This window comes from Streptomyces sp. NBC_00287, assembly GCF_036173105.1.
Lineage (GTDB): Bacteria > Actinomycetota > Actinomycetes > Streptomycetales > Streptomycetaceae > Streptomyces.
Genome location: NZ_CP108053.1, coordinates 6,490,896 through 6,548,566 on the forward strand (window position 1 = coordinate 6,490,896; position 57,671 = coordinate 6,548,566).

Sequence of the window (57,671 nt, forward strand, 5' to 3'; positions counted from 1 at the left end):
CCGGCGGTGTTGGAGGTGACGCCGTGCGTCATCTCGTGGCCCGCCACGTCCAGGGAGGTCAGCGGCTTGGTGTTGCCCTCGCCGTCGCCGTACGTCATGCAGAAGCAGCTGTCGGACCAGAAGGCGTTGACGTAGGCGTTGCCGTAGTGGACCCGGGAGTAGGCGGCGACGCCGTTGTTCTTGATGCCGTTGCGGCCGAGGACGTTCTTGTAGAAGTCCCAGGTGACCTGGGCGCCGTAGTGGGCGTCCACGGCAGCGGTCTGCGAGGTCGAGGAGCTCGATGCCGCTCCGGTGCCCCACGTGTCGTCCGCGTCGGTGAACAGCGTGCCCGCCGAGGAGGAGGTGGCACGGGCCTTGTTGTACGTCTTGTGGGCGCCGCGCGTGGCGTCGTTCAGCTGGTACGTCGAGCCCGACAGCGAGGTGCCGATGGTCACCGTGCCGCTGTACTGGCTGTTGCCGGAGCCGGTCTGGACGGCCTCCCACTCGTACAGCTTCTTGCCGGTCTGCGCGTCGGTGATGACGTGCAGCTCCTGCGGGGTGCCGTCGTGCTGGAAGCCTCCGACGACCGTCTCGTAGGCCAGGGTGGGGGTGCCGCTCGCGGCCCAGACGACCTTGCGCGGGGCCTTGTCGGCGGCGGACTTGGTGGAGCCCTCCGCCTTGGCGGCCTTCAGGGCCTGCTTCTCGGCGCTCGCCTTGGTGACGTCCGCGGTGAGGTCGGCGACCTTGACGGCGGCCTTGGTCGCCTTGGTGACGCCCTCGGTCTTGCCGGACGCGGTCTCGTGGACGATGAGATCGCCGCCGAGGACGGGGAGGCCTGCGTAGGTGCGCTCGTAGCGCGTGTGGGTCGCGCCGTCGGCGTCCTTGATGACGTCCTTGACGACCAGCTTCTCCTTGGCGCCGAGGCCTATCTCGTCGGCCGTGGTGGGCGCTTCGGCTGCCGCCTGCTTGATGAGGGCGGTGCGGGCGGCGGCGGTCAACTGCACGGGCGTGGCGTCGGCCGGTTCGGCCTTCGCGGAAGCGCCGGTGCTCAGACCGGTGGTGAGGAGGGCTCCGGCCGCGATCGCGGTGGCGATGGCCAGGGTGGTGCGCTTGTGACGCGCGTAGAGGGGGGTCACACAAGCTCCTTATGTGGGGGAGGGCTGGGAAGTTGTGCGGCGGGTGAGGAGAGAGTGACACCAGAGGCGCGTACATGTCAGGACCCCTAAACGATGTTGACCGAAAGTCGACTGTCCGGTGAACGTTTCAGAAATGTAAAGCGGGCGCCGTCCCGGGGAGTTGAACCACCGGGACGGCGCCCTGTTCACAGGGGAGCGGGACGTCCTACGGGAACGTCAGCTTCCAGCTGTTGATGTAGCCGGTGTCGATGGCCGCGTTGTCCTGGACCCTCAACCGCCAGACACCGTTGGCGACCTCGGAGGAGGCGTTCACGGTGTACGTGGTGTTGAGGTTGTCCGAACTGCCGCCGGTGCCGTACGCCTTCATCGTGTACGCCGTGCCGTCGGGGGCGACCAGCTGGACCTGGAGGTCACCGACGTAGGTGTGGACGATGTCGACCGCCACCGCGAGGTTCGACGGAGCGTTGCCGGTCCGCCCGGAGACGGTGATCGACGAGGTGACCGCGGCACCGTTGTCCGGGATCGACACATCGGCGGTGTTCTCGAAGGAGGTGCCGCCGCCCCCGCCACCGGGACGCGCGCCGACCGCGACGCCCGCCCAGGCGTGCTGCACGGCCAGGTACTCGGGGCTGGTGGTGCCGTAGAGCTCACCGGCCGCCGCGAGGGTGCCGGTGCGGGCGCCCGCGTAGTTGGTGTTGGAGGTGAACTTCGTGGTCAGCGCGCGGAACCAGATCTTCTCCGCCTTGTCCCGGCCGATGCCGGTGACCGCGAGGCCGTCCGCGGTGGGCGAGTTGTAGCTGACACCGTTGATGGTCTTGGCGCCGCTGCCCTCGCTCAGCAGGTAGAAGAAGTGGTTGGCGGGGCCCGACGAGTAGTGCACGTCCTGGTTACCGATCCCGGAGAACCAGTTGTCGTACGACGAGCCGTCCTTGTCCGGCTCGTCCATGTAACGCAGCGGCGTGCCGTCGCCGTTGATGTTGATCTCCTCGCCGATGAGGTAGTCACCGACGTCGGAGGAGTTGTTGGCGTAGAACTCGACGGTCGAGCCGAAGATGTCGGAGGTCGCCTCGTTCAGACCGCCGGACTCGCCGCTGTAGACCAGGCCCGCGGTGTTGGAGGTGAGACCGTGGGTCATCTCGTGCGCGGCCACGTCGATCGAGGTCAGCGGGTTGGCGTTGCCCGAGCCGTCGCCGTACGTCATGCAGAAGCAGCTGTCGGACCAGAACGCGTTGACGTAGTTGTTCCCGTAGTGGACCCGGGAGTACGCGCCGACGCCGTCGCCGCGGATACCGCTGCGCCCGTGCACGTTCTTGTAGTAGTCCCAGGTCAGCGCGGCGCCGTAGTGCGCGTCGGCGGCGGCCGACTCCAGGTTGGACGGGGTGCCGTTGCCCCACACGTCGTCCGGTCCGGAGAAGAGCGTGCCGGTGCCGGAGGTGCCGCGGTTGAGGTTGTACGTCTTGTGGTTGCCGCGCGCGCCGTCGGTGAGGTTGTAGGTCGAGCCGGACTGCGTGGTCCCGAGCGTCACCGTGCCGCTGTAGACCGTGTTGCCGGTGCCGGTCTCGATCGCCTCCCACTCGTACAGCTTCTCGCCCGTGGTGGCGTCGGTGACGACATGCAGCTCCTGCGGGGTGCCGTCGTGCTGGAGGCCGCCGACGACCGTCTCGAACGCCACCTTCGGGGTGCCGCTCGCCGCCCAGATCACCTTGCGGGGCGCCCGGTTGACGTCCGCCTTCTTGGCGTCCTCGGCCTCCGCCGCGGCCAGGGCCTGCCGCTCGGCCTTCGCGGCGGATACGGCGGCCCTGGTGGTGGCCGGCTCGATCGCCTTCTTGGTGGCCTTCACGACGGCCGCGGTGGCGTCCGCCTTGGTGCTCTTGACGACGAGGTCGCCGCCGAGGACGGGCAGTCCGTCGTAGGTGCGCTCGTAGCGGGTGTGGATCGTGCCGTTGCCGTCCTTGAGGACGTCACGGACGACCAGCTTCTCCTTGGCGCCGAGGCCGAGTTCCTCGGCGGTGTCCGCCTTGGTGGCGTTGGCCGTGCGGATCAGCGCGGCGCGCTGGGCGGGGGTGAGCTTGACCGACTCGGCGCCCGGTATGACCTTTCCCGCGGCCGACGGTGCCTTCTCCGGGGCTGCGGTGGCGGCGCCCGACTGGACGGCCGCGGCGATCAGGGCGGACACACCGACGAGGGCGACTGCGGCGGCCCGACGGGTGCTGGATCTGTGGGAGGTGCGTCTGTCTGAGGAACTGCTTCTCAAAACTGACTCCTTCTGCGCGGCCGCGGATCGCGCGGCCAGGGGAGACCGTCCGGCGGGTGGGCCGGCCGGGCAGAGCTAGCGGTACGCAGAACGACGTGCGGGAGCGACGGCCGGGCACAGCGGTGAGAAGGTATGGGGTTGCTGTGAAGCGGCCGTGGGAAGAGTGGCAGGAGATCGCCCCTCCTGTCAGGGGCGCGTCAGAAAGTTGGCCGGAAATCGTTCGTTGTCCGGGAATTCATGTTCGTTATACGAACGCTTAGGGATCTTGTGCTTCGGGCCTACGCCAGACTGTCCCGCCACGCCCGGTGCAGATCCGCGAACCGCCCGGTCCCCGCGATGAGTTCGGCGGGCGAGCCGTCCTCGACGATCCGCCCGTGCTCCATGACCAGCACCCGGTCCGCGATCTCCACGGTGGACAGCCGGTGCGCGATCACCACCGCCGTACGGCCGTGCAGCACGGTCGCCATCGCGCGCTGCACCGCCCGTTCGCCGGGGATGTCCAGCGAGCTGGTCGCCTCGTCGAGGATCAGCACCGCCGGATCCGCGAGCAACGCCCGGGCGAACGCGACGAGTTGGCGCTGCCCTGCCGAGATACGGCCGCCCCGCTTGCGTACGTCCGTGTCGTAGCCGTCGGGCAGGGCGCTGATGAACTCGTGCGCGCCGATCGCTTTCGCGGCCCGCTCGATCTCCTCCCGGGTCGCGTCGGGGCGCCCGAGGGCGATGTTCTCGGCGACCGTGCCGGAGAACAGGAAAGCCTCCTGCGTCACCATCACCACCCCGCGCCGCAGTTCGGGCACGGACAGCTCGCGCAGATCGACCCCGTCCAGCAGCACCCGGCCGTCGGAGGGGTCGTAGAAGCGGGCCAGCAGCTTCGCGAGCGTCGACTTGCCGGCGCCGGTCGAGCCGACCACCGCGACGGTCTGTCCGGCCGGAAGGGTGAGGTCGAAGGTGGGCAGCACCTCGCCGCCGGTGCGATAGGCGAACCGCACCCCGTCGAAGACGACCTCGCGGCCCGGGTGCTCGGACTCAAGTGCCGGGAGCTGCTTGGGCGTTGACGGTTCGGGCACGGACGGCGTCTGCGCCAGCAGCCCCGCGATCTTGTCCAGGGACGCGTACGCCGACTGGTAGGAGTTCAGGAACATGCCGAGCCGGTCGATCGGGTCGTACAGCCGCCGCAGATACAGCACCGCCGCCGCCAGCACCCCGAGCGCCAGCGTGCCGCCCGCGACCCGGTAGGCGCCCCACAGCACGATGCCCGCGACGGCCGTGTTGGCGACCAGCCGCGAGCCGATGACGTATCGGGCCATCTCCAGCAGCGCGTCCCCGTTGGTCCGCTCGTGCCGCTTGTTCAGTACGGCGAAGTCGGCGTCGTTCACGGCCTCGCGGCGGAACGCGCGCACCGGCCGGATGCCGTTCATCGTCTCCACGAATTTCACGATCACCGCGGCGATGGCGGTGGACCGCACCCGGTACACCCGCCCGGCCCGCCGCTGATAGCTGCGCATCAGCAGATACAGCGGCACGAAGGAGGCCACCGCGAGCGCCCCGAGCCCGAGGTCGAGCCAGAGCAGCATCGCGGAGATGTAGACGAACGACAGGATGACGGTGACGAGTTCCTGGAGCCCCTCGCTGAGCAGCTCCCGCAGCGACTCGACGTCCGTGGTGGACCGGGAGATCAGCCGGCCGCTCGTATATCGCTCGTGGAAGTCGAGGCTCAGCGCCTGCGCGTGCCGGAAGATCCGGCCGCGCAGATCCAGCAGCACATCCTGGTTGACGCGGGCCGAGGCGATGATGAACGCGTACTGGAGGGCGCCGGAGGCCGCCGCGCAGAGCAGATAGCCGACGGCCACCGCGATCAGCGGGCCGTGGTCGTCCGCGCGGAACGCCGGTACGGCCTCGTCGATGGCGTACGCCACCAGCAGCGGGCCCGCCTGCACGGCCGCCTGCTGGACGAGCAGCAGCAAGGTGGTGAGCGCGACCCGCGCCTTCATCGGCGCGAGCAGCGAACGCAGCAGGGTGCCGGTGGCGCCCGGGGAAGTGGGCAGGACGTCCCGGTCGAAGGGGTCGCCGGTGTCCTCGGGCCTGTCCTTCGGCGGGGCGGTGATGGTGGGCGCGGTCATCCGTGGGCCTCCGCTCCGGACATCAGATGGGCGTACTCGGCGTTCGTGCGCAGCAGTTCGTGATGTGTGCCGACCGCGACGATCCGCCCACCGGACAGCAGCGCGACCCGGTCGGCGAGCAGAACGGTGGACGGCCGGTGCGCCACGATCAGCGCGGTGGTCTCCGCGAGCACCTCCCGCAGGGCGGCCTCCACGGCGGCCTCGGTATGCACATCGAGCGCGGAGAGCGGATCGTCGAGCACTAGAAACCGCGGCCGCCCTACGACGGCCCTGGCGAGCGCCAGCCGCTGCCGCTGTCCTCCGGAGAGGCTCAGCCCCTGCTCGCCGACCTGGGTGTCGGTGCCCTGCGGCAGCGTGTGCGCGAAATCGGCCTGAGCGACGGAGAGGGCGCGCTCCAGCTCGGGGGCTCCGGCGCTGTCGTCGGCGCCCATGAGGACATTCTCCCCGACGGACGCGGAGAACAGCGTGGGCTCCTCGAAGGCGACGGCCACCTTGGTCCGCAGCTCCTCCCGGGACATGCCCATGATGTCCTCCCCGTCGAGCGTGATCCGCCCGGAGGACACCTCGTGAAGGCGGGGGACGAGCGCGGTGAGGGTGGTCTTCCCGCTTCCGGTGGCCCCGACGAGGGCCATGGATTCGCCGGGGAGGATGTGGAGGTCGATGCGATCGAGGACGGGTGGGGAGTCGGGAGGGGCGTCGGGGTAGCGGAAGGAGACGCTGTCGAAGAGAAGCCCTTGTTGAACCGCCCGGGTACCTGCGGGGCGGTCGGACTCGCGTACCTGTGACTCCGGCGCCTCGTCCATCACCTCGAAGTACCGCTCAGTCGCCGTCGCCGCCTCCTGACTCATCGCCAGCAAGAACCCGATCGACTCCACAGGCCACCGAAGAGCAAGCGCCGTAGAGAGAAACGCGACCAAGGTGCCCGCCGACAGCTGACCGTCCGCGACCTGCACACACCCCACCACCAACGCCGCCCCGACAGCCGCCTCGGGCAACGTCACGATCACCGCCCAGATGACGGCCAGCAGCCGAGCCTTCCGCAGCTCCGTCCCCCGCAGCGTCCACGACAGCTCCCGGAACGCCCGCGCCTGACTCCGATGGCGCCCGAACCCCTTGATGATCCGGATCCCGAGCACGCTCTCCTCGACGACGGTCGTCAGATCCCCGACCTGATCCTGCGCGCGCCGCGCCACCTCGGCGTACCGCTTCTCGAAGACCACGCACATCAGCATCACCGGCATGGCGGGCCCGAGGATCACCAGACCCAGCGTCCAGTCCTGAAGCAGCATGATGCTCACGCCGACGAGAATCGTGACGCCGTTGACCAGCAGGAAGGTCAGTGGAAACGCGAGAAACATCCGCAGCAGCATCAGATCGGTGGTCGCCCGGGACAGCAACTGCCCCGAGGCCCACCGGTCATGGAAGGCGACCGGCAGTCGCTGCAGATGCCGGTACAGCCCCGCCCGCATCTCCGCCTCGACATGCGACAACGGCCGGGCCACCAGCCACCGCCGCAACCCGAAGAGCAACGCCTCCGCGAGCCCGAGCAACAGCAGAAACAGCGCCCCGAGCCACACCCCGGCGGGATCCCGCTCCGAGACCGGCCCGTCCACCATCCACTTGAGCACGAGCGGAATCACCAGCCCCATGCACGAGGCGAGAATCGCCACGAACGCGGCGGTGAACAGCCGTGCCCGCACGGGCCGGACATACGGCCACAGGCGAAGAAGGGTTCTGACGGCGGAGCGTTCCTGGGCGGGTGCAGGTGTCGTCGACATCAGCAGCGAGCCTACGGTTCGCCACTGACAACGCCCACCGAGTTTCGGCCCGGGCCGACCGACTCCTCACCCCACCACCTTCAGCAGCAACACCGCCCGCGCAGGCACCGTGATCGCCGTCCCCGCACGGTGCACCAGCCCCGGAGACTCGCCCTGTTCCTCCCGCGAGGTGTCGACGACCACCTCGTACTCCTCCGCCCACGGCGGCGCCGGCAGCACAAAGCTGACCGGGCGGTCGCCGGCGTGCAGGACGGCCAGGAAGCTGTCGTCGACGATCGGGGCGCCGCGCTCGTCCCGGCCCGGGATGTCCCGCCCGGAGAGATACATGCCGAGCGTGGCGGCGGGCGCGTACCAGTCCCGTTCCGTCATCTCCGTGCCCCGCGCGGTGAACCAGGCCAGATCCCGCAGCCCGTCCGCCGAGTGCGCCCGTCCGGAGAAGAAGGCCCGGCGGCGCAGCACCGGATGCCGGTGACGCAGCTCGATCAGCCGCGAGGTCAGCTCGAACAGCGCCTTCCAGCCCGGCTCCTCCAGCAGTCCCCAGTCCAGCCAGCTGATCTCGTTGTCCTGGCAGTACGCGTTGTTGCTGCCGCGCTGGGTGCGCCCCAGCTCATCGCCCGCGACCAGCATCGGCACGCCCGTGGACAGCAGCAGGGTGGTCAGCAGGTTCCGCAACTGCCGCCGCCTGAGCGCCCGTACGCGCTCGTCGTCCGTCTCGCCCTCCGCGCCGCAGTTCCACGCCCGGTTGTCGTCCGTGCCGTCCCGGTTGCCCTCGCCGTTGGCCTCGTTGTGCTTGCGCTCGTAGGACACCAGGTCGCGAAGCGTGAAACCGTCGTGCGCGGTGATGAAGTTGACGGAGGCGTACGGCCGCCTGCCGCCCCACGCGTACAGGTCGCTGGAGCCCGACAGCCGGTAGCCGAGATCCCGTACGTCGGGCAGCGCGCCCCGCCAGAAGTCGCGGACGGCGTTGCGGTAGCGGTCGTTCCACTCCGTCCACAGCGGGGGAAAGGCGCCGACCTGGTAGCCGCCGGAGCCCACGTCCCACGGCTCGGCGATCAGCTTCACCCGGCTCAGCAGCGGGTCCTGGGCGATGACGGCGAGGAACGGCGAGAGCATGTCGACGTCGTGCATGGAGCGGGCCAGCGCGGCGGCGAGGTCGAAGCGGAAGCCGTCGACGCCCATTTCGGTGACCCAGTAGCGCAGGGAGTCCGTGATCAGCCGCAGGACATGGGGCTGGACCACATGGAGGGTGTTGCCGCAGCCCGTGTAGTCGGCGTACCGGCGCGCGTCCGACTGCAACCGGTAGTACCCGCGGTTGTCGATGCCCTTCAGGGACAGCGTCGGCCCCAGCTCGCCCGCCTCCGCCGTGTGGTTGTAGACCACGTCGAGGATGACCTCGATCCCGGCCTCGTGCAGCGCGCGCACCATCCGCTTGAACTCGCCGACCTGCTGACCGGTCGTCCCCGAGGCCGCGTACGCCGCGTGCGGGGCGAAGTAGCCGATGGAGTTGTAGCCCCAGTAGTTCTTCAGGCCGCGCCGCAGCAGATGGTCCTCGTGCGCGAACTGATGGACCGGCAGCAGCTCCACGGCCGTCACGCCCAGCTTGGTCAGGTGCTCGATCGCCGCCGGGTGCGCGAGACCCGCGTACGTCCCGCGCAGCTCCTCGGGGATGCCCGGGTGCAGCTTGGTGAACCCCCGTACATGCACCTCGTAGATGACCGAGTCCGCCCACGGCGTCTTCGGCCGGCGGTCGTCCGTCCAGTCGTCGTCATCGTGGACCACGACACCCTTGGGGACGTACGGCGCCGAGTCCCGGTCGTCCCGGACGGTGTCCGCGACCTGCTGCTGCGGCCAGTCCCGGACATGGCCGTACACCTCGGGGGGCAGCCCGAAGTCGCCGTCCACCGCGCGGGCGTACGGGTCGAGCAGCAGCTTGGCCGGGTTCCAGCGGGCGCCGGTCCAGGGATCCCAGCGGCCGTGCACCCGGAAGCCGTAACGCTGGCCCGGCATCACCCCGGGCACGAAGCCGTGCCAGATCTCGTGCGTCAGCTCGGTCAGCTTGGCCCGGGTCTCCTTGCCCGACTCGTCGAACAGACACAGCTCGACCGCCTCGGCGCCGCCCGCCCACAGCGCGAAGTTGGTACCGGCCACCCCGTCCGGGCCCACCCGGAAGCGGGCGCCCAGCGGCGTCGGCGCACCCGGCCACACGGGCACGCCCGGCGTCCGGCGCGGGGATCCGTTCAAAACGGCGCCTTCGGCGGCCCGCTCCTGAGCCACCGCCTCACGCTCGGCTGCGCTGCTGGTCACCTTCGGCCTCCCACGGCTCTTGGACAGACGTGCCAACGGGCGCGCGGAGTCCCGGGCCGCGGCTCCCCGTCGCGTCGTCCTCCCCACTGTTCTGCCCAGCCCTTGGCTCGCACTCACGTTTCCCCGGAGCGTGCCCGGTCGTTGGGATCCTTGTGAGGCACGTACAAGGGCGCGCGCGGCGCGCGGGGGCCGCACTGGCCGCCGTACTGACATGGGCAGGACTGCTGGCCGGAGCCGCCGGCTGCACTTCGGACGCCACCGGCGGGGTCGGCCTCGGCGGGCTCGGCAAACCCCGGGCACCCGAGGAGGTGATCAGAGTCACCCCGGACGACGGCAGCCGGGGGGTGCGTCCCGAGGAGACGCTGCGAGTCGGGGTGCCCAGCGGGCGGCTGGAGTCGGTGAAGGTCGTCAAGTCGCAGGACGCACAGGAGACCCCGGTCCCCGGGCACATCTCCGCCGACGGACTGCGCTGGGAACCCGACGACCGACAACTCGCGCTGGCCGCCCGGTACACCGTCGACGCGGTGGCCCTGGACGGCCACGGCCGCCGCTCCGCCCGGCACACCACCTTCACCACCTACGTCCCCGAGGAGCGGTTCATCGGGTACGTCTCCCCGGAGAACCGCTCCACCGTCGGCACCGGAATGATCGTCTCCCTGGAGTTCAACCGGGAGATCGAGAACCGCGCCGCCGTGGAACGCGCCGTCCATGTCACCGCCCGCCCGGCCGTCGAGATCCGCCCGCACTGGTTCGGCAAGGGCCGCCTCGACTTCCGCCCCGAGCGGTACTGGAAGCCCGGCACCCAGGTCACCGTCTCCCTCAAACTCCGTGATGTGGAGGGCGCGTCCGGGGTCTACGGCCTGCAATACAAGACGTTCTCCTTCACCGTCGGCCGCCACCAGGTCTCCACGGTCGACGCGGCCAAGCACACCATGGACGTACGGCGCGACGGCGAACTGCTCGCCACCGTGCCGATCACGGCCGGCGCCCCCAAGACCACCACCTACAACGGCAGGATGGTCGTCACCGAGATGCTCGAAGTGACCCGGATGAACGGCGCGACGGTCGGCTTCACCGACAACGACGGCAAGGGCGAGTACGACATCCCGGACGTCCCGCACGCCATGCGGCTGACCGACTCCGGCACCTTCCTGCACGGCAACTACTGGGCGCCGGACGCCTTCGGGAAGGTCAATGTCAGCCACGGCTGTGTGGGGCTCAGGGACGTCAAGGGCGGCGGTTCGGACACTCCGGCGGGCTGGTTCTTCGACCGGAGCCTGATCGGGGATGTCGTCGAGGTCGTCCACAGCAATGACAAGAAGGTCGCTCCTGACAACGGCCTCGGCGGGTGGAATATGGGCTGGAAGGAGTGGAAGGCCGGAAGTGCGGTGAAGTAACAGGACAGGGGAGCCACTTGATACGCCTTTCCGTCGAAGTCGGTACAGAACTCGGTACGGAACGGTGACAATCGCGGGGCGCCGACGCGGATGACCTTGTGGTTAATATGCGCCGAGCGCGTGCTTGACGCGTGGGGGCGGGGCCTGACCAGGCCCGGCGAGGGGAGAGAAGGACTTGAACGTGCGACCGATATCGGGGGCGTCGGTTGACGCGCGCAGGCGGCTTACGGCAGTGCTCGCCGGGGGTCTGTTGCTGGCCGTCACCGCTTGCGGTGGCGGCTCGGACTCGGGCTCGGGGGACGGCAAGGGCAAGGGCGGCGACTCCGGCAAGGCCGAGAGCAAGCCGTCGCAGGCCGTGGTCTCCATAGCCCCGAAGGACGGCGCCAAGTCCGTCGACACCAGCGGCGCCCTCGAGGTCAGTGCGAGCAAGGGCAAGCTGTCCGAGGTCGTCGTCAAGGACGCCAAGGGCGAGGCGATACCCGGGAAGATCACCGACGGGGGCGCGAGCTGGACGCCGTCCACTCACCTCGCCGCGTCCACCAAGTACACCGTGCACGCGGTCGCCAAGGACTCCGAGGGCCGTGAGGCCGCCGAGGACTCCAGCTTCACCACCCTGACGCCGCAGAACACCTTCCTCGGCAGCTTCACCCCCGAGGACGGCTCGAAGGTCGGCGTCGGAATGTCCTTCTCCCTGCGCTTCGACCGGGGCATCACCAACCCGGACGACGTCAAGAAGGCCGTGAAGATCAAGACCGAGCCGGCCGTCGACGTCCAGGGCCACTGGTTCGGCAACGACCGCCTCGACTTCCGCCCCGAGAAGTACTGGAAGGAAGGCACCAAGGTCACCGTCGACCTCAACCTCGACGGCGTCGAGGGCCGCGACGGCGTCTACGGCAAGCAGGACAAGACCGTCTCCTTCACCATCGGCCGCGACCAGGTCTCGGTCGTCGACGTGAAGACCAAGCAGATGAAGGTCACGCAGGACGGCAAGGTCGTCAAGACCATCCCCGTCACCACCGGCAAGCCCGGGTACGACACCTGGAACGGCCGGATGGTCATCACCGAGAAGTTCGTCGAGACCCGGATGAACGGCGACACGGTCGGCTACGACGGCGAGTACGACATCGACGACGTCCCGCACGCCATGCGACTGAGCCAGTCCGGCACCTTCATCCACGGCAACTACTGGGGCGGCGACGCCTTCGGCAACTACAACGCCAGCCACGGCTGCGTGGGCCTGCGCGATGTGAAGGGCGCCTACGACGGCGGAACCCCGGCCGCCTGGTTCTTCAACCACTCCATGATCGGCGACGTGGTCGTCGTGAAGAACTCCAACGACCAGACCATCGCCCCCGACAACGGCCTCAACGGCTGGAACATGTCGTGGGAGGAGTGGACGAAGTAGCGGGACCCGCCCTTCTGCGCGGGCGTTAGTCACCGTTAACCTGCGGAGCATGACCGTGAATCTCGAAGTCGCCGAGGGCGTGGGCACGCTCCGCCTGGACCGCCCCCCGATGAACGCGCTGGACGTCGCCACCCAGGACCGCCTCAAGGAACTCGCCGAGGAGGCGACCCGGCGCGACGATGTGCGCGCCGTGGTCATCTACGGCGGCGAGAAGGTGTTCGCGGCCGGCGCGGACATCAAGGAGATGCAGGCCATGGACCACACGGCCATGGTCCTGCGCGCCCGCGCCCTGCAGGACTCCTTCACCGCCGTGGCCCGCATCCCCAAGCCGGTGGTCGCCGCGGTCACCGGCTACGCCCTCGGCGGCGGCTGCGAACTGGCCCTGTGCGCGGACTTCCGGATCGCCGCGGAGAACGCCAAGCTGGGCCAGCCCGAGATCCTGCTCGGCCTGATCCCGGGCGCGGGCGGCACCCAGCGGCTGTCCCGGCTGATCGGCCCGTCCAAGGCGAAGGACCTCATCTTCACCGGCCGTATGGTCAAGGCGGACGAGGCGCTGACGCTGGGTCTGGTGGACCGTGTGGTCCCCGCCGAGGAGGTGTACACCGCCGCGCACGCCTGGGCCGCGAAGCTCGCGCAGGGCCCGGCGATGGCGCTGCGCGCGGCGAAGGAGGCCGTCGACACCGGTCTTGAGACGGACATCGAGACCGGCCTCGCGGTGGAACGAAACTGGTTCGCGGGCCTGTTCGCCACGGCGGACCGTGAGACCGGTATGCGCAGCTTCGTGGAAGAGGGCCCGGGCAAGGCCAAGTTCCTCTGATCCACTCCGCCGAATCCCGCGGAACCCCTTGCAATTGACGCGATGTCTGATCCGGGTCCCTCGATGGGACGGTTTATGGGAGCCTTAAGGCAGCCTTAAGCCTGTCTTGTCGAGGAGGCCCGTCGATTGCCATCAACAGAGCCTCCGTCGCAGGTCGGAAGGGTTGCGGCAGACCCTGAACTGCCTGCGTCATATGCCAATCGGCGCTCGCGGAATGGTGGATTCCGGGGGGCGTATTCCGCAGGAACGGCCCCGGAGGGTGCTCTGGGCGGCCATGATGGGGGCATGGCGGGGCTGGAGGGTATCGAACAGCCGCGGGGACACGGCCGTGCGACCGCGGCGCGCTGGTCGCCGGCGGTCGAGGACGAACACGCCTTGAAGGCGCTGGAGTTGTTCGGCAATCCCACGGAGGCGGAAGTTCCGCTCCCTTCCCGCCCCGAATCCGCGGCCACGGCCCGCCGCTTGGCCCAGGTGGTCGTACTGCGCCAGTGGGGCCTGACGGCGAAGATGACGGAAGACGCGGTCTTACTCGTCTCGGAACTGGTCGGGAACGCGGTACGCCACACCGGAGCCCGGGTCTTCGGCCTCCGTATGCGCCGCCGCCGCGGCTGGATCCGTATCGAGGTCCGTGACCCGTCGAGGGGCCTGCCGTGTCTGATGCCGGTGCAGGAGATGGACATCAGCGGCCGGGGCCTGTTCCTGGTGGACAAACTGGCGGACCGCTGGGGCGTGGATCTGCTGCCGAGGGGCAAGACCACCTGGTTCGAGATGCGGGTGGCGGACCGCTGACCTGAGGTGGCGGGGGCGAAAATCCCCGGAATTCACCCACAACACCCCTTAAATAGGGCAGGTGACCCAGACCGACCGCCGGACGGTGCTCCAAGCAGCCGCCGGACTAGTCACCGCAGCGGCCTTCACCGCCGCCTGCACCACCACCGGCGCCGCCGCCCACCCCACCGCGCCCAAGCCCCCCACCGCCCGAACCCCCCGCCGTATTCCGGGCCACCCCACCCATCTCACCCACGGCCCGGGCACCGCTCCCCGCGTGGCCCTCACCTTCCACGGCAACGGCGACCCCGCCACCGCCGAAGCCGTCCTCGAAGAGTCCGAACGGCACGGCGCCCACATCACCGTCCTGGCCGTGGGCACCTGGCTGGACGCCAACCCTGGACTCGCCCGCCGCATCCTCGACGCCGGCCACGACCTCGGCAACCACACCCAGCACCACCTCGACATCAACGCGATGCAAGAGGCGCGGGCGCGAGCCGAGATCACCGACTGCGCCGAGCGCCTCAGACGCCTCACCGGCTCCATCGGCACCTGGTTCCGCCCCTCCCGAGCGGCCCGGGCCTCCCCCCTGGTCGCCCGTCTGGCCCGCGACGCCGGCTACCCGCAGGTCCTCTCCTACGACGTCGACTCCCTCGACTTCACCGGGCCCGGCCCCGCCGCCATCAGCCAGACCCTCACCACCGAGATCCGCCCCGGCTCGATCGTGAGCCTGCACTTCGGCTACGAGGACACGGTCGCCGCCCTCCCCGCCGTACTCGAAGACCTCGCCCGCCGCGGACTGACCGCCGTCACCACCACGGAGCTGTTCAGTTGATGCACCACACCCTTGTGAAGGCCACCCTGATCGCGGGCGCCGCCCTCGCCACGCTCGCCGCCTGTGGCACCGAGACCCGGGAGAAGACCGCCGAGGCCCGCACCACCAAGGCCGCGGCCGTCCCCGCCCCGCCGAAGAAGCAGCCGGTCCAGGGACTGCCGGGGATGCCCCCGGTGCTGGACCCGAAGGACGTGTACGCCGCCGACCGCCCGAACAAGCTCTCCCCGGTGGTCAAGGACTTCCCGAGCCGGGTCTACGTCCCCAACACCGAGTCCGACACGGTCTCGGTCATCGACCCGAAGACGTACGAGATCATCGACACGATCCCGGTGGGCCGTCAGCCCCAGCACGTCGTCCCCTCCTGGGACATGAAGACCCTCTGGGTCAACAACAACCGCGGCCACACACTCACCCCCATCGACCCGAAGACCGGCAAGGCGGGCAAGGAGGTCGAGGTCCACGACCCGTACAACCTCTACTTCACGCCCAACGGCAAGCACGCCGTCGTGATGGCCTCCCTCGACCGGGAGCTCGTCTTCCGCGACCCGCACACCATGAAGCGGATCAAGACGGAGCCGGTGACCTGCTACGGCGTCAATCACGCCGACTTCTCGATGGACGGCAAGTACTTCATCGTCTCCTGCGAGTTCAGCGGTGAACTGCTGAAGGTCGACACCGAGAAGATGAAGGTGATCGGGCAGCAGAAGCTCCCCTTCGACGGCGCGATGCCGCAGGACGTCAAGATCTCCCCGGACGGCAAGAAGTTCTACATCGCCGACATGATGGCCGACGGTATGTGGGTCCTGGACGGCGAGAAGTTCGACGAGCCGAAGCTGCTGCCCACCGGCAAGGGCTGCCACGGGTTGTACGTCAGCCGGGACTCCCGCGAGATGTATGTCTCCAACCGCGGCGAGGGCTCGGTGTCCGTCTTCGACTTCACCCAGAACAAGCTCACCAAGAAGTGGCAGCTGCCCGACGGCGGCAGCCCCGACATGGGCGGAGTCTCGGCGGACGGCAAGGTCCTGTGGCTGTCGGGGCGTTACGACGGCGAGGTGTACGCCATCGACACCCGCAACGGCACCCAGCTCGCCCGTATCCCCGTCGGCAGCGGTCCGCACGGCCTCGCGGTGTACCCGCAGCCGGGGCGGTACTCGCTGGGGCACACGGGCATCTTCCGCTGACACGCCGCCTTACGGGTGAACGTCCACAACGCGCCGCCGCAGAACCGGAATTGTGCTCTCCATGATCACATCCCGTCTTCGGCGGCGCACCGCTGCCGTCGTCCTGTCCCTGGCCGCCGTCTTCGCGACGACGGCGGCCACCGCACCGGCGAAGGCCCCCGCTCCCGCCGACTGTCCCGTCCAGTTCGACGACCCGGTCAAGGCCGCCGCCGACCGCCGCGTCGACGTCGGCCGCATCACCCCCGAGCCGGTCTGGCGCAAGAGCTGCGGCACCCTCTACCGCGCCGACGGCCGCGGCCCCTCGGTCGTCTTCGAGGAGGGCTTCAAGCCCAAGGATGTGCTGAACGGCCAGTACGACGTGGAGCAGTACGTCCTCGTCAACCAGCCCTCGCCGTACGTGTCCACGACGTACGACCACGATCTGTACAAGAAGTGGTGGAAGTCCGGCTGGAACTACTACATCGACGCCCCGGGCGGCATCGACGTCAACAAGACCATCGGTGACACCCACAAATGGGCCGACCAGGTCGAGGTGGCCTTCCCCGGCGGCATCGACCGGAAGTACATCATCGGCGTCTGCCCGGTGAACAAGTCGACCAAGGTCGAGATCATGAGCGGCTGCGAGAGCAACCCGCACTACGAGGCCTGGCACTGATCCCTACCGGGGGATGAACAGCGCCTCCGAGCCCACGGGCCGATAGCCGGCCGCCTGGAACGCCCGCAGACTGCGGGCGTTCCCCGCCGAGACCTGAGCCCAGACGGGCTCCCCGACGAGCTGCCGAGCGGCGACGACCAACGCCCGCCCCAGCCCTCGATGCCGTACCCCCTCCGCCACCTCCACGGCGACCTCCAGCCGCCCGCCGATCCCGCGCCCGAGGACCAGCACCGCGCCCTCCGCCGCCCACACGCGGACGTCGTCCCGCCGCCTTCGCGAGGACACCACCCGCGGATGCCGGGGGTCCTCGATCTCTGTCAGCTCCATGTCCGGCCGCCCGGGCAGGGGCGAGCCCACCAGCATCACGTCGATCGTGTCGGTGGTGCGTCCGGTCCGCTCCATGAAGGCGGCCAGGAACCGGGCGTTCATGGTCGCGGCGAGCGCGTCGCAGTCCACCGCGCGGAGTGTGTCGTACACCCAGTCCGGATCCTCGTCCGTGAAGACGACGGAGTGCGCGGTGAAGGCGAGGACGCCCGCGTCCCGGGGCGAGTGCTGGGGCACGACGGTCGTGCTGCCGTCGGCGGGCGGGAACACCCCGCGCGCCGCGGAGTCGAGAATGTCCGCCAGGCTCTCCATCGCGCTCCTTGAGTCTCCACCCACTGGAAGGCCCAGACTCCCAAACATGATCGACGACGGCACCGGACTTTTCACCATCGGCGAACTGGCCAGGGCGACCGGGCTGACGGTGCGCACCATCCGCTACTGGTCCGACGAGGGCGTGCTGACGCCGGTGACCCGCTCCTCGGGCGGCTACCGGCTCTACGACGCCGAGTCCGCCGCCCGCCTGGAGCTGATCCGGACCTTGCGGGAGCTGGGCCTCGGCCTGGGCGACGTACGGAAGGTGCTGGCCGGGGAGACGACCGTGGCGGAGGTCGCGGCGGCCCATGTGCGGGCGCTGGACGCGCAGATCCGGTCGCTCAAGGTGACCCGTGCGGTGCTGTCGTCCGTGGCGCGACGCGGTTCCACCGCGGAGGAGATGACGCTGATGAACAAGTTGGCACGGCTGTCGGCCGCCGAGCGGAGGCGGATCATGGAGGAGTTCGTGGAGGAGGTGTTCCACGGGCTCGACGGGGTGGACCCGGACATCAGCCACCGGATGCGGCACGTCACCGTGGACCTGCCGGACGACCCGAGTCCGCAGCAGGTGGACGCGTGGGTGGAGCTGGCGGAGCTGGTCCAGGACCCTGAATTCCGGGCGCGGATGCGGCAGATGGTGGAGTTCAACGCGCGCGACCGGGGGTCGGACACCCCGCCCGGCGCCTCGATGTGGTTCTTCAAGCGGTTGGTGGAGCTGGCCGGAGGGGCCCGCGACAGGGGTATCGCCCCCGATGCGCCGGAGGCGGAACCGGTCCTGGACGAGCTGCTCGGCCCGGACACGGACCGGGCTGCCGTACTCGACCGGCTGGAGGCCGGATTCCACGCGCAGGCCAATCGCTACCGTCAGTTGATCGCCCTCGTGAACGGCCGTGAGCCGGACATCGAGCACGCCGAGGAGTTCGCGTGGGTGGTCGCTGCGCTGCGATCGCGGGCGGACGGCTAATCTGACCTTCGCAATCACGGCAGTAAGCATGACGAAGGGGCGGATCGGTGGCGGACATCGACGAGGCACGCAAGCAGTTCGAGCGGATCGACACGGACGGTGACGGCTTCATCACCGCGGCCGAGTTCAAGAGCGCCCTCGCCCAGGGCGGCGACTGGAACGTCACCGAGGCCGTCGCGGAGGCGGTCATCAAGGACCGCGACCTCAACGGCGACAAGGTGCTGTCGTTCGACGAGTTCTGGTCGTACCTGAGCAAGTGACCCGTGTGGAAGGGGCGCCCGGCCACGGCGAAAATGCCTGGCGGGGCGCCCCTTCGGCGGTGAGGATCAGGCCATGGGATGCGACATTCACGGCAGGGTGGAGTGCCGCTCGGGCCACGGCGCCCGGGACTACGACGAGGACGACTGGGACTGCGCCATCGACCTCGAGCTGCTCTACCACGGCCGTAACTACGCCTCCTTCGGCTGTCTGTTCGGTGTGCGCAACGGCTGGGATTGCCCCCCGCTTGCCGCCGGCCGGGGCCTGCCCGAGGACGCGTCCACCCCGACCCGACGGGCCTTCGACGACCCGGACTGGCACAGCCCGTCCTGGATCGGCTGGGACGAACTGCAGCGCGCCGACTGGGATGTGAAGGCCTCCGGCGAGGATCCGCCCACGCGCCGCGAAGTGGTTCTGGAGGACGAGCGGTGGGCACCGGTGTGGGAGGTGATGCGCACCCTCGCCGGGCTCTACGGCGACGACCATGTGCGCCTCGTGGTGTGGTTCGACAACTGACTCATGCGGCCCGGCGCCGGTACTGACCCGGGGCCACTCCGTACTCCCGCTTGAAGGCCTTGGCGAAGGCGAACTCCGAGGTGTAGCCGGTGCGTTGGGCGATCTGGCGCAGCGGCGCGTCCTCCTCGCGCAGCAGCCGGCCCGCCGTCGTCATGCGCCACCAGGTCAGATACGTCAGCGGCGGCGCCCCGACCAGTGTGGTGAACCGGCGGGCGAAGGCCGCCCGGGACAGGCCGCCGTGGGCGCCGAGCTCCTCCACCGTCCAGGGGCGGGCCGGATCGTCGTGGAGGGCGTGCAGCGCCGTCGCGACGGCGGGGTCGGCGAGCGCGGCCGCCCACCCCGTGGGGTGCCCGTCGGTCCGTGCCTCCCCCTGCCACCAGGCCCGCAGGATGTACAGCAGCAGGGTGTCCAGCAGCGAGGTCACGATGGTGTCCGAGCCCGGCTGCGGCTCCGCCAGCTCCGCGCCCAGCAGCTCCACCGACGCCCGCAGCGAACGGTGCGTGCCGACACGGGCGGGCAGATGCACCACCTCCGGCAGCTCGGTCAGCAGCGGGTGGGCGCGGGAGCGGTCCAGGTGATAGGCGCCGCACAGCATGACCGTGGTCGGCGGGCCCGACCCCACCGGATCGGGCGGAAGTTCGGGCCAGGTGCCGTCGTCCTTGAGCCGTACCTCCTCCATCGGTACGTCCAGACCGCTGGCCACGCCGTGTCCGCAGCCGCTCGCCAGGAACACCACGTCCCCCGGCCCGAGTTCGACCGGTTCGCTCTCGGCGGGGATCAACCACGCCGACCCTCTGAGCAGCACATGGAACCCGGCGCCTGCCGAGGCCTCGAAGCGCATGCCCCAGGGCCCGTACATGTCGTTGCGCGAGGAGTGCGGTCGTCCGGTGCGCATGGCGGCGACCGCGTCGCTGAGGACATCCATGTCCGTACGATAGCCAGCCGGTCAAGAGGCGAGACGAACGGACATGAATGGAGGATCGACAGACATGGATCGTCTCCAGGCTCGCCCGTACCGTCGATTGCATGACATCGACCGCACGCACCGTGCTCTTTCATGACCTCGGCGGACCCGACGTGATGACGATCGAGGACGCGACCGTCCCCGAGCCCGGCCCCGGTGAAGTCGCCCTCCGTGTCGAGGCGCTGGGCCTCAACCGCGCCGACGCCCTCTTCCGCGCCGGGACTTACTACTACCAGCCCACGCTCCCCGCCTCCCGCCTCGGCTACGAGGCCTCCGCCGTCGTCGAGGCGGTCGGCGAGGGCGTCACCGAACTCGCCGTCGGCGACCCGGTGATGACCGGGCCCGGCATCGAGATGAGCGCCCAGGGCGTGTACGCGGAGCGCCTCGTCCTGCCCGAGTCGTCCGTCGTCCCTCGCCCCGCCTCCGTCGACGCGGTCACCGGGGCCGCGGCCTGGATGACGTACAGCACCGCCTACGGGGCCCTGCTGGAGACCGCCGGACTCAAGCCCGGCGACCATGTCCTCGTCACCGGCGCCTCCAGCGGCGTCGGCACCGCGGCCGTCCAGGTCGCCCGGCGGATCGGCGCGATTCCGATCGCCACCACGCGCACCGAGGCCAAGCGGAAGCAGCTGCTCGATGTGGGGGCGGCCGAGGTGATCGTCACCGGGGAGGCCGAAGGGGACGCGGTCGCCACGGAGGTCAAGCGGCTCACCGGCGGACAGGGCGTCGAGGTGATCTTCGACGGGATCGGCGGCCCGGGCTTCGGGGCGCTGACCAATGGGCTCGCGGCCGGCGGATCCGTCGTGCTCTACGGCTGGCTGGACGGGCGCCCCGCCGAGATCCCCTTCAACTGGCCCTTCACGATCCACACGTACGCCAACATGGCCCTCACCGACACCGGTGGCGGCCGCCGCCGCGCCATCGCCTTCGTCAACGCCGGTCTCGCCGACGGCGGCTTCCGGCCGGTCGTCGCGGAGGTCTTCGAGGGCCTCGACAGCATCCGGGACGCGCACCGGCTGATGGAGTCCAATCGGCACACGGGCAAGATCGTCGTACGGATCTGAGGGCGGCCGGAATACCCGCAACCACTCCGAGGTTGACGCACAACATCAGAAGAATGCATGTGCATATACCTCGGAAGGGCTGACATGAAGATCGGCATCATCGGCGCGGGTCACATCGGCGGCAACCTCACCCGGCGACTGACCGCCCTCGGCCACGAAGTCTCCGTCGCCAACTCACGCGGACCGCAGACGCTCACGGAGCTGGCGGCGGAGACCGGGGCGACCCCCGTGCCGGTGAAGGAGGCCGCGCGGGGCGCCGAGATCGTGGTGATCACCATTCCCCTCAAGGCCGTACCGGATCTGCCGACAGGGGTCCTGGACGGGGCGGCGGAGGGTGTCGCGGTCATCGACACCGGCAACTACTACCCGAAGCAGCGGGACGGCAGGATCGCCGGGATCGAGGACGAGGGCCTGACGGAGAGCCGCTGGACGGAACGGCAGATCGGGCACCCCGTCATCAAGGCCTTCAACGGCACCTACGCCCAGGACCTCCTCGACCGCCACCGCCCGGCCGGCGCCCCCGACCGCATCGCCCTCCCGGTGGCCGGCGACGACGAGCCGGCGAAGTCCAAGGTCCGTGCCCTGATCGAGGAACTCGGCTACGACACGGTCGACACGGGCGGCCTCGACGACTCCTGGCGCCAGCAGCCCGACACGCCCGTCTACGGTCTGCGGGCCGGGGTGGAGGGCGTGACGAAGGCGCTGGCGGAGGCGACCCCGGAGCGCAAGCCGGAGTGGCGGGCCTGAGCCCGCCCGATCCTCGCCCTCATGCGTTCTTGGCCCACTCTCGCAGCGCGGCCTTGCTCTCGAAGTCGGCGACGTTCTTGTCCAGCGGATCGTCCGTGTACTGGTGGAAACGCCACTTCGCCTTGATGCGGGGCTTGCCCGCGGTGACATAGTCGGCGATCCACAGGCCGTCGCCCGCGTAGGAGGTCGTATCGATGGTCAGCCAAAAGTGCCGGTTGGCGTAGAGCACGACGGGATTGTTCGGCCGTAGCTCCTTCACCTTGCGGATGAACAGGTCCTTTTCCGCGTTGGTCGCGTGGGTGCCGTTGCTTGTCGTCTCCCAGTCGACGGCGAGGATGTCGCCCGCTTTTTCCGGGGCGTGCTTCACGAAGTACTGGGCCTGGGCTGTGAGGTTGCCCGGCCAGAGGAAGTGGTAGAAGCCGACCACCAGGCCCGCCTCGCGGGCTCGCTTCGTCTGGGCGGAGAGTTTGGGGTTGACGTACGAGCGGCCCTCGGTTGCCTTGATGAAGACGAAGGAGAGGCCGTCGGTGTCGTAGGCGGAGGACTGGTAGGCGCTCACGTCTATGCCGCGCAGCATGTGGGGGTGCTCCCTGAGATGTCAGTGGGGGACGGGGGGTTGGAGTCGGTGTATACCCAACAGGGCATCGTCGATGTCATCGATCTCGGCGGGGCGTGGCCCAGGTGGCCGGCGGGGGCCCTGAAGGTGTGGCAGGAGGCCCATGCGCGGGCCGCGGCGGTGGCCGACCCGTCGTGCTGGGCGCCTGCTGAAGGGGATCCGGTGCTCCGGGAGCAGCTCGCCCGAGTGACGGGGGCGAGGGCTGACCAGTTGGTCGTCACTTCCGGGGTGCGGGCGGCGGCACCTGCGCTGGTGCGCGGGTGTTCTCACGTCGTCGTCGAGCGGCCCACGTTTCTCGGAGTGCCCGACACCCTCGCCGCGCACGGGGTCCCCGTACGGTTCCTGCCCTGGGACCGCGTGCGCGAGGTGCCCGGCGGAGCCGCCCTCTGGGTGACCACGCCCTGCCGCAATCCCGATGGCCGGCAGCCCGACGCCGCTTTTCTGGCAGACCTGCGCGCGGCCGTGCGGCGGGGCGTCCGCGTGATCTGCAATACCGCCTACACCTGGTACGCAGGACGCGTCGAACTGCCGCCGGGAGTGATTCGGGTGGGGACCCTGCACAAGATCGCAGGACCGGGGGCCGGTGTCGGCTGGGTGGTGCGGGAGGATCCCGGCAGCGTCGGACCGCACAGCGCCATGCCTGCCCCGCCGGCCTACTGGCAGCGGGTGTGGGGGTACTTCCTGGAGGCCGGGGGACTGGCTCTGCTGCGCGCTCCGCACGAGGAGATCGAGGCCGTCCGAGCGGCGTTTCTCGGGCGAGTCGGCACGGCGGATGCCGGGTGGGGACCGCATGTTCTGCTCCGTGTGCCGGCAGCGGAGGAGGACGCGGTGTCCGCGCTGGCGGAGGTCGGCGTGATCGTCGGACCTGGTAGTGCCTTCGGGGCCGAGGCGCCATCGGTCCGGGCCTGTCTGATCGGCTCGACGGTCGAATCCGCACGGCTGGCCGGTGAGCGGATCCGCGCCGTGTTCCCGGACCTCCCCGACACGCCGCCCGGCCCACCCGCCCCCGACCCAGGGGGTGTTGACATGTGACAGGCGACGCATTAAGCACGTGCTGTGTCGTCGACGACAGAACCGGACACCGGTTTCAGCCGATTAAATCCGCCCGTCGGGGTCCTGTTCCGTATCGCCCCCGCCATGGTGACCGCCCCGACAGGAGAACCCACCTGGCATCCCCCGGCCGACCTTGTGCAGGCCGTGGCCGAGCGCCTCAACCCGGCCACGGCAGCACCGGGCCTGGCACTGATCCATGGAGCGGTTCCCGCCTTCCGGGCCGCCGGGCTGTCCTGGACCACAGCCGTGGAGTGGACCAGGCGACTGCGCCGGGAACTCTGCGAGCAGGTCTTCGAGTTGCTGTGCGAGCATCACCCCGGCCAACTCAACCCCCTGAAGCTCGACTTGAGCCCCATCGAGTTCCTGCTCGACGGCTACGGCGTCAACGTGAACTTCATGGGCTACGGCCTCGATTTCCGCGCGAATCAGCAGGCGCATTTCGACATCGTCGAGCCGCTCGGCTCCAATCTGTACGGCCCCAATGTCAATGTCCGCGGCGGCTGGCCCGTGTTCTGCGACGGACGCGCCTACTGCCGGGACCACGGCCTCGACATCAGGGACATCCTCGACAAGGTGCCCGCCAGTCGGAACCTCACCTTCCAACTGCCGCACTACCGGACCCTGATGGAGGACTACGCGGTCGCCTATCAGTTGGACATGGCCGAGGACACGCCCTTCACCGTGTTCGTCAACCGGGTCGAGGAGGTCGGCCTGTTGCACGGGGCCACCGAGGTCGAACCCATCGATGCCGACGCCGATGTCGAGCGGCCCATCTGGCACTACGCCTGGGACAACGTCACTTCGGAAGCGGCCGACGGCTGGTACGAGGCACTGGGCCAGCGCAATCTCCGTTCGCCGGGGGAGCCCCACCGGCTCAAGCCGCTCATCCCCGACACCGTGACCCTGCGCCGGGGGCCGCTGATCATTCCCGTACAGGAAGGGCCTTGAGTGGCTGACTCCCCGTTCCGTGAGGTGGCGCATGAGTGGCTGAGCCTCGGACTGCCGCCGCAGCCGGGTGTGGTCACCGAGGTGGCGCTGTCGGCGGACGGCTCGCTGGTGGCCGCCTCTGTGCTCACTCCCGATCCGGCCGCGGACCAGGACCGGATCTCCACCTGGATCCGCCCGACGGACGAAGCCGGCACCTGGACCGGGCTGCACACCGGCTGTACCGCACTGAGCTTCTCCCCCGGCCCGGACAGGCCCCGGCTACTGGGCCTCGCCGCTGCCGACCAGGGCAAGCTCTGTGTGGTGATCGACCCAGAGACGGATACGGTCCTCCGCGCCACGGCGCCCATGCTCTCCGGTGGCAAGCCGGTATGGCGGCCGGACGGAGAAGAGTTCGCCTGGTCGTGTGCGGCGCTCCCCGAGGCGCCGCCCACGCTGCACCGGAGCCGGCGGCTCGGGTTCGACCGCGACGGTCGCGGCTGGCTCGCGGACGATGTGCGCCGGGTGCATGTCTTCGCCCTCGGTGACGACAAGCCCGTGATCGTCGAATCCGCCACGGACTGCCGTGAGCTGTCCTGGAGCGCGGAGGGCCTGCTCTACGTCGCCGACCGGCACGACGACCGCTACCGTGACCTGGGCGCACAGCTGTTCCGGTTCGACCCCGACACCGGCCACGAGGTCGCCCTCACGGAGCCCGACCTGGTGCCCGCCGCCTCGACGCGGCTGCCGGACGGCACGGTGGCGTTCGTGGCGCTCACCGAGGCTGCGGGATGCGGCAGCGTGGGCGCCGTCCACACCACCGAGGGCCGGCTGACCGACCCCGCCAGCGTCGATGTCGCCCATCCGCTCACCTCCCGGGTGCACGGGCTGTCCGTGGTGGGGGAGCTGCTGCTCACCGCCCAACTCGCCCGCGGCGCCGTGCCGTTGCTGCTGCTCGACCCCGCACGACCGGGCAGGCAGCGGCGGCTGCTCGACGGTCCGTGCGAGGTGGACGCGTACGACGCCGGCCACGGCGGGATCGTGGCGCTCGTGCGCCAGGGGGCATCGACGGAGGACGTGTTCTTCCTGCCGAGGGCCGCGCTGCCCGAGCCCGTCGAGCCGGCGCTCCCGGTGCGGGAGCCGGTCTCCCTGGGGGAGCGGGGCGGCGTCCGGCCGCTCACCGTCAATGGGGTCGACGCCTGGCTGGTGCCCCCTGCGGACGGTTCGGCATCGCCCGCTCCGCTGGTGGTCTGGCTGCACGGGGGCCCCGGCGCCCAGGCCGGCTGGGTGATCCCACCCGATGTACAGCGCCTGGCCGCCCGCGGCTACGCCGGTCTCTATCTGAACCCGCGCGGTTCCGCGGGGCGTGGCGCGGAGTTCACCGCGTCACTGCTCGGCGCCCCCGGTGTGCTCGATCTGGAGGACGTACGCGCCGTGCTCGACGCGGTGGTGGCGATGCCCGGGATCGACGGTGACCGGGTCGGGGTGCACGGAGTGTCGTACGGCGGCTATCTGGCCGCCCTGCTGTGGAGCGCGACCCCGCTGATCAAGGCTGCCGTGGTGGAGCGTGCCATCATCGGCTGGGACTTCCACCGCACCGGCAGCGACCTGGGCATCCAGGTCACCGACGGGTACTGGAAGGGCGGCCCGGGTCCGGGCGAGCGGCCCGATCCGCTGACCGTACCGCTGGACAACGACTCTCCCGTGCTGGTCCTGGCCGCGGAGCGCGACCTGCGGTGTCCGCCCGCCGAGTCACGGCTGCTGTTCGCCCGGCTGGTGGAGGCGGGGGTGCCCGCGGAGTTCGCGGTGCTGGCCCGGTGCGGGCACGGCGTGGGCGCCGCACCACCGACCGTCAGGCAGGCCCGCGCGGCGGCGCTCCTGGACTGGTGGCAGTCCCACCTGCCGGTTAGGTCATCAACTCCCTGATCAGCCCGAGCAGCCGCAGCGCGGTCTCCCGCTTCGGGCCGCTGAGGCTGCTGAACTCCTGGGTCAGCGCCAGGAGTTCGCGTAACTCGGAGTTCTCGGCGACGGCCGTCCCGAGGGTGCGGTCCCGCTCGACGAGCTGCATCGCGATCGTCGCCTGGCCGGCGAACGGCGCGATGAACTCCAGCGAGCGGATACCGCGCCGCCCGTCCAGATCGGCGTCGAGCACCTCCAGCACCCCGACCGGCATGTCGTCCTTGATCAGGGGAAAGGCGACGATCGAGTGCGGTACGTAGCCGGTGGATTCGGCGACGTCCTTGGCGAAGGAGGGCTCCGTGGACACGTCGTCCACCACGACCGACTGCCGGGACAGCAGCGTCCAGCCCGCGATCCCCCGGTCCGAGGGATACCGGCGGCCGACCAGCGTGGGATGCCCCTGACCCGCGACCGCTTCGAACACGAACTCCCGGCTGGCGGTGTCGAGTCGCTGAATCGAGCACGCCTGCGCGTCACAGACCGACCGGGTCGTCTCGGCGATCGACTGGAGGAGCAACTGGTGCGCCTGCCCGGCGCCGGTCCGGTCGAGCAGCCGGGCGAGGTCTGGTCCCTCCATCAGGTTCCCTCCGTGACATGGCCCGCGATCAGGTGAAGGAGCGTCTTTACTTGGTACGGAGTCAGGCCGCGATGTGCGCCCAGGATGCGTGCGCACATGCCGCTGACGTGCGGGGTGGCGAAGCTGTTTCCGCTGCACACCATGTGGCCGCCGTTCAGCCAGCCGACGGGAACCTGGTCCCCGCGGGCGAAGAACTCGACCGGTGGCGCCGGGTTGTGCACCAGGAGTTCGGGATCGGGACTGCGGTGACTGCCGACCGAGATCACGGAGGCGAACCGCCACGGGAAGCTCTCGATCGGGATGTTGTGCGCGGACGCGACGATGACATTGCGGCGGAAGTAGGCGACGTCGGCCAAGTGGTAGAGCTCGCGGGCCACTTCCGGTTTGGTGGTGGACAGACTCATGTTGATGACGTCGAAGTTCTGCGCGAGTGCCCAGCGCAATCCGGCGAGCAGTGCCTCTCCGCTGCCGAAGTAGCCGAGGCCGAGCACCCGGACACTGAAGATCTCGCAGGCGGGGGCGAGGGAGCGGATGATGCTCGCGCAGGCGGTGCCGTGGCCGCACACATCGCCCTCGGTGTCCTCCACCACGGTCAGTTCTCCGTCCGGGCCCTCCTGCACCGCGTAGGCCCCTTGGACCGGGCCGACCCGCGGATGCCCCTGTTCGACCCCGCTGTCGAGGATGCAGACCCGCGCACCGGCCCCCCGGCCGTCGCCCCAGGCCCATTCCCTGGTGACGGGGTGCGGCCAGGTGACCGGCTCGCGCGCGGCTGCCGCGGGGCCGTCGCCGAGCCGCCAGGACAGGGTGAGTTCGGCGGTCATCGGCCGTCCTCCCGGATGATCGGGCTCCCGGTGCGGCTGCCGCTTGTCTGCCGGAGCATCTGCTCGGCCTCGGCCATGCCCGCCAGGTGCTCCTTGGCGCGGTACCGGGCATGAGCTCGCTCCGCCGCCCGATATGCCTCCTCTTGCCTGCCCAGCGCGTGCAGCACATGGGCCTGGTCCAGCAGCGCGACGGCCTGGATCTCGGGCGAGTCGGTCGCCGCCGCGAGTTGCAGCGCCGTCCGCACGCAGTCCTCGGCCTCCTTGGTGCGTCCGGCGGCGAGTTCGGCCCGCGCCCGGGCGCCGAAGAAGCCCGCCGGGAAGTCGCCCTCGTCGTCCCTCCACTCCGGCCGTGAACGCAGTACGTCGACCGCCTCGTCGGGCCGGCCGAGCCGCAGCAGCACCCGGATCAGGTCACCGGCCGCCGCCGCGTGCTGGGCGCCGCCGAAGGGGCTCAGGGCCTCGCACACCTCGCGCAGCCGCTGCTCCGCGGCGGGGAGCTCACCGGCGAAGGAGTGCACCATCGCCATGAACACGGAGATCGAGATCCGGGCGAACTCATGGGAGAACTCGCCCACCATGTGCTCCGCTTCGGCGAGCAGCTCACTGGCCCGCGCCGACTGCGACCGGCCGGCCAGCAGTACCGCAAGCGGGCACATGGCCGCCACCCGCACCAGACGGCAGGAGGCGGGCACCCCGGACAGCAACTTCTCGCACTCCTCGACAGCCTGTGTGGCGGGCGTGGGTCCGCGCCACAGCGAGAAGGCGAGCCCGCCTATGCTCTGGGCGTCGTGCAACTCGTCCGCCACGGCGGCGCCGTCCGGGCGGCCGCGCTCGAAGGCCTCGACAGCCTGCCGATAGCGGCCGTCCGCGAGATGGACCTGCCCGATCAGCGAGGACGCCTTGCCGAGCCCCCGTGCGTCCGCGGCCTGGGTGAACACGGTCACCGCCTCGGACGCCGCCCGCAGCAGATCCTCGGGCGTCGCCTGCGCGGCGGGCAACTGCACCAGACCCAGCCGGGCATGAGCCAGCGCGGCCCGGTCGCCGCGTTCCTCGGCCAGCGCGGCGGCCTGCTGGAGCGCGGTGCGGGCCTCCCCGAGCCGGGTGGTGGCGACGAGCACGGTGCCCAGTTGGGTGAGCATGGCGCTGCGGGCCGGATCGTCCTCGGGTGCCGCGTCCAGGGCGCGGCCCAACAGATCCGCGGCGGTGTGCAGATCGCCGTGGCTGAGCTGCCGCGACGCCGCGGTGCGCAGGGCGGCCGCCGTACGGGATCGCAGTCCTTCGGCGTCCTCGGTCCTGCCCAGCTCCCGGTAGTAGGCCAGGGCGCGTTCCAGGTGATCGCCGGACTCGTAGGCCGCGTCCCCGTCGAACTCGGTGAGCAGTTCGGCGACCCGCTCGTGCATCTGCGCCCGGATCCGCTTCGGGATGGACTCGTAGGCGACCTCGCGGATCTGCAGATTGCGGAAGCGGTAGGTGTGCAGGCCGACGGCGTCGAGGAGTTGGCGGTGAGCGAGCCGGTCCAGTTCGGGTTGGAGCGCGGTGGCATCCAGCAGACCCTCCAGAAGGCCCTCCAGCAAGCCTGTCGAGCACTCCATGCCGTGTACGGCCGCCCACTGCAGGATGGCGCCGTCCACTGCGTCGAGCCGCTGGAGGCGCGCGTCTATCAGCGCGCGGATGGTCAGCGGCAGCGCGTCGATGCCGGATCCGTCACGGACCGCGCTCACCAACTGCTCGATGTACAGGGGGTTGCCGCCGGAGCGGGCGGCGATGCCGCGTACGGTCTCCTCCGCGTCCTGATCGTGGAGCGTCACCTCGAACTGGTCCCGGGCCAGCTGCCGGGCGGCCTCCAGGTGCAGCGGAGCCAGCACGGTGGAGGCCGCCGACAGCTTGCCGCCGGACCAGTCCGGGCGGCTGTCCAGCAGGTCGAGCCGGGCCAGACAGAGCAGCAGGACCGGGATGTCACGCCCCGAGTCGGCCAGCCGGCCGAGGACATCGAGCAGCAGCGGCTGTGCCCACTGCACATCGTCGAGGACCACGACCAGGGGGCCCTGGACCGCCACGGCCGCGAGGAGCCGGCGGGCCACCCACAGCACATCGTCCGGGGTGTGCTCGACCGCTCCCGCCCAGAGCGCCTCGGCCGCGGCCCGCAGCTCCTCATCGACCTGGTCGAAGCGGGCGAGTTCGGCCAGTACGCCGAAGAGCGGGCCGAGGGAAGCGCCGCGGCCGAACGGAGGGCACCGTCCGGAGCACACCTGGGCCCGGCTCCCGGCCCAGCCCAGGAACTCCTGTGCCAGGCGCGACTTGCCGATGCCGGGGACGCCGTAGACGGTGACGATCGCGGTCATGCCGCTGTCGCGTACGTGGGCGAAGCTGTTGCGCAGGAAGCGCAGGTCCGGTTCCCGTGCCACCAGCGGTGCGGTCATCCGGCGCTCGATCCCGCCGGCCTCGGGGTCGACGTCGCGCACGAGCCAGGCCGGGACCGGCGCGCTCTTCCCCTTCAGCCGTAGCTGAGCCAGGGACTCCAGGCGCACGGCCCCGCTCACCAGGGCGCGGGTCGCGGCGCCGACGACGATCTGCCCCGGTCCGGCCGCCTGCTGGAAGCGGGCGGCGACATTCACCATCTCCCCGGTCACTCGCACGTTCGAGCCGTAACCGGAGGCCATCACCTCTCCGGTGTTCACGCCGAGCCGCACCGCGAGCCGTTCGCCCAGCCGCCCGCTCAGTTCGCGGTCGAGCTGCTCGGCCTCCCGACGCATGGCGACCGCCGCGCGTACCGCCTGGAGGGCGTCGTCCTCGTGCAGTTCGGGCACCCCGAACACCCCGACGACCGCGTCCCCGATGAACTTCTCCACCGTCCCGCCGTGCTGCTCCAGGGCGCGCCGCATCCGCTCGTAGTAGCGCCCGACCAGGGCACGCAGCGGCTCGGGGTCCATTCGTTCGCTGAGGGCCGTCGAGCCGACCAGATCACAGAACACCACGGAGACGACCCGCCTGGTCTCGTACGGGTCGTCCTCGGCGACCGGCTCTCCGCAGTACGGGCAGTACCGGGCCTCGGCCAGGCCGGGCCGCCCGCACGCTGCGCAGTCCGCGACGGTTACCAGACCACACCTCCGGCCCACTCGGAGTGCGCCATCACGTCGGGAGTCGCCTCGTCCAGCCGCTGCCGCAGCGCGATGAGCAGCTCGATCTCCTCGTCCGTGAGCGAGGCCAGTACCTCTCGCTGCGGATCCACCATGTGGTCCACCGGGATGCCCGCCCTGCGCAGCCGGTCGAGCGGGTCCTGGCCCTGGTGTTCACTCATGCGTGCCTGTCCTCTCCTGCGACATGTCGAGCGTTGCGAGACGGTCCACGGAGGTGACGAGCAGCTGCACCGCGTGCAGGGCCGCGATCCCGACGAGCGAGCGGCACCGGTCGTCGAGCGGCAACGAGTCGAGCAGCTCGGCGAGTTCCTTGCGATGGTGGCGGTCGAGTTCGGTGTGCGCGGCCAGGGTGCGGAAGCAGGCGGGGGGAAGCCCGGTGGCGTGCCGGATGCGTTCGAGCACGGCCGGCGGGGGAGGGTAGCCCTCCAGCACCGCCATATGGCCGACGAGCGCCACGGGGTGGCTGTGCCGCACCCAGTAGTACTGGGCCCCCACCAGGGCGGCGATCTCCGGGCGAGGGACCCGTCGCAGCAGCGCGGAGGGATCGCCTCCGGCCGCGGTGAAGTCGTCGAGGAGGGCGGCGTCATGGCCGCGCTCCTCCTCGATCTGCGCCAGGTAGTAGGAGACGAGCCGGGCGGCCACCCCGTCCGTCGCGGGCCGCGCCCGGCACTCGGCGACGGCGAACTCCAGCAGGGGTACGGTGGCCCGCGTCGCCATGTGACAGACGGCGAGGTACTCCCTGAAGCGGTCCGCGTCGGGCCGGTCCCAGGCCCGTCGCGAGGCGCTCTCCAGTGCGGGCACGGCGTGGTCCAGTTTCAGCTGCAGAAGGCTGCTCTCAGACGTCATGAGCACCCTCTCTCAGGCCGCGGAGCGCCTTCGTGAAGGCGGGGGAGCCGGTGCCGTGCTCGAGCACCCGCCAGCACTGCGCGCAGATGCCGTCCGGTCCTGCCCCGGGCCGCAGGGCGGCGGGCCCGGTGGCGCCGACGGCCCACAGCAGCGGATCGTCGTCGAGGCTGTCCAGGGCGGAGTGCAACTCCTCGGCCGTGGCCGCCTTGCGGCGCAGCCGGTCCGGCCCGCCCCCCATGATCACCGTCTCGTTGCAGCAGGCGGTCACCGTCCCGTCGTACCGGACCACCGGCGTGCCCACCAAGGCGCACCGCTCACCGGAGGAGGCGCGCGCCGGCTGATACCAGTCGGCCCCTCGGCCGTGCGCCAGTCCGGGCTGTCGCACGATCTCCGCCCAGTCGGCCCAGCCCCGCCCGAAGGCACGGTGCAGCAGCTCAGCGGCCTGGTCGGCGTCCTCTTCGATGCTCTGGACGACCAGCCAGGCCCCGCAGGCGCGGATCAGCCGGGCGGCGGCGAGCCAGACCTGGTCCGGGACCCGTGCGCGGTGGTGGCGGTCGGTGCTGAGTACGACGGTCTCGGTGCGCCGCAGCACGGGCTCTGCCCACTGCGCCGCCCCGAAGAAACCGCTGGTGTGGAGCACGAGTTGTTTGCCCGCGGCGCTGAGTTCCCGCACCGCATGGCTGAGTCCTCGCCGTTCCGCGAACGGGTCGCCGCCGGAGATGGCTACCACCAGGATCCTGCGGTGCGCGGCGAGCCCCGCGACCAGGGACGTGAAGCGGGGCCAGTCGCTGATGCCCGGTCCGGAGCGCAGCGAACCGACCGAACAGTGGGCGCATTCGACAGGGCAGCGATCGGTCAGGAACAGCAGCGCCGAACTGCCCCGGTCGGCCCTGATCCGGGCGATGTCGCTACTGGTCAGGGCCATGGGCGGGTTCGCCTCCCACAACCAGCTCGGCATACTCGGGGACGCCGTACCGGCGGGCGAAGGCCGCGGCGCCGCCCTGACGCACCGACGCGGCGACGACCGACTGGGCGATGGTGCCGAACGGCGCGTCCAGTTCGGCGGCGGCCTTCGAGTTCTCCGCGGGCAGGCGCCGGCAGGTGGCGCAGTGACCGGACTCGGGGTCCACCGCCCAGCGGGCCGCCAGATAGCCGGGGCCGAAGGTGCGCAGCGCACGCAGCATGGGGCGGGCGAGGGTGCGTCGGCGTATCTCGGGCCAGTCGTCGGTGTCGATGTGGCCCAGTCGCAGATGCGGTGCGGGCGCTCCGGCCACGACCTGCTCGTTGCAACAGGCGGTCACGGCCCCCGAGGCGGTGACCACCGGCCACGCCGCCAGGGCGCACGGTGTCACGGAGCTGTCGGTCGGTGGCGCCGCACGGTGTCGGCGGTCCGCCGCCCGGCCCGCGGCGATGAGGGGCGTGACGAGCACGGGCACCCGGTCGCCGTAGCGGTCCCGCAGCAGGGCTGTCAGCTCTTCGGCCTGCCCGTCCACGGTCTGCACGCTCACCGCGGTTCCTTCGGACAGCAGCTCGTCGAGCAGGGCGAGGACCGCGGTCCTGGGCACCTCGGGCTCATGGAAGGGGTCCATGCTCACGGCGAAGTGGTCAACCGCCTTGATGGCGGTGCGAATCGCGGCCGGTATCCGCGGCCGGGTGGCGAAGTACGCGCCGGACAGGACGTAGCTGCGGGCACCCGCGGCCTTGGCGAGACCGGCGATTTCGGCCACCAGCCGCGGCCTGAGCAGGGGTTCGCCACCGGACATGAGCACGATGCTCGGGGGCCGGCGGGCGAGCGTCCCGGCGAAACGCAGCAGCCGGTCGGCCGGCGGTTCCGGCGATGCCATCGAGGAATTGGTGAAACAGTGTGCGCACTTCAGCGGACAGCGGCGAGTCACCTCGAGGCACACACCTGCCGCCGGTATTGCCCGGAGTCTGAGCACCTCGGCCAGATGCATGCGACTGCGCCTCCCCCGTTCTATTCCGAACAGGGAGTTTTGCGCATCCCGACGAGCTGGTAAACCTGTTCATCGCCCCTGGCGCACCTGACACAAAGGCGAGGTGCCTGTCCTGATTACCAGGCTCCCTTGAGTCGCCAAGATCTGGTCGAATACTAACCATCACGTTGCTTCGAGCATGCCGTCGGCGGGCAGTGCGGGAGGTTGAGATCTTGCTATCCGTCCCAGCGGAGGACCGGCTGAAGAGATTGCCACCGGAGGAGCTCGACACCTGTCGCGAACTGCTCGGCGGATTACCGGTGGAGGATGCGCTGACGATATTCGTCAGTGGATCACGTGCGGAAGGCTGGTCGACCGCCGGTTCCAATTACAACTTCTATGCCATAGGCGATATTCCGCCGGGTATCAAGCCCATCGGCGGATTCAGCGTTCCCGGCGGGACGCAACGGGTCGCGAGTCATCATCTGCTGCACGGAGACGACCGCGTCATCGTCCGCTACTGGTCCGAGCACGATGTGCACTGGGCTCTGGAGCAGGTGCGTTTCCACGAGCTGCGGCCCACCCTGGAAATCTGGCCCATGGCCGTCGAATTCCTGCACCGGCTCAGCATCGGCAGCCCGTTGTACGGAGAAGCGGAATTCGAGCAGCTGCGGTCCGCGGTCGATCTCGACCTGCTCGCGCGGTACATCACCCAGACCAAGGCCATGTACGCGGAGTCCTACTTCACGGACGCCGTGACCCGGCTGGCGGCCGGGCGGGTGTACGACGCCCTGCTTCAGGCCCGGCTCGGCATGGAGGCCCAGCTCGACGCCTATCTCGCCGCCCGTGGCGACACCAACACCCAGGAGAAGTGGCGCCATCGGCGGCTGGAGCACATCGACGGCAGCCCGCAGCTGCTCGGAGACTTCGAGCAAGCCCTGCGCGGGCCCGGCAGCAGCGGCCCGCAGGAGCTCGCCGCCCACGTCCAGGACCTTGCCGCGTTCTCGGAGACCTTGAACTGCTGCGTCCAACTCGCCTGCCCCTACAGCCGGCTGAGCCCACCGGACCCGGACACCGCCTCGGCCCAGGACCGGGTGCGGCGCAGCCTCGACGTACGGCTTGCCCGCATGTACGACGGCAGGGTGCTGGTGGTCCGCATGGACGGGGAGAGCGCCGAACTCCAGCCGTTCGCGGCCCTTGTCTACGGATGCGCGAGCGGACGCTGGTCGGTGCCCCAGATCGCCGACCACGCGGCGCGCACTCTCGGCATCGGCCCGGACACGGCGCTCGACGACACCAGGACGGTCGTGACCGCCCTGGCAGCCCGCGGACTTCTCCGCCCGGCCGAAGCAGCGGCCCGGTGAACGCCGACCCCTCGATCGTCATCCGGCAACTGCGCCGGGAGTTCCGGATACGCGGCGGCCGCGGTCGCCCCGCGACACAGGTCACCGCGCTGCACGGGCTCGACCTGGAGATCCCGCACGGCTCGGTGTACGGCCTGCTCGGGCCGAACGGAGCGGGGAAGACGACCCTGACGCGGATCCTGGCCACCCTGCTCGTGCCGACCTCGGGTTCGGCGCACATCCTCGGACTGGACGTACAGCGGGACCTGCGAGCCGTCCGCAAGACGGTCGCCGTGGTCTTCGGCGGCGATTCCGGGCTGTACGACCGGCTCTCCGCCCGCGACAACCTCCGCTACTTCGCCGAGCTGTACGGCATCCCGCCCAGGATCGCGCGGCCCCGTGCGGCCGAACTGCTGGAGCAGTTCCGGCTCTCCGACGTGGCCGACCGGCCCGTCGAGGGGTTCTCCCGGGGTATGCGACAACGGCTGCATCTCGCCCGCGGCCTGCTGCACGATCCGCGGGTGGTCCTGCTGGACGAGCCGACGAACGGCATCGATCCCGTGGGGGCGCGAGAGCTGCGGCAGGTCATCAGTGGGCTGCGGGACGCCGGCAAGACCATTCTGCTGACCACGCACTACATGTTCGAGGCCGAGGAACTGTGCGACCGGATCACCGTCATGAACAAGGGGCGGATCGTCGCCACCGGCACGGCGAAGGAGCTGCGCGCCGCGGCCACCCTGGGCCGGGTGGCCGAGTTCGAGGTGCGCGGTGTCGGCGATGAACTCGTCGAGAAGGTCAAGCAGTTGCCTTCCGTGCGCGCCGTGGACATCCAGGACCGGGAGCAGTTGCAGATCATGCGCGTCCACTTCCGCGCCGGTCACGACCCCGGCGGCGAAGTGGCCGCTCTGCTCGGCGACGCGGTGGTCGGGGCCATGCCGCTGCGGGAGCCGACGCTCGAGGACGCCTATGTGGAGCTGGTCAGCCGGCCCGTCGGGGAACTGACATGAGCCCGGCCGCCGAGGCCGCGCGAGCGACGGGCGCCGCCGCGCTCTTCACCGCCAAACTTCTGATGCGCAGCAGGTTCTCGCTCATCGCGGCGGTGGTTCAGCCCATCATCTACGCGTCCGTCGCCGGACTCGTCCTGGGCTCCGGGGACGACAGCCGACTCACCCTGGCGACCATGCTCGGGGCGGCGGTCATGGGCTCGTGGACGTCGGTGCTGTTCCTCGCCGGGGGGACGCTCAACTGGGAGCGGCGACAGGGCACGCTGCCGTTCCTCGTCGCGGCCCCGGCACCGCTCGCCGCGGTGGCGGCAGGCTCCTGCGTGGCGGCTGCCGCGCTGTCGCTCTACTCGATGGCCGGGTCCCTCGCTCTCGGCGCGTGGGCCTTCGACGTGCCCGTGGAAGTGGACAGTGTGGCGCTGTTCCTCCTCGCCACCCTGGTGATGATCGTGAGCATGAGCCTGCTGGGACTGCTGCTCTGCGCCGCGTTCGTGCTCTACCGCCAGGCCGGAATGTTCACGAACATGCTCGAGTATCCGGTGTGGATCGTCTGCGGGCTGCTCGTCCCCGCCTCGACGCTCGCGCCCGGATTCAACGCGATCGGGACACTGCTGACGCCCCGCTGGGCGCTGGACGCGCTGAACGGCGCGGCGACGGGAGGATCGACGTGGCCGGAGCTCGCCGCCTGCTGCGGACTGGGGATCGCCTACGGGATCGGCGGTGTCCTACTGCTCCGGGTCGCGGAACACCGCGCCCGGGTGACCGCGACGCTTCATCTGCGGTAGGGGAGTGGTGATGGCTCCCCTACGGCTGCTGGTGATCGGCGGATACCTGTCGTACCGCGCGCTGTTCGAATGGCTGCGGCCCAGTCTGTTCTTCTCCGTGATGCTGGTGACGCCGGTGCTGCAGATGCTGTTCTTCGCGCAGCTGGGCCGCTATGCGCAGGTGGCCGACCCGTCGTACTTCGTCATCGGGAACGCCGTCGTCGGGTGCACGGTCGCCTGTGTCTACGGGCCGATCCTCGCGATGGCGGAGGAGCGGGCGACGGGCACGCTGCCCGCGCTGCTGGCGTCCCCCGCCAACCGGATCATCGTCTTCGTGGGGCGGCTGATCCCCTTCGCCCTCAACGGCCTGCTCGTCTCCGCGTACACGCTGCTCGTCGGGGCACTGGTACTGGACGCGGACATCGCCGCGGGAGAGGTCGCGCCGCTGGCCCTGACCTTGATGGTGGCGGCTGCCGCCTGTTCCGGCCTGGGACTGTGTCTCGGGGCCGTCGGGCTGCTCGTCCGGGATGTGCCCTTCCTCGCCAATCTGGTGGCCCTGCTGATGCTGCTCGTCAGCGGGGCGAACGTCGCCCTTGACGAGTTGCCGACCGGCTTGCGCATCCTGGGCGAGGCGCTGCCGCTGAGCCGGGGCATCGAGGCGGCGCGCCGGATCGCCGACGGGGAGACGCTGTCCGCGGTGAGCGGACTGCTGCTCGGCGAGATCGTCGTGGGCCTGGTGTACTTCGTGGCGTCGGTCGGGGTCTTCGCCTGGGCCGAGACGACCGCACGCACCAGGGCCACGCTCGAACTGGCCTGAGCCGTCCGGGCCGGGCCTACGTCAGGACCGACACCGGCTGCAGATGGAAGAGGCAGTCGAGATCGGTCAGGACCACCACACGCAGGTTGTACGTCCCCGGAACAGCGTCCTCGTGGACGTACAACCGCAGCGTGCCGGCGCCGATCGTCATGCCGGGCCGGCAGCGTCCCCGGGCACCGAGGAGTGCGGCGCCCACCGTCGTCACACCCGGCATCCCGACGGGAGCGTCCGGGAGCCGAACGGTCACCTCGAACGGGCGGCCGCGCTCCACCTGCGCCGGCGCGGACACCGCCAACCGGTCCGCACCGGCCGGCAGGTCCGCGACCACGGTGCAGCTGGGGCACAGCCACAGCCGGCGCTCCACGCCGGGCACGTACACGTCCTGAACCGTCGCCAGGAACAGTGGAGACAGGCACGTGGGGCAGGGTTCCTCGGTGGGTTCCAGTCCGGTGTGCACGACCCGCTCCTCGTCGACGCCCATCATCGGGCCGCCGAGCGCCTCGCTCCACTCCCGCACCAGGCGCTGCACCGCCGCTCCCTGCGTCATCTGCAGCGTGTCGGCCAGCGCGGCGATCGCTTCCCTCGGGGCCGTCACAGCGCGGGGGTGCTGCACGGGCAGCCGTACGGCGCGTACGGCGGAGGCCATGGCCTGGCTCAGCCGGGTGACCGCCCCGTCGGGCAAGGGCACTTGAAGCGTGGTCAGCGCACCGAGCCGCCCCTGCAGCAACCGCAGCTCACGCGTGCCGATGCGAGGTTCCACGGTCCGGACCAGCCGTACCTCCGGATCGGCGGTGACCGGGCCGCGGTCCGACGCCAGCACCACTTCCCGGCCCTGCGGTACGGGAACGACGAAGGCCCGCCGACCGGCCCGGTGCGGGCCCGTGGGCTCGGCGCGCACGACGTCGTCCGCGTCGGTGAGCGGCGCACGGCTGACATGGCTCGACGAGGACGGCAGCCGGACCGGGGAACCGGTCACCGCGGTCCCGGGCTCCTGTCCGGCGATCGTCAGGTCCGGATCGCCGAACAGGACGAAGACGGGCGAGGCCGTGAAGCAGTCGGACTGAAGGCGGTTGAGTGCCCATGTGGCCACTCCCGCCGAGTGCCCGCTCCACAACAGTGCCGACATCAGCAGCGCCTCCGCGGGCTCCGCCCGGCGCTGGAGCTCGGTGGCCACGACGGCTCCGGCCATCCCCTCCAGGCACCGTGCCAGCACGGCGCTCTCCGGCCGGTAGCGGTAACCGGGAGCGGTGAGCAGCGTGTGGCAACTGTTCAGCAGCAGCACCGAGGCCATGGTCTCCGCCGCCGGCACCAGCACGTTCTGTTCGGCCGCCAGTCCGGTCTCCGGCTCATGGATCCTTGCCCGGTAACAGGTCTCCTCGGCACAGCACCGCATCACCCCGGCCCCGCGGGTCGCCGCGAGCAGTCCGGGGGCGGTCGCGGTATCCCGGCTGCACAGCCAGCCGCTGTGCAGATAGATGTCCGCCTGGTCTCCGTGGCCACTGAGGGCGAGGAAGTCGTAGGGCACCGAGCGCAACCGGTGCAGGACGGCCGGGGTGATCTGCTCGTTCTGCAGACTCGTCAGCGGACCGGCCCGCCCGGCGGGTCCGGTGGTCTCGACGAGGGTGGACAGTGACAGATGCCGTGACCAGTGGTTGCCCCGGTAGAGCTGCTGCTTGGCCACCACCCAGCTGAGCGCGGACAGATCGCGCCCGGTCAGCACACCCCACGGCGCCGTCAGCTCCCGCTGCAGGGTGCGGATGCCTGCCGGGCCGAAGTGGTCCGCGAGCCCCACCACCGTAATGCTCGACACCTCTTCACCCAGCACCGACGCCTTGAAGGAGTCGAGCCCGTCCCAGTGCACCAACCGGGCCCCGCTGTGCGCCGCGTGGTGGCGGCCGGCCAACGCACCCGCCTCTCCGAGCGCCAGCACCACCCGTCCCTCGAAGAGCCGGGGGGAGAGCTGAGCGCCGTCGGGCCGGGCCGACGTCAGCCGGCGTATGCGGTGCGTGTGGTCGCCCAGCACCGCCACCAGCGAGCTGTCGTCGGCCAGCGCGGTGTATTCCTCGATCGTCGCTACGGCGACCAGTTTCGGCATGATCCTCCGCCGGCAGACGCGAGCGGGGGGTACGGGCACCTGTCCCGTACCCCCCGCCGCGGGGCCATCACGAGTGCAGAGCACTCACCTTTACTTCGGGATCGGTGACCAGCGCGCTGCGCTTGCGGTCGGTGCGACCCACCGAGCCGACGATCGGCGAGACGGTCTCACCCGAGTGCGCCATGACGGCGAGTTCCTCCTCGGGCACGTCCCCGAAGATGAACGGAGTCCTGGCGATCGGCTCGACCGCCGTGAACTTGCTGGTCAGCTCCTTGGTGCGGGCGAGCGACCGGCGGTCGTTGATCACGGAGATGATCTGCAGGGTGGCCAGGCTCGGCGCCCGCAGATCCCGCTGCATCTGCAGCTTGAACGTGCTCTCCGCCAACTCCTCGGCGGCGTCGAAGTCGCCGAGCTCGGCCCGGGCCCGGGCCAGCAGCGCCTGGCTGCTGAGGACGAAGATCTCGTCCCCCATGGCGGAGCGCACCTGAACGGCGCGCTGAGCCAGTTCGGCCGCAGCCGGCCAGTCCTCGTCCGCGGTCTTGAACAGTGCCTTGTAGTGCAGACCGAAGCCGATGAGGAACTGGTCGCCCAGCGCCTCCGCCCGCGCCGTCGCCTCGTCGAGCAGGGCGTGTGCCTGCTCCTCGGCGGAGCGCATGTCGGCCGTGGCCGCGTCGCCGCTGGACTCCGCCTCGTCGACATAAATGTCGGCCAGGCGCATCTGGTTGAGGATGTGGCCGCGGTCGTGTCCGTTCTCGGCGAACAGGTCCGCGGCCTTCTCGTAGGCGGTCAGGGAGAGCGGGAAGTCCCACTGGAAGTGGTACAGGTCGCCCAGGTAGTGGAAGCCGAACGCCCGGACCAGTGAGTCCTCGTCTTTCGTCGAGGGCAGCACGGCCTGGAGCGCGGTGGCCTGGTCGGCGTTCATCATGGCCCGGAACCCGCGCGTCAGTTCCGCGGCACGGTGTTCGGGCAGTTGGCCTTCAGGGTCGAGGTACTGGATGCTCATGGGTCACCCTTCCAACGGCTCCAGTCGGTTGTGGTACTGGCTGAACCGCACCAGGCTGCCGCCGCTGTTCAGCGGGTCACTGGACGGTGTCCAGCGGAACGGGCCGGTTCCCACCAGTCCGTTCCAGCCGGCGAACTCCTCGTCACCGGCTCCGCGCTCCGCGTCGGAGATCGCGTACAGCCCCTGCGTCCCGCGATAGGAGGGCTGTGTGAAGTCCGGCCCCAGGTGGCGCCAGACGTGCATGGGCACGATCGGCATGTCGCCGAACCATTCGTGCAGGTAACGGCTGCTGTGCGTGAAGTACAGGCTGATGTGCTTGGAGTCCGGCAGCTCGATGTGCTCGAGCCAGCGGGCCATGTCCACCCAGGCGGGAATCTCCTGCTCGTTGACCAGCGCCGAGGCGAACGAGGCGGTGGAGGCGTGCCGTTCCGCCAGCTTCCGGCCGCGGGCGCCGAGCATCGACAGATAGGTGAACGCCACGTCCTCGGCGGTGAAGTCCTGGCCGTCGTGCCAGAGCACCCCCGGCTTGACGGTGAAGTGCAGGGCGTAGCGGACGGTGCCGGAGCCGAAGAACTCGCTGTGGAAGGAGTCGGCGAGGTTGACCGCGTCCTCGGCGACACCCTTCATCAGCAGGAAGGGGTTCAGCCCGAGCATCGACTCGTACATCCGGCTCCACACCAGCGCGTCCCAGTAGTTGCCGACGCCGAGCGGGTTGATGTGGCGCAGCCGGTTGGTGACACCGAGGTTGATCTCGTTCACCTCGGGGTCGGTCCGGCGGATCCGCTGGAAGGTCCAGTGGCTCATCGTGCCGCCGGGGTACGTCGACTCGATGGGCTGGCTGGCTCCGGGATAGGTGAAGCTCTCGTGCGGGTCACCGTTCCAGATGCCGACGACGTCGGAGCGGCGGGCGAAGCTCACGGTGCCGGCGAACATCGGCACCACCGGGGCCTCGTCGGCGATCATCCACTGCAGCTTCCACAGCAGCAGCAGGGCGTCGGCGTTCTGCGGTACGTCCCCGCCCTTGGCCCAGAACTCGGCGTTGTTCCACCAGGGTTCGAGGTGCTCCTCGGTGATCACCGCACCGCGCAGGTCGCGGGGGTGGAGGGTGGTGAGGAACTGCTGGGCGGCCCGGTCGAACTCGGGGTTGTTGAAGCCCGGGTAGTTGCGGGTGCGGCTGTTGGTCGACACGAAGTCCGCGGTCCAGTCCAGGGACAGGCGCAGCTTGCTCATCCCGGGGTTCCAGCGCGACAGGTTGTCCTGTACGTACTGCCAGCCGCAGAAGATGTGCCACTCGCCCTCGTCGCCCGAGTACACGTTGTTGGCGACGTCGTTGCGGGTCGTCTCGACGAACTTGATGACGCGCGCCAGCTGGGGGGCCCGCTCCACCCGCTCGCGCAGGGCGACCATGATGGCCCGGGATATGGCGTCGTTCGTGGTGATCAGGCAGGTGACGGAGCCGTCCGCCATGCCGTCGAGTTCGGAGCCGAGGGTGGTGAGCGCCTTGGCCACCGCGTCGTCCGGGCCTTCGGTCTCGTACTTGGGCAGATAGCGGTTCACGAGCCGCCCGTAGTACTGGACCATGATGCTGTCCATGACCTCGACACGGTCCGACGGCACCTTCTTGCTGACGGTCTTCTTGACGTCGTCGAGGAGGAACGCGAACGCCTGCCGGAACTGCTTCGAGTCGGTCGGCGCGAGCCTGTTGTTGAAGGCCACGAAGTAGTAGCCGAAGTCCCGGCACGGATCGATGGTGACGCCTTCGGCCGGCGGCTCGTCGCTCGTAATCGGGAAGTCCACGAGGTCGATCTCGCCCGCGTTGAGCGCTGTGAGGGCGTCGTCCGGGTTGGGGAAAATGCGGTAGTTGAGCCGCTCGATGCGCGGGCCCTGGAACAACTCGGGCAGCGGCATGCAGCTTTCCTTGTATGGCCGACCAGTGCCACCCGAATTCGCGCTTGAGGTCATGCTGAATTTCCCTTCGTTTCGATCACTTGTGAACTTCCGAAGGATTGAGGACTTCACTCTGCGTGATCTACGATGCTAACAGTCAGCTCAGCGGAGGGGGACGAGAGTCTTGCCAGGTTGTCCACCCGCACTTTCCGCAGATATGCCACCTGGTCGGATTGACAGCCTGCCCTGGCGGTTGTGACAGATTGAAAATGGGAAACGGCGTGCAAGTCTGCTCGGTGTGATGCTCCATGGCTGAAATCATTCTCGACGCATTGCGCGCCGCGATTGGTGCAGGGCAGGGCTCCGGCCTGCGGCGGTGGTATCACCCGGAATGCACCCTCGAATGCTTCGCCAATCGCCGCGCCGAAGTGATCCACGGCGCCCCGGCCGTCCTGGCGGCCTGGCCCCGTACCGTAGGGCCGGGCGGACGGCTGACCGCGTGGTCGGTGACGGCCGCGGCCGGCGGCTACGAGGTGATGACCCAACGGGACACCGTCCGGGCCGGGAGACTCGTCCCGGTACGCCAACTGCATCAGGTGCATGTGCGGGACGACCGCATCCTGCTCCATCTCGTCTCGCCGGCGACACCGCACGAGCCGCCCACGCTGGTCGATGCCCCGGCGGCCGGCCTACTGCCCGGCACAGTCGCCGAGTTCACCCATGACGGGCTGTCGGGGGCGGCGCTCTTCCGGGCCAGGCTGCCCTCCGGACGTCCCGTCGTCGTCAAGGTCGTACGGCCGGGCCGGGACTGGCTGGCCGTGGCGAGCCACGACCCCGGCCGGGAGGGCCGACTGCACACCCTCGGGGTGTACGCGGCCCTGCCGCCGGGGCTGCGGGCGCCGGTGCTGTCCGCCCGGCAGCACGACGGCGTGTGGACGATCGTGATGGAGGACATCTCGGCGGAACTGAACGCCGCCCCCAGCCACCCCGCGCGGGAGATTCTGACGGCGGTCGCCGGTATGCACACACAGTTCCGTGGCCGACCGCCACGGGCGGAGTTGTGCTCCCCGGCGGACCGGCTGCGCGTCTTCTCACCGCTCCAGAGGCTGCTGCACTGGCACGGCAGCGACAACTTCCCCGCGATGACCGGCCGGATGTGGGAGCTGTTCGCCGAACGGGCCGATCCTCGACTGGCCCATGCCGTACTCCAGTTGGTCGCGGACCCCGTAGCGCTGCTGGCGAGTCTGGCGCGCGCGGCACCGGACACCCTGCTGCACGGCGACCTGAGGCCGCCGAACCTCGGCCGGCGCGGGGACACCGTACTCGCCATCGACTGGGGGCTGTCCGCATACGGCCCCGCCGACCTCGACTTCGTGTACTACCTGTACAACACCGCTTGGGGCGACGACGCCGAGCGGGACGCGCTCGAAGCGGAATGGCTGCGCATGACCGACGCACCGCCCCACAGCCCGGCGTACGAACTGTCGGTCATCTACCACACGGTGGCGGGTGAACTCGGTGTGCTCCTGGCCACCGCCGCGAACCGGCCGCACGGGCTGCCCCGCCCCTCCGAGGAGACGGTGTCCTGGTGGATACGACGGGTGCGCACGGCTTTCGACCGGATGGGCCACGTGTTGTAGCGGATCACGGCTTGCCCAGCCCGGTCGGAGGCCTGAGCAGCCCGCTCTGATAGGCGTATGCGACCGCTTGGGCCCGGCTGCTCGCACCGAGTTTGGCGAGGATGTTGGAGATGTGAAAGCCGACGGTGCGCTTGCTGAGACTGAGAATCGCCGCGATATCCGCACTGGACCTGCCCTCGGCCAGCTTTCCCAGTATCTCCGATTCGCGGCCGGTGAGCCCGGCGCCGTTCTGCGGTACCAGGGTCACATCGCTCAGCTTTGCCAGCAGCGGACTGAAGACTTTTGCCGACAGATAGTAGTCCCCGCTGACCGCCGCCCGGAGCGCGGCATGGAATTCCGGCGGACGGCAATCAGCGGGCAACAACCCGTGCACCGGCCCGCCGAGCAGGGTGACGGCGGTGTCGATCGCGGTCGGCAGGCCTACGACAACCATCGGCGGAGCCGGTGCGCCGCCGCCCTGCGCAGTGCCGACGAATTCGGCGAGCTGCCCGAAGTGTGTATGGCCGTCGACCACCACCGCGGCCGGTTTCAGCGCCTCCACCAGCTTGAACAAGTTCGACCCGGACTCCGCCAGAACAGCCCCGCCCGGTTGGGAGTTGATGTACTGCAGAATTCCCGCCCTGAACAACTCACTGTCCGAACAGACAGCAACTTCGAGCATGTTGGCCCCCAGCGACACCATTCCCGATTCAAGCCGCTCACGGGCGCAGACATACTTTGAGGACATCGCGCCGGTCCATGGCGGAGTACGCATCGCCCGCCGCTTCCAGCGGCAGCTCCACGTCGATGAGGGGGGAGGGGTCAAGGACTCCCGCCGCGACGTCCGCGAGCAGCTCCGGAAGGTAGCGGCGGGCGGGCGCCAGGCCGCCCCGCACACTGATGTTGCGGTCGAAGGTCGACCGTAACGGTATGGCCACTCCCGCCGTCGGCCAGCCGACATAGCTCAGCACGCCCCCGTCACGGACGCAGGCCAGGGCCGTGTCCACCGCATCCTGCGTGCCCACGCATTCCAGGCTCACGTCCGCGAGGCCACCGAAGAAGCCATGGACCGTCTCCACCGCCTCCTCAGGACTGCGGACGGCCACCGTCTCCGCGCCGACCGCTCGGCTCACCGCCAGCCGGGCCGGATGATGCCCGAGCACCAATACCCGTTCGGCTCCCAGCCGTTGCGCCGCCAGACACGCGCCGGCCGCGACCGGACCGTCGCCGATCACCACGACTCCCGTCCCGGCACCGACCTCCGCCAGGTGCGCGGCATGGTGTCCGGTGGGCAGCACGTCGGCCAGGGGCAGGAAGCGCCGGACATCCGGGTCGGTGATCCCGGCGACCGGTAGGCGGACCAGGGTGGCATCGGCGAAGGGCACCCTGATGGCCTCCGCCTGGGCGCCTCCTGGTGTCCCCGGATCGCCCCATACGCCGCCCTCGGCACAGGAGACGAAGAGTCCGTCCCGGCAGGCGGCGCACTCGCCGTCGCTGTAGCTGAACGGGGAGACGACGCAGTCGCCCGGCTGTACGGACCGGACCTCGGGGCCGGTTGATGCGACGACCCCGATGAACTCGTGCCCCATGCGCGCGCCCGCGGGCAGCGGTTCCAGACCGCGGTACTGCCACAGATCCGATCCGCACACCCCGGCTGCGACGATGCGGACCACGGCGTCGGTGGGCTTCTCCACCACTGGATCGGGCACGTCCACGAGCCCGACCTTGCCGGGGCCCAGAAACTCCACGGCGAGCATCAGTCATTCCTTCGCGTCGGCGGCGGCCACGTCCCGCTGCACGGGGCAGATGTCATAGAGGACGGTGGGGGCGAACAGCTCGTCGTTCAGCTGGGCGAAACTGTGCCCGGACCAGTGCAGTTCACGCATCCGCACACTCCCCGGCACGGACGACGTCCGCTGCTGGAGGGCATCCTCGGGTGCGGTGCCGGAGTCCAGGGTGCGCACCATGTCCATGGGCACCAGTCGTACGCAGACGTCGTTGCGCAGATGCCGGATGGGCGCGGCCGCGGGGGCTCTGTGCCGGCACGACTGCACGGCCGTCAGACGAAGGGGACGCCGGTAGTAGCGGTAGGCGCCGGCCGCGAGGCGGATTCCGGGCAGCAGTCCACCGCCACTGCGGTAGGCGTCCAGCACGGTTCCGCGGACTCGTCTGCGTGGGTCGGGCATCGCAAAGGGCGGAGTCTCCCGTCCCACACCGGTGAGGGTGAGACCGGCCGCCCGCTCGGCGGCCTCCGGGGAGAGCGCGGCGGTCCTGGTGGTCGCCGCCAGGATCGCGTTCCAGAACGGGCCGAGCCCGACGGACCGGATCCGATCGAGCGCCGGTGTCCAGTCCTGGTCGGAGCGCTCGAGCAGCAGGGTGACGTCGTTGACGTCCTTCTGCCGGATCAGGAAGTCACCGGCCGCGTTGCCGACCAGGAGCGGAAGATTCTCCATCGGCGTCCATCGGTGGAGCCCCGATCCCGTCACGTCGACGGGCAGGAACCGGGAGTGCCGGATGGAGTAGCCGGAGAAGTGGAGGTCCACGCCGTACCGTTCGGTGCCGCGGACGAGGTCCAGGGGCACCTGGCCGTAGATCCGCCCGGTGTGCCGGTCCCGTTTCACCCACGGAAGTTCATTGCCCCACCATTCGAAGCCGCGGCGGCGCAGCACTTCCACCAGGGCCAGCGCATCGTCGATGCTTCCCGCCATGAGATCGATGTCGGAGAAGTCCCGCACACCCGGGTCGTCGTAGAGCGCCACGGCCGCCCGGCCCTTGATCCCGGCGACCGGGATCCCGGCCTCGGCCACGGCTTCGCCGATCTGCGACCACAGGTCCTCGAGGTGTGCGCGCTCCTTGCGCTTGGCCTCGGCCGCGGCGAGGATCACCGATCCCTCGGGCGCACGGCCGGAACCGGCCAGGCGGTCGGCGGCAAAGCTGAGCACCTGGTTCGCGCGGAGGACGGCGAGGGCCTTCTGCTCGTCGCGCAGAACCTCTTCGACGGCTTCTTCACGGGGGATGCGGGGAGCGACATGTGCCAGGGCGAGGATCCTGAGGGTCTCGGCCTGTGAGGTCATGAGACCGCCCCATGGAGCAGGGCGGCTGCCGCGGGAATCTCCCGGAGGCGGCTCAGGAGGGCGGAGAAGTTGCGATCAGGTTCCACGTCCTTGATCACGAAGAGTGGCCAGTCCCATTCGTCGGCCACTTTCCGGAAGAACTGGTCCGACGCGGTTTGATGCTCCAGAAAACCGGGCCAACCGCGGGCGCCGCCGACCGGCGACATGTCCTCCAGCACCCCGAGGCCGCCGTCCTGCTCGGTACGCCACCGGAAAGCCACATCTATGGGACCCGATACGATCACCGGCACATCGGGTGGATAGGCGCGGAACTGGCTCAGCAGCATTTTTTCCGCCCGGTCTATTTCCCGCTCCATCGCGGGGTCCTGACTCAGGGCCCGGGCGTGCTGAATGGCTTTGTAGGTCATCTTGAGGCTTGAACTGTCCTCGATGACGGTGATGCCCTGGTCCAGGAGTGGCTTGATGGACTCATGGCGCAAAATGGTGTAACCGGCCCATTCCAGCCAGGCGGCGGCAAGTGGGCCCGCGGACCGACGCTGCTCGATCGAGGCGTCGCCGAATCGGGATTCCCAGTTTCCCTGCTGGAATGCGGTGAAATCGGCGGGCGGCTGGAAATCCGCACCCATGCCGAGATGCATCAGTCGAAATGATTCGACCCAGAGTTCCTGTTGCACGGTCCGGCTGGTCGCCCAGGGCTGTTCACTGAGTTCGCTCCGCCAGCTCACCAGTCGCGCGTCATGACCGCGCTCTCTCAAAGTCCGGTGTAACAGACTGGCAAATGTGGATTTGCCGACGCCATCAATACCAATAAAGGAAAAATAAACCCCAGCACCCAAGGTCAGTCCCCCCTAACCAGTGGCTGACACGGCTTGGCGTGTGGGGCGCTACTGTAACGTTCGGTGATGCTGTGGTCTATGCCTCACGACCCTGGTGCAGGCAGTTTCGGCCAGTCTCATTCGAGCCGCCTGTGCAGTCTCCGCATCCCACGGCCCTGCGCGCCACGGGCCCAGTTGGCTTGTTCTGCACCCTCAGCACTCGATGATGTTCACCGCCAGCCCGCCCCGCGCCGTCTCCTTGTACTTCACGCTCATGTCGGCGCCCGTGTCCTTCATCGTCTTGATGACCTTGTCCAGGGACACCTTGTGCGAGCCGTCGCCCCGCATCGCCATCTTCGCCGCCGTGACCGCCTTCACCGCGGCCATGCCGTTGCGCTCGATGCACGGGATCTGGACCAGGCCGCCGACCGGGTCGCAGGTCAGGCCGAGGTTGTGCTCCATGCCGATCTCGGCCGCGTTCTCCACCTGTTCCGGCGAACCGCCCAGCACCTCGGCCAGCGCGCCCGCCGCCATCGAGCACGCCGAGCCCACCTCGCCCTGGCAGCCGACCTCGGCACCGGAGATGGACGCGTTCTCCTTGAAGAGCATGCCGATCGCGCCGGCGGCGAGCAGGAAGCGCACCACGCCGTCCTCGTCCGCGCCCGGCACGAAGTTGATGTAGTAGTGCAGGACTGCGGGGATGATGCCCGCCGCGCCGTTCGTCGGCGCCGTCACCACTCGGCCGCCCGCCGCGTTCTCCTCGTTCACCGCCATCGCGTAGAGCGTGATCCACTCCATCGCGTGCGCCAACGGGTCGCCCTCCGCCCGCAGTTGGCGTGCGGTCACCGAGGCCCTACGCCGCACCCGCAGCCCGCCCGGCAGGATGCCCTCGCGCGACATACCGCGCGACACGCACGCCTGCATCACCCGCCAGATCTCCAGCAGGCCGGTGCGGATCTCCTCCTCCGTGCGCCAGGCCCGCTCGTTCTCCAGCATCAGGGACGAGATCGAAAGGCCCGTCTCCTTGGTCAGGCGCAGCAGCTCGTCGCCGGTGCGGAAGGGGTACTTCAGCACCGTGTCGTCGAGCTTGATGCGGTCCGCGCCCACCGCGTCCTCGTCCACGACGAAGCCGCCGCCGACCGAGTAGTACGTCTTCGACAGGAGCTCCGCGCCCGAGGCGTCGAACGCCCATATCGTCATGCCGTTCGCGTGGTACGGCAGCGCCTTGCGCCGGTGCAGGATCAGGTCGTCGTCGAAGGAGAAGGGGATCTCGTGATCGCCCAGGAGCGACAGACGGCCCCCGGACCTGATCGCCGAGACCCGGTCGTCCGCCGTCTCCACGTCCACTGTCCGGGGAGACTCGCCCTCCAGGCCGAGCAGTACGGCCTTCGGGGTGCCGTGGCCGTGTCCGGTCGCGCCCAGGGAGCCGTACAGCTCGCAGCGGACCGAGGCGACGGACTCCAGCAGCCCTTCGTTGCGCAGGCGCCGTGCGAACAGGCCGGCCGCACGCATCGGGCCGACCGTGTGGGAGCTCGACGGGCCGATGCCGATCGAGAACAGGTCGAAGACCGAGATGGCCACGGGAACTCCTCAAGAGAGGGCAGGGGGCGCACTTCGTCGGGCGCCCCCCACCAGGGAACTACTACTTGCTCAAACCGGGATACAGCGGGTGCTTGTCGGCAAGCGCCGTGACCCGGGCCTTCAGCGCCTCCACGTCGTACGACGGCTTCAGCGCCTGTGCGATCACGTCCGCGACCTCGGCGAAGTCCTCGGCCGTGAAGCCGCGGGTGGCCAGGGCGGGCGTGCCGATCCGGAGACCGGACGTCACCATCGGCGGACGCGGGTCGTTCGGGACGGCGTTGCGGTTGACCGTGATACCGACCTCGTGGAGACGGTCCTCGGCCTGCTGGCCGTCCAGTTCGGACTCGCGCAGGTCCACCAGCAGCAGGTGGACGTCGGTGCCGCCGGACAGGACGTTGACCCCGGCTTCGCGGGCGTCGGCCGCCGTGAGCCGCTCGGCGAGGATGCGCGCGCCCTCCACCGTACGCCGCTGGCGCTCCTTGAACTCCTCCGAGGCGGCGACCTTGAAGGAGACCGCCTTGGCCGCGATCACATGCTCCAGGGGACCGCCCTGGAAGCCCGGGAAGACGGCGGAGTTCAGCTTCTTCGCGAACTCCTTGCCCCGAGCGAGGATGATGCCACCGCGCGGACCGCCCAGGGTCTTGTGCGTGGTGGAGGTGACGACATCGGCGTACGGCACCGGGTTCTCGTGCAGCCCCGCCGCAACCAGACCGGCGAAGTGCGCCATGTCGACCCACAGATACGCCTCGACCTCGTCGGCGATCCGGCGGAACTCCGCGAAGTCCAGCTGCCGCGGGTACGCCGACCAGCCGGCGATGATCACCTTCGGGCGGTGCTCCTTGGCGAGCCGCTCGACCTCGGCCATGTCGACGAGACCGGCATCGTCCACGTGATACGCGACCACGTTGAACTGCTTGCCGGAGAAGTTCAGCCGCATCCCGTGGGTCAGATGGCCGCCGTGGGCCAGGTCCAGACCGAGGATGGTGTCACCGGGCTGGGCCAGCGCGAACAGCGCGGCCTGGTTGGCGGAGGCACCGGAGTGCGGCTGGACGTTGGCGTACTCGGCGCCGAACAGGTCCTTGACCCGGTCGATCGCGATCTGCTCGGTCACGTCGACGTGCTCGCAGCCGCCGTAGTAGCGGCGGCCGGGGTAGCCCTCGGCGTACTTGTTGGTGAGGACGGTGCCCTGGGCCTCCATGACGGCGACCGGAGCGAAGTTCTCCGAGGCGATCATTTCCAGGGTGGACTGCTGGCGGTGCAGCTCGGCGTCGACCGCGGCGGCGACCTCCGGGTCGAGCTCGTGCAAGGGCGTGTTCAGGACGGACATGCGTCTACGACTCCTCAGCCGGCGGAAAAGGCGGTGTACTCGTCGGCGGAGAGCAGGTCGGCCGGCTCCTCCGCGATGCGTACCTTGAACAGCCAGCCGCCCTCGAAGGGGGCGGAGTTCACCAGCGACGGGTCGTTGACGACGTCCTCGTTGATCTCGGCGACCTCGCCGTTGACCGGGGAGTACAGGTCGGAGACCGACTTGGTGGACTCCAGCTCGCCGCAGGACTCGCCCGCTTCGACGGTGGAACCGACCTCGGGGAGCTGGGCGTAGACGACGTCACCGAGCGCGTTGGCCGCGAACTCCGTGATGCCGACCGTCGAGACGCCGTCCTCGGCGACCGACAGCCACTCGTGCTCCTTGCTGTAGCGCAGCTGCTGGGGGTTGCTCATGGCCTGAATTCTCCTGTACGCGGGGGAGTGCTGATGAATGGGGGACTGCTGAAGGCGTGCGTGAGCAGCGGTGATGTGCTCAGCATCACCTACGGCTACTACTTCTGGCGCTTGTAGAAGGGCAGCGCCACGACCTCGTACGGCTCGTGGCTGCCCCGGATGTCCACGCCGACCCCGGCCGTGCCCGGCGCCGAGTGCGCGGCGTCGACGTAGGCCATGGCGATCGGCTTGCCCAGCGTGGGGGAGGGGGCGCCGGAGGTGACCTCGCCGATGACCTCGCCGCCCGCGACGACCGGGTACCCGGCGCGCGGGACCCGGCGGCCCTCGGCGATCAGGCCGACCAGGACGCGGGGCGGGTTCTCCGAGGCGCGGGAGGCAGCCTCGGTGAGCGCCTCGCGCCCGACGAAGTCGCCCTCCTTCTCGAACTTGACCACGCGGCCGAGCCCGGCGTCGAAGGGGGTCAGGTCGGTCGTGAGCTCGTGGCCGTACAGCGGCATGCCCGCTTCCAGGCGCAAGGTGTCCCGGCAGGACAGGCCGCAGGGGATCAAGCCCACCGAAGAACCCGCCTTGGTCAGCGCCTGCCACAGTTCGACCGCGTCCTCGGGCTTCACGAACAGCTCGAAGCCGTCCTCGCCGGTGTACCCGGTGCGCGCGATCAGCGCGGGGACGCCCGCGACGGTGCCGGGCAGCCCGGCGTAGTACTTCAGACCGTCGAGGTCGGCGTCGGTGAGCGAGCCCAGGATGCCCGGGGACTCGGGGCCCTGGACGGCGATCAGCGCGTAGGCGTCCCGGTCGTCGCGGACCTCGGCGTCGAAACCGGCGGAACGATCCATCAGTGCGTCCAGCACCACCTGGGCGTTGGAGGCGTTGGCGACGACCATGTACTCGGTCTCCGCGAGCCGGTAGACGATCAGGTCGTCCAGGATGCCGCCGTCGGCGCGGCAGATCATGGTGTAGCGGGCGCGGCCGGTCTTCACGCCCCCGATGTTCCCGACGAGGGCGTAGTCGAGAAGCGCGGCGGCCTGCGGGCCCGTGACGGTGATCTCGCCCATGTGGGAGAGATCGAACAGGCCGGCCTGGGTGCGCACGGCGTTGTGCTCGTCGCGCTCGGAGCCGTAACGCAGCGGCATGTCCCAGCCGGCGAAGTCGGTCATCGTCGCGCCCAGCGAGCGATGCAGGGCATCGAGGGCGGTACGGCGGGGTTCGGTACTGCTCATCGGACGGTCGTCTCCCAAGGCATGACGGCGAGGTCGTTCCTCCCCATCTGTCATCGGAACCTGAGAGGTTCGTCATGACCGCGCCGGGGCATGACTTGCACCTTGGGTGGGACCACCGGAAACGGCGGTCCGCTTTTCAGATGTGCCTCGCCCGCGCGGTAACGGGGCCTGAGAGATTCAAGGGAGGGACTTGCTCCTTCGGCGCCCCAGCTGAAAGCTGGGGACTCTCCCGCGCGGATTCAAACGGCCGGTATGCAGTTGGCGCGGCCATCATTGCATGGCGGGGGCGTCCGTGGGCAGGCCGCATCTGTAACCGGCTTGTGGCGGTACGCGCACGAAAACGCGAGAGATCGGCCATTACCTTCTCTTTACGCTCAGTGGGGAGGGGAGCTCCCGACCCTGGAGGAGGACGATGACGGTGAACAGGACCACGGCGTACGCGACCACGTCGGGTCTCGCGCTGCCCAAGCAGCCCGTGGCCCCGGCCCTCGAAGCCTGCGGCACGATCCCCGCACCCGTCGTCCGAGACCTGCGGGAGCGGGACGGCCGCAGTCCGCATGCCCTGCTCTTCGGCCCCAAGGACCTCGTCGTGATCACCGGCCTGCCCGGCAGCGGCAAGTCCACGCTGATGCGCCGCGCGGTGAAGGGCCGGCGCATCGACTCCCAGGACACCCGCGACCGCTGGGACGCCCGGATGCCGGGCTATTTGCCGTACGCGGTCTACCGTCCCCTCGTCCGGCTCGCCCACTACGCCGGGCTGTGGCGCGCCCTGCGCTCCGGCGAGGGTGTCGTCGTGCACGACTGCGGTACGCAGGCCTGGGTGCGCGGCTGGCTGGCCCGCGAGGCGCGGCGCCGGGGCGGCACCCTGCATCTGCTGCTCCTCGACGTCACACCGGACCAGGCGCTGGAGGGTCAGCGCGAGCGCGGTCGCGGTGTCTCGCGGTACGCCTTCCTGCGGCACCGCTCGGCGGCGGGCCGGCTGCTGCGCGCGGTGGAGCAGGGCGAGCTGCCGCAGGGCTGCGGTTCTGCGGTGCTGATCGACCGGCCCGCGGCGGGCGTGCTGCGCCGGATCGGCTTCACGGGCTGAGCCCCGGTCCTCCACAGGCGCTAGCCTTTTCAGCCACATCAGTGGTTCACGGCAGGCGGTCAGACAGATGGACTTCCCGGCGGATCTCCCCGCGGACTTTCCGGCGCAGGCACACCCCCATCCGCACGGCGGATGGCCCGGCAACGAGCTGGAGGAGGTGCTCTCCGCCTCCCTCGGCGTGCCCACGGCGGGCGGCCGGATCATCGAGGTCCTCGGCCGCAGCTACGTCTGGGTCCCGCTGCCCGCCGGCGGCGGCCCGCACAGCGGCCCGCTGGACCTGCCCACGCTGGAGATCGAGGGCCAGGCCTACGTCCCGGTCTTCAGCTCCGAGGAACAGTTCCGCCAGGTCGTCGGCTCGCACATGTCGTACACGATCGCCCCGGCGGTGGAATTCGCCCGCGGCCTGCCCCCGCAGGTGGGCATGGCGATCAACCCCGACGGCGTGGTGGGCATCCCCCTCCCGCCGCCGGCGGTTGCCGAACTCTGCCGCGCGGGCCGCACCCCCCTGGACGGCCCCGCGAGCGGCGGCCGGGTCAAGCTCTACGAACCGGACTGGCAGGACGACCCGGTCGACTTCCTCTCCGCGGCCTCGGCAGAGTTCGCGGCAACGGGCGTGGTCACCACAGCCCGCCGCTGCCTGGCAGCCATCGAAACGGCGGCGCCGGTGATGTTCGTAGGAGTGGAACTCTCCAACTGGGAGGGCGACCTGCGCACGGCTCCGATGGACGCCCTGGGCCGAGCCCTGGGCAGAGTCCCCACGAACTGGCAAGTCAACCTGATCCTCCTGGACATGGCAGCCCAGGACCCGGTGGCGATGTGGATGCGCGAAAAGGTACGGCCCTTCTACACGCAGGGTTAGTGGAGAGACGTAAGGGGCGCGGGGCTGTGTCGATGTGCGGCTCCGCCGCGGGGCGCGAGAAACCACGACGCAGCCGCACCCGCGCGACGGCAGCAAGTCCCGAGCTGATAGGCGGCCTTAAGCTAGGGTCACGGCTCGGTCGGACAAAGGTTGAAGGGGCGGTACAGGTGAGCGCCAGCGGCATCGCGGCCGGGCAGGTCGAGCACATGCTGCGCCAGGTCACGCCCGGGCGCTACGACGCCTACGAGGCGCTCCTGCGCGCGCTCGCGACCCCGAACTCCGGCCAGATCTGGATGCTGCTGTGGCACGGCCAAGCCGGCTCCCCGGACGCCCAGTACGGGAACATGGAGGTCGACAGCTACGGCTACGCCCCCTGCGTCACCTCCGCCCAGGAGCTGTCGGCCAGCGGCTGGAACCGCAGTTACGAAGTAGTCGACGGAGTCGACGTGGCCCGCACCCTGTACCCGGACCACTTCGGCCTCTGGCTCAACCCGCACGCCCCCGGCGGCGGCGTCGGCATCCCCTGGCTCGACCTGCGCCGCATCGCCACCGGCCTGGACCGCCAGCCCGCCGGTCCCCTCCGCCTGTCGGAACCCGGCATCGAGATCCCGCACTTCTATGCCCTGCTCGCCCAGAACGCCCACCGCACCCCGGCCGTCCGCGCCCTGCGCCGCGCCTGGGTGCAGCCGGCGCTCGGGGCGCCGTACCTCGCCATCGGTCTGGATGTGTACGACACCAGCCCGCCCGCCGTGGACTCGGTGCGCGCGATGATGCAGCAGTCCATCGGCGCGGTCCCGGACGGGCTGCCGGTGTCGACGGTGGCGATGTCCGACGAGTACGACCCGGTCGCGATGTGGATGCGGGCGAGCGCCCGTCCGTTCTACGACCGTGAGGCCCACGCCGCGCAGGCGCCGGCCGCCGGATACGGCTACCCACCGGTACACGGCGGCTACTGACCTGGTGACGCGCCGTCAGCCATTCACGTGGCCGACACATTTCTGCGCGCGTAGATGACGCCGAAGGTCGGTCAACGACCGATATGTCCTAACTCCCCCTCGTCCGGCGATCGTTATCCGCTGTTCGGATAACGGAATCCCCAGTGCATCATCACGGTTGCGCATACTTTCGCCGCCAGGCCTGGCGGGTGATCGTGACGACGCTGAAGACTCCCCAGTCAGACACGGGGTCGGTCGATCCTGTGATCGAGCGCAAGTCGACAAAGCCGTAATCCACGGCAGGCGTAGGCCGGTCACCACCGGCGAGAGGGGTCGGGTCACTGTGACCGCACCGATCGAGACCACCGGGGCAGCCGACGCACAGCCGGAGGCTGTGCTCAGCGGCGCCGAGAAGGGGCAGATCGAAGGCCGTTCGCTCGGGCAGATCGCCTGGTCCCGGTTCAAGAAGGACAAGGTCGCCGTCGCCGGTGGCGTCGTCGTCATCCTGCTGGTGCTGCTCGCCCTGCTGGCCCGTCCCATCCAGGCCCTCTTCGGCCTCGACCCCAACGCCTTCAACCAGGATCTGATCGACCCCAACACCTCGCTGCCCACCGGGGACTTCGGCGGGATGAGCATGGACCACCCGCTGGGCGTCGAGCCCAAGTTCGGTCGGGACATCGCCACCCGCATCCTGGAGGGCTCCTGGGTGTCCCTGGTCGTCGCGTTCGGGGCGACCATCCTGTCCAACACCATCGGCACGGTCCTCGGCGTGATCGCCGGTTACTACGGCGGTCGCACGGACGCGATCATCAGCCGTCTGATGGACACCTTCCTCGCCTTCCCGCTGCTGCTGTTCGCCATCGCCATCTCGGCGACGCTCCAGGGCGGTGCGTTCGGCCTGGAAGGGCTGCCGCTGCACATCACCGTGCTGATCTTCATCATCGGCTTCTTCAACTGGCCGTATCTGGGCCGAATCGTCCGCGGCCAGACCCTGGCCCTGAGGGAGCGCGAGTTCGTCGACGCCTCCCGGGGCATGGGCGCCAAGGGTCCGTACATCCTCTTCCGGGAGCTCCTCCCGAACCTGGTCGGCCCGATCATCGTCTACTCGACGCTGCTCATCCCGACGAACATTCTCTTCGAGGCCAGCCTGAGCTTCCTCGGTGTCGGCATCCAGCCCCCGCAGGCGTCGTGGGGCGGCATGCTCAACCAGGCGGTCGACTTCTACGAGGTCGACCCGCAGTTCATGATCGTGCCTGGCCTCGCCATCTTCGTCACCGTCCTGGCGTTCAACCTGCTCGGCGACGGACTCCGTGACGCTCTCGACCCGCGCAGCCGCTGACATGCGGCCGCGTCGAGAGCCCATCAAGTTTCCAACTATGGAGGGGAAGCAGACCATCATGCGAAGGTCAGCGCTGGCCGCCATCGCGGCTATCGGCACTGTGAGCCTGGTGCTTTCGGGTTGCAGCAAGGCCGACGACAACGACAATGGCGACGGCAACAACAAGTCGGCCGGCGCCAACGCCGCGACCAAGGGTGTCGTCAACGCCTCCGACGCGAAGGGGGGCACGGTCACGTACGAGTACTCGGACGTGCCGGACTCCTTCGACCCGGGCAACACGTACTACGCGTACATGTACAACCTCAGCCGGCTGTACGCCCGCCCGCTGATGACGTTCAAGCCCGCGGCCGGTGAGGCCGGCAACGAGCTGGTCCCGGACCTCGCGTCGGCCCCGGGTGAGCCCAGCGACGGCGGCAAGACCTGGACGTACAAGCTCCGTGAGGGCCTCAAGTACGAGGACGGCACGGCGATCACGTCCAAGGACGTCAAGTACGCCGTCGAGCGTTCCAACTTCGCGCGTGACGTGCTCTCCCTCGGCCCGAGCTACTTCCAGCAGTTCCTCGAGGGCGGCGACAAGTACAAGGGCCCGTACAAGGACAAGAGCGACAAGGGCATCGCGTCCATCGAGACGCCGGACGACACCACGATCGTCTTCAAGCTCAACCGTGCCTTCCAGGAGTTCGACTACCTGGTCGCCACCCCGCAGACGGCCCCGGTACCGAAGGCGAAGGACACCGGCGTCGACTACGTCAAGGACATCGTGTCCTCGGGCTCCTACAAGTTCGAGAGCTACGAGGAGGGCAAGCAGGTCGTCCTCGTCCGCAACGAGAACTGGGACGCCGCGACCGACCCGCTGCGCAAGCAGTACCCG

Annotated in this window: 51 protein-coding genes and 2 riboswitches (2 of these 53 cut by a window edge); of the genes, 25 read left to right on the forward strand and 26 right to left on the reverse strand. The window is 69.8% G+C overall.

Going from position 1 to position 57,671, the window contains the following annotated elements:
* The 5 genes from OHT76_RS29765 to glgX form a co-directional block, all read right to left on the reverse strand.
* A protein-coding gene (locus tag OHT76_RS29765; protein WP_328873933.1) for a M4 family metallopeptidase crosses the window boundary here: on the reverse strand, positions 1-1,115 show its 5' portion. It extends 526 nt beyond the left edge of the window; only the first 1,115 of its 1,641 coding nucleotides appear in the window; its start codon is at positions 1,113-1,115; its stop codon lies off the left edge, out of view.
* 205 nt (positions 1,116-1,320) lie between these two features.
* Positions 1,321-3,369 (reverse strand): M4 family metallopeptidase, encoded by a 2,049-nt coding sequence (locus OHT76_RS29770; protein ID WP_328873934.1) that lies wholly within the window; start codon positions 3,367-3,369, stop codon positions 1,321-1,323.
* 278 nt (positions 3,370-3,647) lie between these two features.
* Entirely contained in the window at positions 3,648-5,489 is a 1,842-nt protein-coding gene (locus tag OHT76_RS29775) for an ABC transporter ATP-binding protein (RefSeq protein ID WP_328873935.1), read from the reverse strand.
* On the reverse strand, positions 5,486-7,267 hold the full coding sequence (locus OHT76_RS29780) for an ABC transporter ATP-binding protein (protein WP_328873936.1): 1,782 nt from the start codon (positions 7,265-7,267) through the stop codon (positions 5,486-5,488). The genes OHT76_RS29775 and OHT76_RS29780 overlap by 4 nt, the downstream gene beginning before the upstream one ends.
* 66 nt (positions 7,268-7,333) lie before the next feature.
* Positions 7,334-9,571: a glycogen debranching protein GlgX gene (gene glgX, locus OHT76_RS29785; RefSeq protein ID WP_328873937.1), complete on the reverse strand. Its 2,238-nt coding sequence runs from the start codon at positions 9,569-9,571 to the stop codon at positions 7,334-7,336.
* Between the two features lie 152 nt (positions 9,572-9,723).
* Here glgX and OHT76_RS29790 point away from each other — a divergent pair, with 152 nt between their 5' ends.
* The 7 genes from OHT76_RS29790 (at position 9,724) to OHT76_RS29820 (ending at position 16,629) form a co-directional block, all read left to right on the forward strand.
* Positions 9,724-10,968 (forward strand): L,D-transpeptidase, encoded by a 1,245-nt coding sequence (locus OHT76_RS29790; RefSeq protein ID WP_328873938.1) that lies wholly within the window; start codon positions 9,724-9,726, stop codon positions 10,966-10,968.
* Positions 10,969-11,143: 175 nt separating this feature from the next.
* A complete protein-coding gene (locus OHT76_RS29795; RefSeq protein WP_328873939.1) occupies positions 11,144-12,373 on the forward strand; it encodes a L,D-transpeptidase in 1,230 nt (409 codons plus the stop codon).
* A 49-nt stretch (positions 12,374-12,422) separates the two neighbouring features.
* Positions 12,423-13,190: an enoyl-CoA hydratase/isomerase family protein gene (locus OHT76_RS29800; RefSeq protein WP_328873940.1), complete on the forward strand. Its 768-nt coding sequence runs from the start codon at positions 12,423-12,425 to the stop codon at positions 13,188-13,190.
* Positions 13,191-13,475: 285 nt separating this feature from the next.
* Positions 13,476-13,979: an ATP-binding protein gene (locus OHT76_RS29805; protein ID WP_328873941.1), complete on the forward strand. Its 504-nt coding sequence runs from the start codon at positions 13,476-13,478 to the stop codon at positions 13,977-13,979.
* Positions 13,980-14,040: 61 nt separating this feature from the next.
* Positions 14,041-14,793, forward strand: coding sequence for a polysaccharide deacetylase family protein (locus tag OHT76_RS29810; RefSeq protein WP_443049852.1), 753 nt, complete (start codon positions 14,041-14,043; stop codon positions 14,791-14,793).
* On the forward strand, positions 14,793-15,974 hold the full coding sequence (locus OHT76_RS29815; protein ID WP_328873942.1) for a YVTN family beta-propeller repeat protein: 1,182 nt from the start codon (positions 14,793-14,795) through the stop codon (positions 15,972-15,974). Before OHT76_RS29810 ends, OHT76_RS29815 begins: the two co-directional genes overlap by 1 nt.
* A 61-nt stretch (positions 15,975-16,035) precedes the next feature.
* Positions 16,036-16,629, forward strand: a complete 594-nt coding sequence (locus OHT76_RS29820; protein WP_328873943.1) for an ADP-ribosyltransferase — start codon at positions 16,036-16,038, stop codon at positions 16,627-16,629.
* Positions 16,630-16,632: 3 nt separating this feature from the next.
* Here the strand turns inward: OHT76_RS29820 and OHT76_RS29825 are convergent, their stop codons facing one another.
* A complete protein-coding gene (locus tag OHT76_RS29825; RefSeq protein WP_328873944.1) occupies positions 16,633-17,265 on the reverse strand; it encodes a GNAT family N-acetyltransferase in 633 nt (210 codons plus the stop codon).
* A gap of 46 nt (positions 17,266-17,311) precedes the next feature.
* Between OHT76_RS29825 and OHT76_RS29830 the strand changes: the two genes are divergently transcribed.
* From OHT76_RS29830 to OHT76_RS29840, 3 genes are all read left to right on the forward strand, one after another.
* Entirely contained in the window at positions 17,312-18,229 is a 918-nt protein-coding gene (locus OHT76_RS29830; protein ID WP_328873945.1) for a helix-turn-helix domain-containing protein, read from the forward strand.
* A 47-nt stretch (positions 18,230-18,276) separates the two neighbouring features.
* Positions 18,277-18,489 (forward strand): EF-hand domain-containing protein, encoded by a 213-nt coding sequence (locus tag OHT76_RS29835; protein ID WP_328873946.1) that lies wholly within the window; start codon positions 18,277-18,279, stop codon positions 18,487-18,489.
* A 73-nt stretch (positions 18,490-18,562) separates the two neighbouring features.
* Positions 18,563-19,003 (forward strand): hypothetical protein, encoded by a 441-nt coding sequence (locus tag OHT76_RS29840; protein WP_328873947.1) that lies wholly within the window; start codon positions 18,563-18,565, stop codon positions 19,001-19,003.
* A gap of 1 nt (position 19,004) precedes the next feature.
* On the opposite strand, the gene OHT76_RS29845 is transcribed toward OHT76_RS29840, so the two are convergent.
* Positions 19,005-19,928 carry an AraC family transcriptional regulator gene (locus OHT76_RS29845; protein ID WP_328873948.1) on the reverse strand — a complete coding sequence of 308 codons (924 nt, stop codon included), beginning with the start codon at positions 19,926-19,928 and terminating at the stop codon, positions 19,005-19,007.
* Positions 19,929-20,029: 101 nt separating this feature from the next.
* On the opposite strand from OHT76_RS29845, the gene OHT76_RS29850 reads away from it, so the two are divergent.
* Positions 20,030-21,031 carry a zinc-dependent alcohol dehydrogenase family protein gene (locus OHT76_RS29850; protein ID WP_328873949.1) on the forward strand — a complete coding sequence of 334 codons (1,002 nt, stop codon included), beginning with the start codon at positions 20,030-20,032 and terminating at the stop codon, positions 21,029-21,031.
* 84 nt (positions 21,032-21,115) lie between these two features.
* Complete coding sequence (locus OHT76_RS29855; RefSeq protein WP_328873950.1) at positions 21,116-21,778, forward strand: NADPH-dependent F420 reductase; 663 nt, start codon at positions 21,116-21,118, stop codon at positions 21,776-21,778.
* A gap of 19 nt (positions 21,779-21,797) precedes the next feature.
* Here OHT76_RS29855 and OHT76_RS29860 read toward each other — a convergent pair whose 3' ends face one another.
* Positions 21,798-22,355, reverse strand: a complete 558-nt coding sequence (locus tag OHT76_RS29860; protein ID WP_328873951.1) for a glycoside hydrolase family 25 protein — start codon at positions 22,353-22,355, stop codon at positions 21,798-21,800.
* 48 nt (positions 22,356-22,403) lie between these two features.
* Here OHT76_RS29860 and OHT76_RS29865 point away from each other — a divergent pair, with 48 nt between their 5' ends.
* From OHT76_RS29865 to OHT76_RS29875, 3 genes are read left to right on the forward strand one after another with little or no spacing between them, the layout of a single operon-like run.
* Complete coding sequence (locus OHT76_RS29865; RefSeq protein WP_328876654.1) at positions 22,404-23,426, forward strand: pyridoxal phosphate-dependent aminotransferase; 1,023 nt, start codon at positions 22,404-22,406, stop codon at positions 23,424-23,426.
* Between the two features lie 24 nt (positions 23,427-23,450).
* Positions 23,451-24,395, forward strand: a complete 945-nt coding sequence (locus OHT76_RS29870) for a hypothetical protein (RefSeq protein WP_328873952.1) — start codon at positions 23,451-23,453, stop codon at positions 24,393-24,395.
* Positions 24,396-26,297: a S9 family peptidase gene (locus tag OHT76_RS29875; RefSeq protein WP_328873953.1), complete on the forward strand. Its 1,902-nt coding sequence runs from the start codon at positions 24,396-24,398 to the stop codon at positions 26,295-26,297.
* Here OHT76_RS29875 and OHT76_RS29880 read toward each other — a convergent pair.
* Genes OHT76_RS29880 through OHT76_RS29910 form a run of 7 tightly spaced genes read right to left on the reverse strand, consistent with a single transcriptional unit; the run spans position 26,278 to position 33,666 of the window.
* Complete coding sequence (locus tag OHT76_RS29880) at positions 26,278-26,907, reverse strand: GAF domain-containing protein (protein WP_328873954.1); 630 nt, start codon at positions 26,905-26,907, stop codon at positions 26,278-26,280. The genes OHT76_RS29875 and OHT76_RS29880 overlap by 20 nt on opposite strands.
* Positions 26,907-27,728: a S8 family peptidase gene (locus tag OHT76_RS29885; protein ID WP_328873955.1), complete on the reverse strand. Its 822-nt coding sequence runs from the start codon at positions 27,726-27,728 to the stop codon at positions 26,907-26,909. Before OHT76_RS29885 ends, OHT76_RS29880 begins: the two co-directional genes overlap by 1 nt.
* Entirely contained in the window at positions 27,725-30,844 is a 3,120-nt protein-coding gene (locus OHT76_RS29890; protein WP_328873956.1) for an adenylate/guanylate cyclase domain-containing protein, read from the reverse strand. Before OHT76_RS29890 ends, OHT76_RS29885 begins: the two co-directional genes overlap by 4 nt.
* Positions 30,820-31,026 (reverse strand): aroma-sacti cluster domain-containing protein, encoded by a 207-nt coding sequence (locus tag OHT76_RS29895; protein ID WP_328873957.1) that lies wholly within the window; start codon positions 31,024-31,026, stop codon positions 30,820-30,822. The genes OHT76_RS29890 and OHT76_RS29895 overlap by 25 nt, the downstream gene beginning before the upstream one ends.
* A complete protein-coding gene (locus tag OHT76_RS29900) occupies positions 31,019-31,711 on the reverse strand; it encodes an iron-containing redox enzyme family protein (RefSeq protein WP_328873958.1) in 693 nt (230 codons plus the stop codon). The genes OHT76_RS29895 and OHT76_RS29900 overlap by 8 nt, the downstream gene beginning before the upstream one ends.
* Positions 31,701-32,636, reverse strand: a complete 936-nt coding sequence (locus tag OHT76_RS29905; protein WP_328873959.1) for a hypothetical protein — start codon at positions 32,634-32,636, stop codon at positions 31,701-31,703. Before OHT76_RS29905 ends, OHT76_RS29900 begins: the two co-directional genes overlap by 11 nt.
* Complete coding sequence (locus OHT76_RS29910; RefSeq protein WP_328873960.1) at positions 32,620-33,666, reverse strand: radical SAM protein; 1,047 nt, start codon at positions 33,664-33,666, stop codon at positions 32,620-32,622. The genes OHT76_RS29905 and OHT76_RS29910 overlap by 17 nt, the downstream gene beginning before the upstream one ends.
* Before the next feature lie 212 nt (positions 33,667-33,878).
* On the opposite strand from OHT76_RS29910, the gene OHT76_RS29915 reads away from it, so the two are divergent.
* From OHT76_RS29915 to OHT76_RS29930, 4 genes are read left to right on the forward strand one after another with little or no spacing between them, the layout of a single operon-like run.
* Entirely contained in the window at positions 33,879-35,009 is a 1,131-nt protein-coding gene (locus OHT76_RS29915; protein ID WP_328873961.1) for a hypothetical protein, read from the forward strand.
* Positions 35,006-35,995 (forward strand): ABC transporter ATP-binding protein, encoded by a 990-nt coding sequence (locus OHT76_RS29920; protein ID WP_328873962.1) that lies wholly within the window; start codon positions 35,006-35,008, stop codon positions 35,993-35,995. The genes OHT76_RS29915 and OHT76_RS29920 overlap by 4 nt, the downstream gene beginning before the upstream one ends.
* On the forward strand, positions 35,992-36,774 hold the full coding sequence (locus OHT76_RS29925; protein WP_328873963.1) for an ABC transporter permease: 783 nt from the start codon (positions 35,992-35,994) through the stop codon (positions 36,772-36,774). Before OHT76_RS29920 ends, OHT76_RS29925 begins: the two co-directional genes overlap by 4 nt.
* Before the next feature lie 10 nt (positions 36,775-36,784).
* Positions 36,785-37,570: an ABC transporter permease gene (locus OHT76_RS29930; protein WP_328873964.1), complete on the forward strand. Its 786-nt coding sequence runs from the start codon at positions 36,785-36,787 to the stop codon at positions 37,568-37,570.
* A gap of 16 nt (positions 37,571-37,586) precedes the next feature.
* Here OHT76_RS29930 and OHT76_RS29935 read toward each other — a convergent pair whose 3' ends face one another.
* The 3 genes from OHT76_RS29935 to OHT76_RS29945 form a co-directional block, all read right to left on the reverse strand.
* Positions 37,587-39,665, reverse strand: a complete 2,079-nt coding sequence (locus OHT76_RS29935; RefSeq protein ID WP_328873965.1) for a hypothetical protein — start codon at positions 39,663-39,665, stop codon at positions 37,587-37,589.
* 67 nt (positions 39,666-39,732) lie between these two features.
* A complete protein-coding gene (locus OHT76_RS29940) occupies positions 39,733-40,668 on the reverse strand; it encodes a hypothetical protein (protein WP_328873966.1) in 936 nt (311 codons plus the stop codon).
* A gap of 3 nt (positions 40,669-40,671) precedes the next feature.
* Entirely contained in the window at positions 40,672-42,576 is a 1,905-nt protein-coding gene (locus OHT76_RS29945) for an ABC transporter substrate-binding protein (RefSeq protein WP_328873967.1), read from the reverse strand.
* A 287-nt stretch (positions 42,577-42,863) separates the two neighbouring features.
* Here OHT76_RS29945 and OHT76_RS29950 point away from each other — a divergent pair, with 287 nt between their 5' ends.
* Positions 42,864-44,195 (forward strand): phosphotransferase, encoded by a 1,332-nt coding sequence (locus OHT76_RS29950; RefSeq protein ID WP_328873968.1) that lies wholly within the window; start codon positions 42,864-42,866, stop codon positions 44,193-44,195.
* 4 nt (positions 44,196-44,199) lie between these two features.
* Here the strand turns inward: OHT76_RS29950 and OHT76_RS29955 are convergent, their stop codons facing one another.
* The 8 genes from OHT76_RS29955 to gcvT all read right to left on the reverse strand — a co-directional run bounded on the left by OHT76_RS29955 (position 44,200) and on the right by gcvT (position 52,580).
* Entirely contained in the window at positions 44,200-44,922 is a 723-nt protein-coding gene (locus OHT76_RS29955; RefSeq protein WP_328873969.1) for a response regulator transcription factor, read from the reverse strand.
* Complete coding sequence (locus tag OHT76_RS29960) at positions 44,894-45,931, reverse strand: alcohol dehydrogenase catalytic domain-containing protein (protein WP_328873970.1); 1,038 nt, start codon at positions 45,929-45,931, stop codon at positions 44,894-44,896. The genes OHT76_RS29955 and OHT76_RS29960 overlap by 29 nt, the downstream gene beginning before the upstream one ends.
* 3 nt (positions 45,932-45,934) lie before the next feature.
* Positions 45,935-47,248, reverse strand: a complete 1,314-nt coding sequence (locus OHT76_RS29965) for a nucleotidyltransferase family protein (protein ID WP_328873971.1) — start codon at positions 47,246-47,248, stop codon at positions 45,935-45,937.
* Entirely contained in the window at positions 47,245-48,084 is an 840-nt protein-coding gene (locus OHT76_RS29970; protein ID WP_328873972.1) for a hypothetical protein, read from the reverse strand. The genes OHT76_RS29965 and OHT76_RS29970 overlap by 4 nt, the downstream gene beginning before the upstream one ends.
* 192 nt (positions 48,085-48,276) lie before the next feature.
* Complete coding sequence (locus OHT76_RS29975; protein WP_328873973.1) at positions 48,277-49,644, reverse strand: L-serine ammonia-lyase; 1,368 nt, start codon at positions 49,642-49,644, stop codon at positions 48,277-48,279.
* A gap of 61 nt (positions 49,645-49,705) precedes the next feature.
* A complete protein-coding gene (glyA, locus tag OHT76_RS29980; protein WP_328873974.1) occupies positions 49,706-50,971 on the reverse strand; it encodes a serine hydroxymethyltransferase in 1,266 nt (421 codons plus the stop codon).
* Between the two features lie 14 nt (positions 50,972-50,985).
* Entirely contained in the window at positions 50,986-51,363 is a 378-nt protein-coding gene (gcvH, locus tag OHT76_RS29985; protein WP_328873975.1) for a glycine cleavage system protein GcvH, read from the reverse strand.
* Between the two features lie 98 nt (positions 51,364-51,461).
* The gene (gene gcvT, locus OHT76_RS29990) at positions 51,462-52,580 is read right to left on the reverse strand and encodes a glycine cleavage system aminomethyltransferase GcvT (protein WP_328873976.1); all 1,119 of its coding nucleotides are present in this window, start codon (positions 52,578-52,580) and stop codon (positions 51,462-51,464) included.
* A gap of 37 nt (positions 52,581-52,617) precedes the next feature.
* Positions 52,618-52,726, reverse strand: a riboswitch (glycine riboswitch).
* Positions 52,727-52,822: riboswitch (glycine riboswitch) on the reverse strand. It abuts the riboswitch before it with no gap.
* Positions 52,823-52,992: 170 nt separating this feature from the next.
* On the opposite strand from gcvT, the gene OHT76_RS29995 reads away from it, so the two are divergent.
* The 5 genes from OHT76_RS29995 to OHT76_RS30015 form a co-directional block, all read left to right on the forward strand.
* Positions 52,993-53,667: an AAA family ATPase gene (locus tag OHT76_RS29995; protein WP_328873977.1), complete on the forward strand. Its 675-nt coding sequence runs from the start codon at positions 52,993-52,995 to the stop codon at positions 53,665-53,667.
* A gap of 67 nt (positions 53,668-53,734) precedes the next feature.
* Positions 53,735-54,526, forward strand: a complete 792-nt coding sequence (locus OHT76_RS30000) for an enhanced serine sensitivity protein SseB (protein WP_328873978.1) — start codon at positions 53,735-53,737, stop codon at positions 54,524-54,526.
* A 167-nt stretch (positions 54,527-54,693) separates the two neighbouring features.
* The gene (locus OHT76_RS30005; protein WP_328873979.1) at positions 54,694-55,482 is read left to right on the forward strand and encodes an enhanced serine sensitivity protein SseB C-terminal domain-containing protein; all 789 of its coding nucleotides are present in this window, start codon (positions 54,694-54,696) and stop codon (positions 55,480-55,482) included.
* 322 nt (positions 55,483-55,804) lie between these two features.
* Positions 55,805-56,800: an ABC transporter permease gene (locus tag OHT76_RS30010; RefSeq protein ID WP_328873980.1), complete on the forward strand. Its 996-nt coding sequence runs from the start codon at positions 55,805-55,807 to the stop codon at positions 56,798-56,800.
* Between the two features lie 58 nt (positions 56,801-56,858).
* A protein-coding gene (locus OHT76_RS30015) for an ABC transporter substrate-binding protein (RefSeq protein WP_443049853.1) crosses the window boundary here: on the forward strand, positions 56,859-57,671 show its 5' end (the start). 942 nt of this gene lie beyond the right edge of the window; 813 of the gene's 1,755 nt are visible here — the first part of the coding sequence; its start codon is at positions 56,859-56,861; the stop codon falls past the right edge of the window.

Excerpts from the sequence above, each read along its gene's own strand:
- OHT76_RS29905 (WP_328873959.1), bottom strand. The coding sequence starts at position 32,636 with ATGGCCCTGACCAGTAGCGACATCGCCCGGATCAGGGCCGACCGGGGC.
- OHT76_RS29885 (WP_328873955.1), bottom strand. The coding sequence starts at position 27,728 with ATGACCGCCGAACTCACCCTGTCCTGGCGGCTCGGCGACGGCCCCGCG.
- gcvT (WP_328873976.1), bottom strand. The coding sequence starts at position 52,580 with ATGAGCAGTACCGAACCCCGCCGTACCGCCCTCGATGCCCTGCATCGC.
- OHT76_RS29805 (WP_328873941.1), top strand. The coding sequence starts at position 13,476 with ATGGCGGGGCTGGAGGGTATCGAACAGCCGCGGGGACACGGCCGTGCG.
- OHT76_RS29820 (WP_328873943.1), top strand. The coding sequence starts at position 16,036 with ATGATCACATCCCGTCTTCGGCGGCGCACCGCTGCCGTCGTCCTGTCC.
- OHT76_RS29775 (WP_328873935.1), bottom strand. The coding sequence starts at position 5,489 with ATGACCGCGCCCACCATCACCGCCCCGCCGAAGGACAGGCCCGAGGAC.
- OHT76_RS30000 (WP_328873978.1), top strand. The coding sequence starts at position 53,735 with ATGGACTTCCCGGCGGATCTCCCCGCGGACTTTCCGGCGCAGGCACAC.
- OHT76_RS29845 (WP_328873948.1), bottom strand. The coding sequence starts at position 19,928 with ATGGATGTCCTCAGCGACGCGGTCGCCGCCATGCGCACCGGACGACCG.
- OHT76_RS29840 (WP_328873947.1), top strand. The coding sequence starts at position 18,563 with ATGGGATGCGACATTCACGGCAGGGTGGAGTGCCGCTCGGGCCACGGC.
- OHT76_RS29895 (WP_328873957.1), bottom strand. The coding sequence starts at position 31,026 with ATGAGTGAACACCAGGGCCAGGACCCGCTCGACCGGCTGCGCAGGGCG.
- OHT76_RS29930 (WP_328873964.1), top strand. The coding sequence starts at position 36,785 with ATGGCTCCCCTACGGCTGCTGGTGATCGGCGGATACCTGTCGTACCGC.
- OHT76_RS29780 (WP_328873936.1), bottom strand. The coding sequence starts at position 7,267 with ATGTCGACGACACCTGCACCCGCCCAGGAACGCTCCGCCGTCAGAACC.
- OHT76_RS29800 (WP_328873940.1), top strand. The coding sequence starts at position 12,423 with ATGACCGTGAATCTCGAAGTCGCCGAGGGCGTGGGCACGCTCCGCCTG.
- OHT76_RS29940 (WP_328873966.1), bottom strand. The coding sequence starts at position 40,668 with ATGAGCATCCAGTACCTCGACCCTGAAGGCCAACTGCCCGAACACCGT.
- OHT76_RS29880 (WP_328873954.1), bottom strand. The coding sequence starts at position 26,907 with ATGGAGGGACCAGACCTCGCCCGGCTGCTCGACCGGACCGGCGCCGGG.
- OHT76_RS29925 (WP_328873963.1), top strand. The coding sequence starts at position 35,992 with ATGAGCCCGGCCGCCGAGGCCGCGCGAGCGACGGGCGCCGCCGCGCTC.
- OHT76_RS29850 (WP_328873949.1), top strand. The coding sequence starts at position 20,030 with ATGACATCGACCGCACGCACCGTGCTCTTTCATGACCTCGGCGGACCC.
- OHT76_RS29960 (WP_328873970.1), bottom strand. The coding sequence starts at position 45,931 with ATGCTCGCCGTGGAGTTTCTGGGCCCCGGCAAGGTCGGGCTCGTGGAC.
- OHT76_RS29935 (WP_328873965.1), bottom strand. The coding sequence starts at position 39,665 with ATGCCGAAACTGGTCGCCGTAGCGACGATCGAGGAATACACCGCGCTG.
- OHT76_RS29910 (WP_328873960.1), bottom strand. The coding sequence starts at position 33,666 with ATGCATCTGGCCGAGGTGCTCAGACTCCGGGCAATACCGGCGGCAGGT.
- OHT76_RS29825 (WP_328873944.1), bottom strand. The coding sequence starts at position 17,265 with ATGGAGAGCCTGGCGGACATTCTCGACTCCGCGGCGCGCGGGGTGTTC.
- glyA (WP_328873974.1), bottom strand. The coding sequence starts at position 50,971 with ATGTCCGTCCTGAACACGCCCTTGCACGAGCTCGACCCGGAGGTCGCC.
- OHT76_RS29860 (WP_328873951.1), bottom strand. The coding sequence starts at position 22,355 with ATGCTGCGCGGCATAGACGTGAGCGCCTACCAGTCCTCCGCCTACGAC.
- OHT76_RS29995 (WP_328873977.1), top strand. The coding sequence starts at position 52,993 with ATGACGGTGAACAGGACCACGGCGTACGCGACCACGTCGGGTCTCGCG.
- gcvH (WP_328873975.1), bottom strand. The coding sequence starts at position 51,363 with ATGAGCAACCCCCAGCAGCTGCGCTACAGCAAGGAGCACGAGTGGCTG.
- OHT76_RS29815 (WP_328873942.1), top strand. The coding sequence starts at position 14,793 with ATGCACCACACCCTTGTGAAGGCCACCCTGATCGCGGGCGCCGCCCTC.
- OHT76_RS29950 (WP_328873968.1), top strand. The coding sequence starts at position 42,864 with ATGGCTGAAATCATTCTCGACGCATTGCGCGCCGCGATTGGTGCAGGG.
- OHT76_RS29830 (WP_328873945.1), top strand. The coding sequence starts at position 17,312 with ATGATCGACGACGGCACCGGACTTTTCACCATCGGCGAACTGGCCAGG.
- OHT76_RS29965 (WP_328873971.1), bottom strand. The coding sequence starts at position 47,248 with ATGACCTCACAGGCCGAGACCCTCAGGATCCTCGCCCTGGCACATGTC.
- OHT76_RS29955 (WP_328873969.1), bottom strand. The coding sequence starts at position 44,922 with ATGTCCTCAAAGTATGTCTGCGCCCGTGAGCGGCTTGAATCGGGAATG.
- OHT76_RS29945 (WP_328873967.1), bottom strand. The coding sequence starts at position 42,576 with ATGCCGCTGCCCGAGTTGTTCCAGGGCCCGCGCATCGAGCGGCTCAAC.
- OHT76_RS29900 (WP_328873958.1), bottom strand. The coding sequence starts at position 31,711 with ATGACGTCTGAGAGCAGCCTTCTGCAGCTGAAACTGGACCACGCCGTG.
- OHT76_RS29855 (WP_328873950.1), top strand. The coding sequence starts at position 21,116 with ATGAAGATCGGCATCATCGGCGCGGGTCACATCGGCGGCAACCTCACC.